The 57,671-nt window shown below is 41.8% G+C and carries 43 protein-coding genes, 6 tRNA genes and 3 pseudogenes (2 of these 52 cut by a window edge); 9 read left to right on the forward strand and 43 right to left on the reverse strand.

Annotation, left to right across the window (positions count from 1 at the left end; all coding sequences use genetic code 11):
- From PGLA_RS01790 to PGLA_RS01820, 7 genes are all read right to left on the reverse strand, one after another.
- On the reverse strand, window positions 1-252 hold the 5' end (the start) of the coding sequence (locus tag PGLA_RS01790) for an AAA family ATPase (protein WP_068527813.1). Its footprint begins 738 nt before the window's first position; only the first 252 of its 990 coding nucleotides appear in the window; it begins with the start codon at window positions 250-252; its stop codon lies off the left edge, out of view.
- A gap of 186 nt (window positions 253-438) precedes the next feature.
- Complete coding sequence (locus PGLA_RS01795; protein ID WP_245699652.1) at window positions 439-2,187, reverse strand: phage tail tape measure protein; 1,749 nt, start codon at window positions 2,185-2,187, stop codon at window positions 439-441.
- A 61-nt stretch (window positions 2,188-2,248) separates the two neighbouring features.
- A complete protein-coding gene (locus PGLA_RS01800; RefSeq protein WP_068527815.1) occupies window positions 2,249-3,190 on the reverse strand; it encodes an ABC transporter permease in 942 nt (313 codons plus the stop codon).
- Window positions 3,187-4,116 carry an ABC transporter ATP-binding protein gene (locus PGLA_RS01805; protein ID WP_068527819.1) on the reverse strand — a complete coding sequence of 310 codons (930 nt, stop codon included), beginning with the start codon at window positions 4,114-4,116 and terminating at the stop codon, window positions 3,187-3,189. Before PGLA_RS01805 ends, PGLA_RS01800 begins: the two co-directional genes overlap by 4 nt.
- Window positions 4,113-6,485, reverse strand: coding sequence for a DUF7408 domain-containing protein (locus tag PGLA_RS01810; protein ID WP_068527821.1), 2,373 nt, complete (start codon window positions 6,483-6,485; stop codon window positions 4,113-4,115). Before PGLA_RS01810 ends, PGLA_RS01805 begins: the two co-directional genes overlap by 4 nt.
- Window positions 6,486-6,815: 330 nt before the next feature.
- Complete coding sequence (gene purU, locus PGLA_RS01815; RefSeq protein WP_068527823.1) at window positions 6,816-7,712, reverse strand: formyltetrahydrofolate deformylase; 897 nt, start codon at window positions 7,710-7,712, stop codon at window positions 6,816-6,818.
- Window positions 7,713-7,760: 48 nt separating this feature from the next.
- Window positions 7,761-8,885, reverse strand: a complete 1,125-nt coding sequence (locus PGLA_RS01820; RefSeq protein WP_068527826.1) for a deoxyribonuclease IV — start codon at window positions 8,883-8,885, stop codon at window positions 7,761-7,763.
- A gap of 226 nt (window positions 8,886-9,111) precedes the next feature.
- Between PGLA_RS01820 and PGLA_RS01825 the strand changes: the two genes are divergently transcribed.
- Both PGLA_RS01825 and PGLA_RS01830 read left to right on the forward strand, forming a co-directional pair.
- Window positions 9,112-9,582, forward strand: a complete 471-nt coding sequence (locus PGLA_RS01825) for a DUF2621 domain-containing protein (RefSeq protein WP_068527828.1) — start codon at window positions 9,112-9,114, stop codon at window positions 9,580-9,582.
- Between the two features lie 178 nt (window positions 9,583-9,760).
- Window positions 9,761-10,654: a TIGR01777 family oxidoreductase gene (locus PGLA_RS01830; RefSeq protein ID WP_068527831.1), complete on the forward strand. Its 894-nt coding sequence runs from the start codon at window positions 9,761-9,763 to the stop codon at window positions 10,652-10,654.
- On the opposite strand, the gene PGLA_RS01835 is transcribed toward PGLA_RS01830, so the two are convergent.
- The 12 genes from PGLA_RS01835 to PGLA_RS01890 form a co-directional block, all read right to left on the reverse strand.
- Window positions 10,639-12,465, reverse strand: coding sequence for a DUF6382 domain-containing protein (locus PGLA_RS01835; protein ID WP_068527834.1), 1,827 nt, complete (start codon window positions 12,463-12,465; stop codon window positions 10,639-10,641). The genes PGLA_RS01830 and PGLA_RS01835 overlap by 16 nt on opposite strands.
- Window positions 12,466-12,579: 114 nt before the next feature.
- On the reverse strand, window positions 12,580-13,092 hold the full coding sequence (locus PGLA_RS01840; RefSeq protein WP_068527836.1) for an A24 family peptidase: 513 nt from the start codon (window positions 13,090-13,092) through the stop codon (window positions 12,580-12,582).
- 30 nt (window positions 13,093-13,122) lie between these two features.
- A complete protein-coding gene (locus PGLA_RS01845; RefSeq protein WP_068527839.1) occupies window positions 13,123-14,097 on the reverse strand; it encodes a pilus assembly protein in 975 nt (324 codons plus the stop codon).
- Window positions 14,066-16,357 (reverse strand): TadE/TadG family type IV pilus assembly protein, encoded by a 2,292-nt coding sequence (locus PGLA_RS01850; protein WP_068527841.1) that lies wholly within the window; start codon window positions 16,355-16,357, stop codon window positions 14,066-14,068. Before PGLA_RS01850 ends, PGLA_RS01845 begins: the two co-directional genes overlap by 32 nt.
- Window positions 16,358-16,414: 57 nt before the next feature.
- Window positions 16,415-17,080 (reverse strand): TadE family protein, encoded by a 666-nt coding sequence (locus PGLA_RS01855; protein ID WP_068527844.1) that lies wholly within the window; start codon window positions 17,078-17,080, stop codon window positions 16,415-16,417.
- The gene (locus PGLA_RS01860; protein WP_068527847.1) at window positions 17,070-17,264 is read right to left on the reverse strand and encodes a Flp1 family type IVb pilin; all 195 of its coding nucleotides are present in this window, start codon (window positions 17,262-17,264) and stop codon (window positions 17,070-17,072) included. Before PGLA_RS01860 ends, PGLA_RS01855 begins: the two co-directional genes overlap by 11 nt.
- Window positions 17,265-17,277: 13 nt before the next feature.
- On the reverse strand, window positions 17,278-18,150 hold the full coding sequence (locus PGLA_RS01865; RefSeq protein ID WP_425415329.1) for a type II secretion system F family protein: 873 nt from the start codon (window positions 18,148-18,150) through the stop codon (window positions 17,278-17,280).
- Between the two features lie 13 nt (window positions 18,151-18,163).
- On the reverse strand, window positions 18,164-18,988 hold the full coding sequence (locus PGLA_RS01870; RefSeq protein WP_068528365.1) for a type II secretion system F family protein: 825 nt from the start codon (window positions 18,986-18,988) through the stop codon (window positions 18,164-18,166).
- Between the two features lie 5 nt (window positions 18,989-18,993).
- Entirely contained in the window at window positions 18,994-20,244 is a 1,251-nt protein-coding gene (locus tag PGLA_RS01875) for a TadA family conjugal transfer-associated ATPase (protein WP_068527853.1), read from the reverse strand.
- A complete protein-coding gene (locus tag PGLA_RS01880) occupies window positions 20,237-21,388 on the reverse strand; it encodes a nucleotide-binding protein (RefSeq protein WP_068527856.1) in 1,152 nt (383 codons plus the stop codon). The genes PGLA_RS01875 and PGLA_RS01880 overlap by 8 nt, the downstream gene beginning before the upstream one ends.
- A 520-nt stretch (window positions 21,389-21,908) precedes the next feature.
- Window positions 21,909-22,298 (reverse strand): thiol-disulfide oxidoreductase DCC family protein, encoded by a 390-nt coding sequence (locus tag PGLA_RS01885; RefSeq protein WP_245699654.1) that lies wholly within the window; start codon window positions 22,296-22,298, stop codon window positions 21,909-21,911.
- A 118-nt stretch (window positions 22,299-22,416) separates the two neighbouring features.
- On the reverse strand, window positions 22,417-22,695 hold the full coding sequence (locus tag PGLA_RS01890) for a hypothetical protein (protein WP_068527861.1): 279 nt from the start codon (window positions 22,693-22,695) through the stop codon (window positions 22,417-22,419).
- Between the two features lie 297 nt (window positions 22,696-22,992).
- Here PGLA_RS01890 and PGLA_RS01895 point away from each other — a divergent pair, with 297 nt between their 5' ends.
- Window positions 22,993-23,472 (forward strand): glutathione peroxidase, encoded by a 480-nt coding sequence (locus PGLA_RS01895; protein ID WP_068527864.1) that lies wholly within the window; start codon window positions 22,993-22,995, stop codon window positions 23,470-23,472.
- A 132-nt stretch (window positions 23,473-23,604) separates the two neighbouring features.
- Here PGLA_RS01895 and PGLA_RS01900 read toward each other — a convergent pair.
- Window positions 23,605-23,686, reverse strand: a tRNA-Leu gene (locus PGLA_RS01900).
- A 396-nt stretch (window positions 23,687-24,082) separates the two neighbouring features.
- Between PGLA_RS01900 and PGLA_RS01905 the strand changes: the two genes are divergently transcribed.
- Both PGLA_RS01905 and PGLA_RS29645 read left to right on the forward strand, forming a co-directional pair.
- A complete protein-coding gene (locus tag PGLA_RS01905; protein ID WP_068527868.1) occupies window positions 24,083-24,715 on the forward strand; it encodes a nitrogen regulation protein NR(II) in 633 nt (210 codons plus the stop codon).
- Window positions 24,716-24,868: 153 nt separating this feature from the next.
- Window positions 24,869-25,012: pseudogene (locus PGLA_RS29645) on the forward strand (MarR family winged helix-turn-helix transcriptional regulator); the annotation flags it as partial.
- Here the strand turns inward: PGLA_RS29645 and PGLA_RS01910 are convergent.
- The 7 genes and pseudogenes from PGLA_RS01910 to PGLA_RS01940 form a co-directional block, all read right to left on the reverse strand.
- Window positions 25,011-25,518, reverse strand: a pseudogene (locus PGLA_RS01910) (SDR family NAD(P)-dependent oxidoreductase); the annotation flags it as partial. The pseudogenes PGLA_RS29645 and PGLA_RS01910 overlap by 2 nt on opposite strands.
- Before the next feature lie 220 nt (window positions 25,519-25,738).
- A tRNA-Leu gene (locus PGLA_RS01915) sits at window positions 25,739-25,821 on the reverse strand.
- A 9-nt stretch (window positions 25,822-25,830) separates the two neighbouring features.
- Window positions 25,831-25,906 (reverse strand) — tRNA-Lys (locus tag PGLA_RS01920).
- A gap of 58 nt (window positions 25,907-25,964) precedes the next feature.
- Window positions 25,965-26,039, reverse strand: a tRNA-Glu gene (locus PGLA_RS01925).
- A 138-nt stretch (window positions 26,040-26,177) separates the two neighbouring features.
- A tRNA-Ser gene (locus tag PGLA_RS01930) sits at window positions 26,178-26,269 on the reverse strand.
- An 11-nt stretch (window positions 26,270-26,280) separates the two neighbouring features.
- A tRNA-Asn gene (locus PGLA_RS01935) sits at window positions 26,281-26,356 on the reverse strand.
- A 31-nt stretch (window positions 26,357-26,387) separates the two neighbouring features.
- The gene (locus PGLA_RS01940) at window positions 26,388-26,867 is read right to left on the reverse strand and encodes a SprT family protein (protein WP_084410682.1); all 480 of its coding nucleotides are present in this window, start codon (window positions 26,865-26,867) and stop codon (window positions 26,388-26,390) included.
- 197 nt (window positions 26,868-27,064) lie between these two features.
- Here PGLA_RS01940 and PGLA_RS01945 point away from each other — a divergent pair, with 197 nt between their 5' ends.
- Together PGLA_RS01945 and cmpA are read left to right on the forward strand one after the other, a co-directional pair.
- The gene (locus PGLA_RS01945; RefSeq protein WP_068527877.1) at window positions 27,065-27,415 is read left to right on the forward strand and encodes a hydrolase/acyltransferase; all 351 of its coding nucleotides are present in this window, start codon (window positions 27,065-27,067) and stop codon (window positions 27,413-27,415) included.
- A gap of 80 nt (window positions 27,416-27,495) precedes the next feature.
- Window positions 27,496-27,627: a cortex morphogenetic protein CmpA gene (gene cmpA, locus PGLA_RS27255; RefSeq protein ID WP_145939451.1), complete on the forward strand. Its 132-nt coding sequence runs from the start codon at window positions 27,496-27,498 to the stop codon at window positions 27,625-27,627.
- 86 nt (window positions 27,628-27,713) lie between these two features.
- Here cmpA and PGLA_RS01950 read toward each other — a convergent pair whose 3' ends face one another.
- The 8 genes from PGLA_RS01950 to PGLA_RS01985 form a co-directional block, all read right to left on the reverse strand.
- Entirely contained in the window at window positions 27,714-29,888 is a 2,175-nt protein-coding gene (locus tag PGLA_RS01950) for a Tex family protein (RefSeq protein WP_068528368.1), read from the reverse strand.
- A gap of 274 nt (window positions 29,889-30,162) precedes the next feature.
- Window positions 30,163-30,513, reverse strand: coding sequence for a type II toxin-antitoxin system PemK/MazF family toxin (locus tag PGLA_RS01955; protein WP_068527880.1), 351 nt, complete (start codon window positions 30,511-30,513; stop codon window positions 30,163-30,165).
- A gap of 3 nt (window positions 30,514-30,516) precedes the next feature.
- Entirely contained in the window at window positions 30,517-30,798 is a 282-nt protein-coding gene (locus PGLA_RS01960; RefSeq protein WP_068528371.1) for a CopG family ribbon-helix-helix protein, read from the reverse strand.
- Window positions 30,799-31,026: 228 nt separating this feature from the next.
- A complete protein-coding gene (alr, locus tag PGLA_RS01965) occupies window positions 31,027-32,211 on the reverse strand; it encodes an alanine racemase (RefSeq protein WP_068527884.1) in 1,185 nt (394 codons plus the stop codon).
- 353 nt (window positions 32,212-32,564) lie between these two features.
- Window positions 32,565-33,659, reverse strand: coding sequence for a LolA family protein (locus PGLA_RS01970; protein ID WP_068527887.1), 1,095 nt, complete (start codon window positions 33,657-33,659; stop codon window positions 32,565-32,567).
- 258 nt (window positions 33,660-33,917) lie between these two features.
- Window positions 33,918-40,082, reverse strand: coding sequence for an S-layer homology domain-containing protein (locus PGLA_RS01975; RefSeq protein WP_068527888.1), 6,165 nt, complete (start codon window positions 40,080-40,082; stop codon window positions 33,918-33,920).
- Window positions 40,083-40,287: 205 nt separating this feature from the next.
- Window positions 40,288-40,929, reverse strand: coding sequence for a hypothetical protein (locus tag PGLA_RS01980; protein ID WP_068527890.1), 642 nt, complete (start codon window positions 40,927-40,929; stop codon window positions 40,288-40,290).
- A gap of 358 nt (window positions 40,930-41,287) precedes the next feature.
- On the reverse strand, window positions 41,288-42,691 hold the full coding sequence (locus tag PGLA_RS01985; RefSeq protein ID WP_068527892.1) for an NAD-dependent malic enzyme: 1,404 nt from the start codon (window positions 42,689-42,691) through the stop codon (window positions 41,288-41,290).
- 347 nt (window positions 42,692-43,038) lie between these two features.
- On the opposite strand from PGLA_RS01985, the gene PGLA_RS01990 reads away from it, so the two are divergent.
- Window positions 43,039-45,276 carry an alpha/beta hydrolase family protein gene (locus PGLA_RS01990; RefSeq protein WP_068527895.1) on the forward strand — a complete coding sequence of 746 codons (2,238 nt, stop codon included), beginning with the start codon at window positions 43,039-43,041 and terminating at the stop codon, window positions 45,274-45,276.
- Between the two features lie 34 nt (window positions 45,277-45,310).
- Complete coding sequence (locus tag PGLA_RS01995; RefSeq protein WP_082873511.1) at window positions 45,311-45,541, forward strand: hypothetical protein; 231 nt, start codon at window positions 45,311-45,313, stop codon at window positions 45,539-45,541.
- 188 nt (window positions 45,542-45,729) lie between these two features.
- Here PGLA_RS01995 and PGLA_RS02000 read toward each other — a convergent pair whose 3' ends face one another.
- From PGLA_RS02000 to PGLA_RS02035, 8 genes and pseudogenes are all read right to left on the reverse strand, one after another.
- On the reverse strand, window positions 45,730-46,788 hold the full coding sequence (locus tag PGLA_RS02000) for a glycosyltransferase family 2 protein (RefSeq protein ID WP_068527898.1): 1,059 nt from the start codon (window positions 46,786-46,788) through the stop codon (window positions 45,730-45,732).
- Between the two features lie 259 nt (window positions 46,789-47,047).
- Window positions 47,048-48,391 carry a lytic polysaccharide monooxygenase gene (locus tag PGLA_RS02005; RefSeq protein ID WP_068527901.1) on the reverse strand — a complete coding sequence of 448 codons (1,344 nt, stop codon included), beginning with the start codon at window positions 48,389-48,391 and terminating at the stop codon, window positions 47,048-47,050.
- Between the two features lie 516 nt (window positions 48,392-48,907).
- Window positions 48,908-50,242: pseudogene (locus PGLA_RS02010) on the reverse strand (IS1182 family transposase).
- Between the two features lie 494 nt (window positions 50,243-50,736).
- The gene (locus tag PGLA_RS02015; RefSeq protein ID WP_068527904.1) at window positions 50,737-53,724 is read right to left on the reverse strand and encodes a hypothetical protein; all 2,988 of its coding nucleotides are present in this window, start codon (window positions 53,722-53,724) and stop codon (window positions 50,737-50,739) included.
- 92 nt (window positions 53,725-53,816) lie between these two features.
- A complete protein-coding gene (locus PGLA_RS02020; RefSeq protein WP_068527906.1) occupies window positions 53,817-55,097 on the reverse strand; it encodes an ABC transporter substrate-binding protein in 1,281 nt (426 codons plus the stop codon).
- Window positions 55,098-55,177: 80 nt separating this feature from the next.
- A complete protein-coding gene (locus PGLA_RS02025; protein ID WP_068528375.1) occupies window positions 55,178-56,017 on the reverse strand; it encodes a carbohydrate ABC transporter permease in 840 nt (279 codons plus the stop codon).
- Between the two features lie 20 nt (window positions 56,018-56,037).
- The gene (locus PGLA_RS02030; RefSeq protein ID WP_068527909.1) at window positions 56,038-56,931 is read right to left on the reverse strand and encodes a carbohydrate ABC transporter permease; all 894 of its coding nucleotides are present in this window, start codon (window positions 56,929-56,931) and stop codon (window positions 56,038-56,040) included.
- A 231-nt stretch (window positions 56,932-57,162) separates the two neighbouring features.
- Window positions 57,163-57,671, reverse strand: the 3' end of a protein-coding gene (locus PGLA_RS02035; protein WP_068527913.1) for a BtaManbiosPhlase. Its footprint extends 553 nt past the window's final position; only the last 509 of its 1,062 coding nucleotides appear in the window; its start codon lies off the right edge, out of view; it ends in the stop codon at window positions 57,163-57,165.

Here is a 57,671-nt window from a genome sequence, read left to right on the forward strand (position 1 = left end):
ATCACTCGGCATTAAATCTGGCGTAAACTGAATCCGCGAAAAAGATAAATCTAGACTCTCGGCAATCGTACGTACCAACATCGTCTTACCGAGTCCAGGTATTCCCTCCAACAAGGCATGTCCACCAGCAAAAATACACCACAACATCTGCTCAACGACCTCATGCTGGCCTACAATCACTTCTCCAATCTGTTCTCTTACACGAGATATGGTTTCTTTCCAAGCCTCTGGCTGTATCTTTACTTCAGGCATATTTTTTCTGTCCTCCTAAAAGTTTTTTTATGTGTTACTTCATGTATATGCATCAAAAAAACTTACTTCCAAAGCATTCTAAAAGTTTTTTAGCTTTACGTCTTGGCACATAGATGACCGCTACCGTGACGTATTGTCCCTACGATCGCTGTTTCGGCACCGAAGCTACCATTACCCTCATATTTTCTAAGGATTAGGATTGATCGATATGAAATATTCTTCTACCAACCCTTGCATTTGCTGTGGTAGATCATTCCTATCAATCGTCTTTTTGGCTTCATCTGCATATTCCTCATATACTTCTTCGTAAGGACGACTAGCGCCATCAATGGTAGGCGAAGTTCCGCCTTTCTGAATACTCCCCCCCCCACCTTGAATGGGTCCTCCATCACTCTGTAATCCATCTTTCCCTTCTAATCCGCGTGGAGTGGTAACGAGCTCACGTCCACCTGTACCCAGACCAGCGCCACCACCTTGGCCAGCTCCAACACCGCCTTTACCCGCTCCTGTCCCTTGACCCGATCCACTTCCTTGTCCGGACCCACTACCCTGACCCGCACCTGCTCCTGGGGTACTTCCTGGTCCAGCAGATGCCACTTGTCCATCGCCTGCCTCACCTTCACTCAGATTACTGGCTTCACCAGCCTGAGCGAGCATTTCTGCACTCCCGCCGCCGCTCCAAGTATCAGAGTAAGATAGACCCGCAGCCGCCATTTGATCGGCCAGCCCTAATCCTTGTTGTGCTAATGCAGCACTAAGCGCGGAAGCAGCATCGGACTGCTCCATGGAAGCTGACTTTGCGTCGATTGCTTTAGATAATTCCTCTGCTAGCTGTTGTAACGCTTTTTCCTGTTCAGCAGCGTTACCTTTCTCTAGCGCTTGCTCTAATTGCTTCAAAGCATCCTTAATCTTCTTATTATCAGGATTAGTAGGCGTGTCTTCATTAAGTTTCTTTAAAGATTCCCGTAACTTTTCTTTCTGCTCGGGAGACAACTTTGACATCTGCTTCTTCAGATCACTCATTGCTTTCTGAAGTTCATCCTTACTATTATTCTGTAAACTCTTTGCAAGTGAAGACAATTGAGACAACTTCCCCATCTTCTCAGCTATCTCAGATAAGGCTTTCTTTTTCATTTCTTGTTGCTTCGCCAATTTTTCCATCGCTTTCATGCTTTTCTCTAATTGATCAAGCGCCTGCTTAGGATCCTTCTGTCCATCTAGTTCCTTTTGCAGCTTATCCATTTCTTCTTGAAGTGGTTGTTTAGTAATCGAGGCAAGCTTTGAAGTCGTGAGCTTCTGAGAGAGTTCAAATACTTGCTTTTCTTGGGTTTTAACCCAGTCCTGCTGTTCCTTAGCCTCAGCCAACACTTTATCCTTCGTATTAGGCAACACGGCAAGCAGAAGAACTACAATAAACATAGAAACGCAGGTCATCCACAACTTACGTCTTCTAGGGCCGGGAAGGCGCTTCTTCATATCGGTAGTAAAACGTTGTCCATACGCCGCAGCCTGTTCTCTTTGCCAAGAAACCGCAGCATTATCTAGTCCCTCAAAAGATAAGGCCGTTACCATCATATCGCTGCGTTCTGTTCCATCTGTAGAGACATCCATCGTGATCGCTGATTCTTTCAGGGTAATACGATGGAAGAATCCCCAAACCAACCCTATGATGATGCCGATACCTAACACACCCATAGCCCAATATCGTACGTCTTCTATAGGCCATATTCTAGCGGACAATAACAAGAATACCCCTGCCACTAATCCACAGACAGAGCCATAGCCAGTGTAAGTCAGAACACGAAATAATTGGAGCCGCTTACGAGTCATGGTCACAGAATGTTGAACGATTTCCATACTTTTGTTCGTATGTTTAGTAATCAACACATCCTCTTTGTTTTGATTATTGTTCATCGGATCTCTATTCTGATCCATACCTCATTACCCTCCTTTTTCAACTATGACGATTTGATTGCTACACATTGTTGATCATTAGTTAATTAATAATGTTATCACTTGGCTCCATAATCTTTTCTTGGGACATAATCTTATGCTTCTTCCGTCTCCGAACAGGCCGAATCGAACGAATACTAATCCATAAAGAGCCGATAATAACAACCGTATATACAAGTGCGAATTCTACCCATAGTTGTATTGGAGCATCTGTATTCATGGATGATCCGTTCATATGAAATACTGATTTAGATATCTCAGGCTCGAATAGACTTAACATCGCTCCCGCCGGATTCAACCCTAATATAAATCCTACCCAAGAAAACGACGGTGGTGTTATTGCTCCACTGTATATTTGTTGCCACATACTCGATAAGAACAGATATAGAAGTCCTGTAATCAGAAAAATAAATATACCCACGCTATAAGTAACAATGATAGAAATAATTGTTCGTTTAAATATGGTCGAGAACATGACTCCAAGAGACCCTAACAATAACATGATGAATAAATAAAATAAGAATAATGATATGATCTGCCTTGGCGAAATACCGCCATATAAGAATACGATGCTATACACTGGTAAGGTTGCAATCACAATCAAAGCCATAAAGCTTAACGAAGACAACAACTTACTTAAAATAATCGTCATAGAGCTCTGTTGTGTTGTTAGTAACATACTTAAGGTCTGCTTCTCACGTTCACTACTAATAACTCCCGCCGTCAGTGCGGGTGCCATGAAAGCTATCATTAACAATTGGGAGAAACTAAGCACGTAGAACATCATCTGACTCATACCTGAGTTAAATTGTTGCGTCCCACCATTATTGTTATTTAAGTACATTGTCATATAGATGAATCCCATAGCTATAAATCCCAAAGCAAGTATATATAACATGACAGATAACATCGCGCGGGGAGTTCGCATCCGAAGCCTAAACTCTTTATCAAGTACGGGATTTATCCATTTTCTACTCCAGTTCATTGTCCCAGTCCCCCTTTTGTAATCTCTAAGAATACATCTTCTAAGTTGGTCTGAGCTTCATTGAAAGAAAGAACTGGATAACCTAAAGATATCATTTGTTGAAGCAAGCTGGCCTGTTCTTCTTCCCCTCCACTGAAATGAACATGTACACCGGTATTATCACTAAGCACTCCACTTACAAAAGCTTCATCGCGAAGAAATGCAGTTAACTCTTCTTGTCTTTCCATGGTACGAATATGCAATATCTTCTTAACACGTAGCCGATTTTGAATATCTGATACTTTTCCTTGGGCTACCATCACCCCATGTTCTATGACCCCGATCTCATCCACCATTTCTGCAAGCTCTGGCAGGATATGCGAGGAAATAATAATCGTTTTGCCCATTAACTTCAGTTCCTTCAGTATTTCCCGCATCTCAATACGTGCACGTGGGTCAAGACCTGAGGCCGGTTCATCAAGAATCAGTACTTCGGGATCATGTACTAAACATCGTGCTAGGCAAAGACGTTGCTTCATTCCTCTAGAGAGGCTATCTACATAGCTGTCACTCTTATCACTCAAGTTCACTAAGTCTAACAATTGAGGAATCAGCTTCTCTCGTTCACTGCGGGGGATATTATAACTAGCCCCATAGAAATGTAGATATTCTATCGTCTTTAATTGATCGTATACACCAAAGAAATCCGGCATATATCCGATTTTCTTCCTAACTTCCTTAGGATACTCAGTCACTTCATAACCACCTACTCTTGCTGTTCCTGAACTTGGAAGCACCAAAGTCGCTAAAATTGACATCGTAGTTGATTTACCAGCACCGTTTGGACCTACAAAGCCGAATACTGTTCCTTTAGAAATAGTGAGATTGATATCCTTCAATGCATCAAAATTGCCATATCGTTTGCTAAGATTTGAGATTTCAATCATGGTTTCACCTTTCCTTTCAGTCTTAAATCCGGGAGAGTAAATGAAGTCTGGTCTTTGGCAGATACCGTTAATCTCAGCATTTTCCCATTCATTGCATATTGTTCTACATTCGTATTAATCGTATATCCATTACTTTGCCAAACCACAACTTCCCAATCTAACTTCTTCTCATTCCAAATTTTGAATTCTGTATTCTGTCCAACATTCGTTCCTCGTAAAGTCAGTTCTTCATATACCGCATCTTTTTCTAGCTTAGGTAATTCGTATTCGAATGTAGCTACTCCCTGAGACATATTGATCATTCCGTTAGGATCTTGATTCCACATACCTGCATTCACTTGTGTCATGTTTGGACTGATATAACCAAAAGGAATATTGATCGTGCCACTTTGAATCAAATCAATCATTACAGGCTGCGCCCATAAGTTCAATTGATTACTAGAAATCGCTTTACCCTCATGCGTATAAGTCAAGATAGGATCATTACTCCACGCAAGAATGTATGAACCTTTTTCATACCAAGAGGTGTAAGGTACATAATTCATTAATAATTCTCGTTCACGATTAAAATTATTGCCGTTATTGGTGTTCGTATAAGGATATAGAAGAGAGCCGATATTCCCTCCCATTAAATTCAGGTTCTTCCCGCTTGTGGTTGTAAGGATATCACTCTGCTTGTTCTTAGCTATATCTCCAAGTTCATACACTTTCGCTCCTACCACCAGTACGACTTTGGTCAAGTCACTCGTCGTTTCATTAATAACCTTTCCTTCAACATTTCCTTGGTCATTCAGAGATAAAGTAACATTCAATTGTCCAACCTGCCGATTATCAGTTTGTTGTGCCCACATTTTTGCAAGTGACCATTGTGGCATATTTAATAGATCAACCTTTGTTTCTTGACTACCCACTTCTATAAAGCTATTATCCACTCCACTAGACCCTAATAATCCACTTTCTCGTTGCAGTCTTATGTGTGTATTCTTAGGAAACTCTAAGGTATAATCCCCACTACTCGGTGTGAAAAATGCCGTAGCACTCGTCGTTGTCGAGCTACCTCTTCCGTTCAATTCAAGTATATTTAACGTGTGAGCAAGCTCCTTTGTCTTATCTGATGAACCCACGGTGTACACTGTTGCACTCGCAATGATTGCTATCAGCGGTATGATCCACCAAGCCCATTCTCGCCTATCTACTTTTCTCAGTATCCAATAAAGTACGGGTGCAACCACAACAACATAAATCATTAACATCCATACTAATCCACTGAATCCAGGCATTTTGAGAGAAGGGAAATAATTTAGAATATATCCGAGATTATTTAGTTGGTTATCTGGAAACATCCTATTTTGATTATTTAGCGGGAGATCATTTTTCAGGAGATGTGACCATACTTTCGGATGTCCATTCCAAGAAGAAATAGGTGCCATCGTTAGATCATATGCTGCATAGAGGACGTTACCTTGCTCAATTTGACGTGAAACGATTAATGGCTTATTCTCTGCCCGATACAAGACTTCACTATCTTCTAGCGGTTGTGCATTTGATAACGTGAAGTCCCCCTCTAAGTTAAGAGGTTTACCTCCAAGTGAAGCTAGCTCTGGAAGTGACGATACGGAAAAAGTCCCCTCATATTGAACAGGAGATAAATCGGCGAATGCAGCCGCCGTCTTAGGATATCCAGCTCCGCCTGCAAGAACCATCGTACCTCCAGACTTTACCCATCCAGATATTGCGCTGATCTGTGTCTTACTAAGGGTGTCAGATGCAAATCGGTTTATGACTAGAACATCTAGACCATCAAGTAACATTGGATCTTCTGGAATACCTGCCGCTTGCATCTTAACGATATTAAGGTCGTACCCTCCACCACGAAGTACATTCATGAATATCATCGTATCTGGATCATCTGATAACACCCCAATGATTGCACCATTCTCAGGTACGCCCTCGATATAAGATTTACCTGATGAGAACGGAATATATTTCCCCTCTTTAACCGAATCTTTATAAAATCTAATTTGGTTTCTATTCTTGTCATATACCACTCCTGGAATTCCAACAATAACTTCTTTGGCCGTGTTCTTAGTTAGCTCTACATGCTGTACGATGGATGCGGAACCCATATAATTATCAGTGTTCTGAATAACAATATCTCCAGAAACATCGGTATCACTTGTTAAAGTGATTTTAACTGGATTCCACTTGCTAGCCTTTATCCTTCCGTTGTAACCAAGATCCGTCTTTATGGTGATGGAAGGTCCATCTGCCGCATAAACAGCACTTGGAATAATCAACGCTTGCAAAAGCAACGTCAGCCCTAATATGGGCAGAATCAACATTTTAATGTACCTACTATTAACAGACAAAATTCAACTTCCCCTCTCTCAAACAATATTTCTCTTCTTATTGACGTGATGAGTGAACAAATAGTTTACATTTTTCCAAAAATGAATTCTATGAAACAAATTTCTTTATACTTACATATTTGTATTTTAACCATGTAGTGGTAGCTTCGTCATCTATATAGATTGAACTAAAGGCGGACCCTCATATTCATGAATTTCTTTAGAAATGCTTGAACTTGTGAGCACAAACTTTAGTTCAATATATCTAGTTAGAGCGTTTACGCTGCTAACGCGAGAACCATAAAAAAACCCGCTCCAGTTAAGCGGGTTTCTTGTTGAACAGCGACTATCTTAATTAAACACAACCGTTTTATTCTCATGGACCAAGATTCGATCTTCAATATGCCATTTCACAGCTCTAGCTAGAACTACACGCTCAATGGTCCGACCAATTCTCTTCAACTCTCTCACATCATCACGATGACTAACGCGTTGTACGTCCTGCTCAATAATCGGTCCACCATCAAGTTCCTCTGTCACATAATGCGCAGTTGCTCCAATGATTTTGACACCCCGTTGATACGCTTGAGCGTACGGTTTACCTCCCACAAAAGCAGGAAGGAAAGAATGGTGTATATTAATAATCCGATTGCGATAGTGTTGAATAAACGTAGGTGAGATGATCTGCATATATCGAGCAAGAATAATGACATCTATATCATTGCCTACCACTTCTAGCTGTCGCAATTCCGCTTCCTTCTTCGTATCTGCAGTTACTGGAATGATATGGTATGGAATACCGAAGGATTCAACATATTCCTTCATATCAGGATGATTACTAACGACCATCGCGATTTCCCCATCCAGATCTCCGGCTTGCCACTGCCAAATAAGTTCAACTAGACAATGATCCTCCTTAGATACAAAGATCGCCATCTTCTTCTTGCGATTCACGTTGTGAATTCGCCAATTCATCTCGAACTTGGAAGCTACCTCTTTGAACTGCTCTTCCAGTCCAGGTAACTTCTGCTCCAGTTCAACAAGATCGAATTCGATACGCATGAAGAACATGCCTCCAGCAGGATCCATCGTGTACTGATCCGATTGGACAATATTAGCTCCATGTTGATGTAAGAAATGAGACACAGCAGCTACAATTCCTGGTCCATCTGGACATGAAATAAGCATTCGTGCACGTTCTTTGTATGGGTTCTCCGATAAGGATACACTCTTTGTGTGTACTTCCATTTAATTTCAGACCTCACTCTCTCCAATTTCACGTTTCTTATCAAGATATTATTTTGTAAAGATCTCCCGGCCTGCTAAACATGCGATGATACGTTGGTTCATTCCTTCTTCACTAAGATCAGGGAACAAGTTTGCTTCTAGAACCATGTCATATAAACGTTCTAACGGCTCTCGTGGATCTGCTTTTTTGGCCTTAGCATCATTCTTCAGCAAATTCCAAATATCTAGTACAAATACCCTCGGATCCATCTCTTGTGTTGCGAAGTATGAATGAAGTTCTTCTACCTGACTTAGAAATTCAATCCCAAATCTTTCAGCTACATTGCCACGAAGTAGAGCAATTTCAACTTCATACATCGGCCGTTGCGTTTTGACATCTTTCCCAATCCAAGGCGTCTCCAGAATAAAAGGTAACCCTTGCAACCGTTCATGATGTACCACGCGATTAATCGTATCGAATCCAATAAATCCACTACCTAGAGGTGTATGACGATCCTTACCTGCGCCACGTGGGTTCTTGCTATCATTTAAATGGATAACGCCAATTCGAGATAATCCAATGATACGGTCAAATTCTTCAAGAACACCATCTAAGTCACCGACGATATCGTATCCTGCATCATGAATATGACATGTATCCACACATATCGTTAGACGTTCATTATGTTTTACTTTATCAATAATCCGAGCTAATTCCTCGAAAGTACGTCCAATTTCTGTACCTTTTCCAGCCATTGTCTCTAATGCAATATTAACATCTGTCTCATTCGTGCCTTCTAACACATCATTCAATCCGTCAGCAATACGCTGGATTCCGTAATCAGCATCCATATCTGTATATGCACCCGGATGTAACACAATATTCTTCACACCAATAGCGTGAGTACGGCGAATCTCTTCCTGCAGGAAGCTAATCGCAAGCTCATATGTATTGGCCTTGTACGATCCTAAATTAACAATGTAAGGTGCATGAACAACGATTTCTTCGACGCCGTTCTTCAGCATTAGTTCATTACCTTCTTCAAGATACATGGAATCGATCGGCTTACGGCGCGTATTCTGTGGTGCGCCAGTATATATCATAAACGAATTAGATCCATAGGTATTTGCTTCTTTAGCTGCACTTAACAGACCCTTGTCCGAAAAAGACACATGGGAACCAATTTTTAACATGTTGCATCCCCCTTTATCACGAATAACCTTTATATTAACTTGAATATCGAAAAAAATCTAGAAATGCGTTATAATCAAGAAGAAACGACTGTGCCGTCCTAATTTAAGGACCAAAACCGTTTCTGTCAGAAAATATACGGATAAAGTATCGAGGAAAAACTTATACTTTCTTATATTTTCAATCTACCGATTGAAATAATGATTAATATCATTGAGGTGAACATATATGTATACCACAATAGTGGCCAATTTACTCTTAACTAATACTCCTAGCAGATGGTTTATGAACTCGATTGCTTTCTGGACAATTATTATGGTCGGAGCAATGTGTATCGGGGGATTCTTCATGTTTCGTAAGTTTCTCAAAGTGCTTCCCAAAGCAGATGGTAAATCCAAGCTAGATTGGCAAAATTATTGGGTGGAACTGAGCCGCCCATTATGGAATGACGAATCGAAGGCTTTCTTGGACATGTTGGTTAGTCCGGTACCCACGGCATTTCGAGATATAGCCAAACATTCCATCGCAGCTGAGATTGGTAAGATTGCTATTGAAAGTAAGGCAACTGAAGTCACGAAAGATCACTGTATTCAAGGATACATTGTTGCTACACCTAAGCGAGACAATAAGTTCCTGATGAAGTTCCTGACAAAGAATGAGATTGATTATAAGCCCTATGAACATCTTCTAAACAGATAATATCATACGATTACATAAGACTGCTTATACCTATAAGACCACACCATTGAAATGATTCATTTCGACTGTGTGGTCTTTTTGTACAGATAGAACGTGTAAGATATGATGAAATGATAACCTTTTACATATTGCTTTTAGCTTTCCGTCATAAATTTATAAAACAAAGGAGTATATGATCATGAAGATTGCTATAAGTGGGGGAACAGGCTTTATTGGACAATCATTAATTGAGCATTGGATTGCACAAGGACATCACATCATCATCATTACTCGAAGGATTCCCCCTAACACAACTACACACGAACACCTGAATTACATCACTTGGGACCAATTAGATCATCATCCTGAGTCACTAGAGAACTTGGACGCACTTGTGAATCTCGCGGGAGCATCTTTGAGTCAGAGGTGGACGAAAAAGGGTAAACAAAGGATTATGGAGTCTCGGCTAACAACTGTCTCATCGCTCAGTAAATTAGTCTCACACTTAAAGAATAAACCCGCTGTTGTCATTCAGGCTTCAGCCGTTGCGATCTACGGAACCTCATTAGAAGAAACATTCGAAGAGACTTCCCAATCATACGTAATGGACTTTCCCTCAGGCGTTGTCCAACAATGGGAAGATGCAGCTGATAGCATTCAAGATGTTCGATTAGTGAAATTAAGGATCAGTGTGGTACTTGGAAACGACGGTGGGGCTTATCCGATGATGAGGCTTCCTTTCAAGCTTGGCGTAGGCGGAAGAATTGGCAGTGGTCAGCAGTGGATGTCATGGATTCATATCACGGATATGGTGAGGTTAATTGAGTTCTGCATCCTCAACCCAAATATCGAAGGACCTGTCAATGCAGCTACGCCACAACCTGTCACGAACGATCAGTTCGGTAGAGCCATCGCTGCAGTACATCATCGGCCCTATTGGTTCCCCCTTCCGAGCTTCCTCTTAAAAGGAATTGTAGGCGAGTTATCACTTATCCTATTAGAGGGACAACGCGTCCTACCAAGTAAAGCTCTTGAGCACGGATTTCTATTCACTTATCCTGGAATCAAGGAAGCTCTTCAGGATCTTAAGTGATACGTATACTCTCCTTTAATGATCGTAAATGTATCTCCATCATGAAGGGGATACTCTTTGTAGGAGACCATAGGTTCCTTGTTCAGTAATGTACCATTCTTCGAACCTAAGTCTTTAATGACATATCCCCCGCTCCCTTTAGAGAGCTCTACGTGGGCTCTTGAGGTCCCAGGTGTTTCTTCAACAAACTGGGCAACATCAGCCGCTCTTCCAATAATGAAGTGAGGAAGATTCAGTACAATTGGAGTCGCCGCAAGCTCACTCTGAGCTGAGTTCCCACGGTGTAAGCCTTTCTGAATTCCTTGTCCTATTTCTCTGCGTTCTAGATAGGGATATGACTTATACGATGTGAATTGTACATCTTGGGATGTGTTATTCTCCGGCTTCAATAGAACTGTTGCATTGACTCTAGGGGAAGTTAACATTTCCGTTTTGTGTCCCAATTGAGCATAATAATCTCCTTGTTCCTCTTCATCATTCATTGAGGTTGCGGCTGATTCCCTGTTCATTATTCCCCAGTCTGCTTGAGTACGTTCTGGTGTAGGGTTATCCGGAAACACCCATCTCTTCTCGGAAGGTTCAAGTTCTTTCTCCTTAGATGATCCTCCAAAAAATCCTGTTAATCTCTCTACTTGAAACGAGGAACCACGTTTACGATGAGTGTCATCTAATCTTCCTGAATCAAATAAGGGAACTGATTCTGTTAAAGAATCTACTCTCTTCCTAGGTAGACCTAGCTTACCCTTCCATCCTAACCATGCAATAGCTCCAAGGACAGCCGTAACGAGGATACAAACACTTAGCATGACTGTTCCTGGATGAGACATATAGAGGAATCTCCATGCAACAGCACAAGTAACTAAGCAACTTAAAGCTACATAGGTCTTCGTTGGGGATGACTTATGTTCTTCATCTCCATCTGCCATATCATCCTCATGATAATCATTCATCCATGTGTGCTCTTTATCAAATGAAGTCTTCGCAGGAGTCTTTATTATTGGTTCTCGCTTTCTTGGAACTGCTGGGTGATGATCAGACATATCTTGCGAATCTGCAGATAATCTCACTTTTCGTTCCGGTTCTGTTGCGCGTGGGATCGATTTGGGGACGGAACTAGAAATGGAATTAGTTTGAAAGATCTGAGGTAGTTCAATATTATGTTGATGTATATTAGTTTGATGTAAATCTGATTGATGTATATTATTGTGAACATGCTGAGAGTGTAAGCTTTGCCCTGCTCCGGCCATTAGATTCAGAAGCAGACCTTTCAATCCAGTCAACGTAAATTCTTCAACACTCACATATTGAAGAAGCGTTTGTATCCCATTACCTTGCAATTCAGACACAGAGGTCATAAGCCTTGTTATCAGATGGTGTAGAGAAGACTGGATCGTTGTCGAATTCTTCATAGATTGAATAGGTATATAGGTCAGATATAGCGTACCCGAATGGAGAGGGCCCTCCATAAATATATAATCTTCCTGAAGTATGTATTGATCTTGATCTAACATATATAATTTACTGTCGTCTAGCGCACTTACAATTTGCAGCAATAGACCGTAGTATTCGTCCAGCGTTAATTTATCACTTTTAAGCGAGTGAGTAAGCATTTTTGTATTGGTAATATCATATTGGAGACTTACTTTGAAATCTAATTCTTTCATAGTAAGAGGCAAAAGATGAGGAATTTTGGCCGCAGAGATCATGCTGGTCTGGACTCTACTTAATTCAGATGAAGGAATGCCCTCAGGACTACTCAGAATCATATAATTGCCACCACTTTGGATGAAATCTCGCGTTAATCCAAACAATATATTCACCTCTCTCTAATAGGGTACCGCAAATAAATAGATTGATTGAACTAAAGACGAACCCTCAAATTCTTGATTCGCTTTATCAAATGATTGATCTGGGGAGCGCAAACTTTAGTTCAGCCTATATAAATACGCACATATAATGCCTGGAACAACTGCAATCATAAACGGAAAACGAACTTGCTCCTTGCTTGCTATCTTCAGTAACAAGGTATCCTTTAGAACAAATAATCCTACGATTCCACGGAACACCTTCCGAAGACGAACGAGTGTCTCTCTACGCCATAACAGAATGACAATTCCAATAAGTCCTGCGAATAGTATCGAATACAATAAGGTCTGAATGGTGAATAATGTTCCTGTCCATGCACCAATCCCACCGAAAAGTTTGACATCACCTGCTCCGACAGCTCCCATCCAATACATAACTAGAAGAATGCCAAATCCGACTAGTAAGCCCTTCCCAGCGAACATCACTCCACTCCAACCAGAATCAATTAAATGGTATAACAATCCGCATATCATAGCCGGGATTGTCAGCATGTTCGGAATCTTCATCGATTTAATATCAGTAACGAAGGCTGTAACTACGAGTATCCCACATCCAGCAAAAGCAATCTCCATGCTTCTTTCTCCTCCTATCCCTGTGAATGATCATCTCAGATCAACTACGGTAAACGTGACTTCAACTCGTTGTCCGTCCTCTGCCGTAATAACAAATGGCCATGTCCCAGGCGTCGTATTCGTTCCGACAAACCATTCCCACTCGATGTAACCTTCCGCATCTGCCTGACTCCATCCCAGATACTTCGCGGTACTCGCACCACTTTTATAAAATACAGATAGTTGTGCCCTACTATTAGGAGCCACTTTCACCCTAACCTTTGTTTTCTTTCCGACAATAGCTGGATTAGGCTTCTCTAGGACCTCAATAGATGTGGAGGTCTCATCTTCACCTTTACCACCTTCTCCTACCGTACCTTCCGACGTGTCTCCGATCCATAGACGTTCTTGCGCCTTTGCTTGAATCACAATCTTTTTATTAATAAAAGGGACTTTTATCGGTAGTTCATAACTAAGTTCAATACCGAAATACGGATTGCTTCTAGTCTTCATATCTGGAAGATAAATATTGGACACATGAATTCGATCCACGTTTAAGAATTCACTCTGAATGAACGGCTTTAGCAATGGCTTGACCACAGGATCGAGTACAACTTCCGATGCAGAGTTCTTTATTTGCTGTAACGGCTCATCACCCTTCGCAGCAGCATCCATTATCCATTGACTAAGAGGAGCTGGAAGAGAACTGCTATACTGGGATGCCCAATCCGTCACAGACAACTTAGGTATGATCCAATTCCCTGTTAACTGAGAGTCCTTAATCTCCTCTAATGGCGTTTCTTTCTTCACTACTAATGCAATAGGATACATATGAGAAGAGACCATCTTTACAGTATCGGACACAGTGCTTTGAAGTGAGGTTGAGATCAATGTCATTTGAATAATATAAATTAGAAAAACAATGAAAAAAATAAAGAATGGAAACACTAATGCAGCCTCAAGAACCATGCTACCTTGTTCTTTATTGTTTCTATTAATAGGAATAATCCGCTTTTTTGATAGCATAATAACGGTTTCCTTCCACTTCATCTTCACTATTCGTAGCCGAGCCGAACATTTTCATGATGCCCGGGAGAAACCATAATTTCATACCGATCCGAACTTCTCCAGAAGAATAAGTCGCCCTCTCAGCTGGGTTAATACCAGTATTAAAACGAATCAGTGAAAGCATACGAGACATTTTTTTATCATTATTACTATGAATAAATAGAAATACTCTCAAGTAATCACGGTAAGTCATCTCCACTTTTAAGTACGCGGACAACTCTATCGATCCCTTTTGGCACAGTTGAATCATATCTACAATCGCCATCTCAATCCCATACAACAAGGCCGCAGCTAGAATTAATAAGGGATTTCCAAGTTTGCTACTCTTCACTAACCCTTCCATCGTCCGTATCGCTAACCTCGTCCCAAATATTTCTGCATAAGCAGCTGATACGTTACCAACCGGATTATGAAATCCATATAAAATGTATTCCAATTCCTGATTATGGATACTAAGCTGTTCTACTAAATCATCCCCTATGGAACTATCAGGGTTACTAACGATATTGCCCAAACGTGTAATATCAAAATGATGAAAATAGAGCGATGCATACTCATTTTGGTAAAATTCATCTTGTAAGCCAGCCGTCATTCCACCCATTGAACCATACAAACCATCCATATTATCCATCGCGGATGCACCAGCGTCATAAGGATCATTATCCAGTTGAGCTCCTTGATAGGCATCTCCGGCAGATTGCTTATTAAAGGCGATGCTCTCATCGTAATATTGTTGAAGTGTACGATACTCTTCCATGTATCCTCCTGCCTTATCGCTCAATTCATTTATCTTATTTAGGATATTGGCAGCATCCTTCAACTTGGCCTTAGCTTTCTTCTCAGTTGCCTTACGCTCTTTATCAGAAGAACGGTTCTCCTCCAATTTTCTTAATTCCTCATCGAGAATGTTTCCTGAACCCGAAATAGAATACCTCCGCAAGTAATCATCTACCTTAACTCGCGTCTCAATTGCTGCAGATTTCATGTGACTACTACTTGACGACGTGCCTAAGGCTCCACTCATGGCAGAACTAAAAGATGTGATTTGAGCATCTAAAGTCTGATAATGATTGGTCTGAACCTCAATCTGTTTTTTAAAATCTTGTAATAATATTTCCGGTAACAGTAATTTCTCCGCCTGCCCTCTAATCTGTCGTATCGTTTCTGAATCCTCACTACTTAGTTCCTCAGTACTTCCCGGATTATTTTCACGAGATACCTGATCGTATCCGTCGCTTTGGGACCGGTTCTCAGACTCCGCAATCACTCGTTTCATTTGTTCATTCATCTCGTACGCTTCTTCCCATAATGCTAGTGCTTCAGGTAACATCTTTTTGTGATCTGCACGCGATGAGTTCTGATGATCAGAAACAGTAGATAATAAACTAGAAGAACCTTGAAGATAACCATTAATCAAATCTCTATATGAATCAATTAAGGCATCTTCCGCATCGAAGTCACCCTCATTTAGTTCTATCCAACTCTTTGCCTGCCTCTCCGCAATTAGGCGTTCAAGCTCATTCGCCTTTTCAACGTGGTCATCATACTGCGCAGCTATATCCTTTCCAGAATGAATGCCGCCACCCAATGACTCATTGGATATGTGAGTAGTAGCCTGCTCCATGATCAGGCTAGCTATATTGTCTACGCTCTGCGCCGCCTTTTTCTGCTTACCAAGCATCTCATCTAATGCATCTTCCCGTTTGTCATAAAGCTTCTGCAGCTTTTTAAGTACATCCACCGTATTAGATGCTTCCTTCATGGATTGAGATAACGGTTTGAATTTATTAACAATTTCTAGCGTGAAGTCAATGGGAGCTTTATATTTCATTTCTTCCCCAATTTGGCGATTAAATATTTCATATTCCCCAAGCATCCTCTCCATCTGTAGCGAAGACGTATCTAATTCAAGAGGAAGTATTGAAAAGGCATCACCTCGATCACCATGATCCATACTACCATTCAGAACCCCAGACATGATCTGATTACCATCACTCTCTCCATAAGCGAACAAACCGTATTCCTGCTGTAATTCTGGTTCATAGGCAGACATCACAGAACGAACTGCGGAGTGTACTAAGCGCTCACTCTGAACCTTCATTGCAGCAATCCGTGCGTAGTCAATGAATAAAGCTACGAAAGTAAACACAATAGCTAAGATCAAGATAAGAAAAATAGTTACTGAACCCCTCTGGTCTGTATACCATTTTCTGAACACCCTTTCTCCCCCTTCCCTCTATAAATTAGAAATAAACTGATGCCTTACAATAAGGGTTTATTTACTTTTTGATCCGTACTTCTTCAAGACTTCACCTGCATTACCCGGATTAGTCGAACTCCCCCCAGATCCTTTGAATTTAGCAGCATAATATCTCATCAAATCAACCATTCGTATAAATTCAACAGGTTCAACAACGACAGACTGTGCATTCGCATCTATCTTAGATCCTCCCGAAAGTATCTGATCTAAAGGAGGTAAGTTAATAAGTTGTTCTAAATCAGTACTCACTTTACGAAGAAGTAGATTGTTCTGATACGAAATCTCACCTTGCATATTCCCTGTCACAAGCATACTTACTTTGGACAATTTAGTAGCAGGAAGCGATCCTGAATTCTCGGATCCGGGTAGAGAAATCGATTGTTTATTCTCAGCCCCGGCCCAACCAAACATGGTACTAAGCATCTGATCATCTGTAAGCCGCCAATACAATGAATCATACTGTCCTTTAGAAAAAGCTCCATTAGACACTTCTTTATGACTGTTATCCCAGCTATAAGCCGACCTCTCAGCCGCAGCCGAAGCAACTTGTTGTAATATAGACTGTTGGTAAATGTACATGCAGAAGAACATGAGAATAATCGTCACCATCAGCACAATAGGCATAACGAGGGAAGCTTCAAGCGTGAAACTTCCCTCGTTACCTTTAAGTTTATTTTTCATCGATAAAGTTTTCGCTTTTTGCACCTACCTTTTTCAATAAGCTTTCAACAATGAGGCCCAGTTGTTTCCTAAAGATCACAGCTATTACCACAATTGCTGCGATGATCAAGATCATCTCCAGCATGCCAAGCCCTTCTTCTTCCTGCCAAAATCCCTTCACTTTTCCCCAAGCAATCGTTAACATATCAACACTCCTCCTACATATTCATCATCATCATTGCGGGTGTACCAACCAGAACTACGACCACCATAAAAATAACGACCATTGGAAATACCAACTTGGAAGACGCTTGCTCACCACGAGTACGCGTGATCATTTTGCGACTCTCCCATAATGTTCGTGATAGATCACGTAGTGCCAATACAAAATCGTTGCCTCCACGCCTGAAATTCAACAGAATGGTAGTCGTGAATATGGAAACCTCTTGTAATGCACATCGCTTACTAAAACTTTCAAAAGCCTGTTGGAAAGAGTACCCGCTGTCCCAATCCTGAATCATCCGATTAAACTCTTTATACAAGGGATGATCGTGCTGTTCTTTCTTTCGTTCTACACAATGCGTTATCGCTTTTTGTACCGTTTCACCTGCGCCTACGAGTAACACGATTTTGTTAAGCAGTTCTGGAAGCTCCATCAATATATCTTGGTCCCGAATTTGAACCTTGCTATACAGATCCTTCACCATCGCTACAGGTAAAAGGACTGCTAAAGCACCACCTAATATGAATCCTGTCTTCTCGCCCAACCCTATAGAAAGAACACAGCCAGAGCATAGTAGGAGCCAGCTGTAACACATCATTTCTCCTAAATAGAGCAATGTCATCTCGCCACTGTATCTCATGCCGTGAATTTTCTGAATGGAACGCTGAACTTTATAGAAGAAAAACGGAAACCTTGTCGTTATCTTTGACTTGTCCAAAATAACCAACATCGGCACTACCACCTTACTAAGGCGTAGACCTTCCATAGGTAGCTTGCTAAGCCTCCGATACTTCTCATCGCTTCGCCAGTTCAGCATCACCCAACATCCCACTAGCAGAAGTAGCATCACGACGTATAGGATAATCATAGCCATCCCTCTCCTACAATTTGATGTTCATAATCTTGCTTATCCATATGGTACAAGCCCCTAACACCGCCAGAGAGAGTGTGGAAATAATGAATCCAATACCGCTGTACATCGGTAACATATAATCAGGCGATGATAAGTTCATGAACAATATCATCAGGATCGGCGCTACAAGAATTGCCTTAGATTCGAATTTTTTCTGAGCAATCATAACCGAAATTTCCTGTTGAATATCAAGTTTCTCACCAATAATAGTGGATGTGCGGCGTACCACTTCTACTAGGTCTCCACCAGTTCTTTTACATGTCGTGAATACATCAGCGAAGTTCGTGATATCTTCCATAACTGCTCGTCGGCTGAAATCCTGTAATGCTTCCTCAATGGGCTCACCATACTCTAACCGGGCACAAATAATATTCAATTCCATAATTAGATCATTCTCGGCCTCTGGATCTAACATTCGTAAATCCTGAACAGCTTCCCTAAATCCATTCTCTACTGAACGCCCTGCAGAAAGTGAGGAAGATAACGAGAAGAGGGCCTGTTTGAAATGAAGATTCATCGCAGCACGACGACGGTTCAACATATGTGTTCTCCAGTATCTCGGAACAAACCAAGCGTTACAGGCTATCAGGAGAGAAACAATCCATTGATGATAGAACAAATATCCTATTCCATAGAAAAGGAACCCTCCAATAACGATACACGTGACTCTTTCGACCGTACTCAGTTCATAGATACTATAGTCGGGAAGAGAGGGTCCCAACTGATTCCCCCCATCTACTCCCTTACCTCCTCTCTTGTTGATTCTGGTCGTCTTCACCTTCTCTTTATTCATTATCTTCACTCACGCTTCACCTCCTCAACCGGCACCACAAGTACATCATCGAGACCCGCCATCTTTAGCTTATCGACATGTCTCATGGAACCACAGAACTCCAATCCTCCAACAATTCGGCCATCCTCTTCCCCTACTTCCTTAAATCGAAAGAGCGGACTCACTTCTACCTCTCCGTTCTCCATCCCCAGTACTTCACTAATTTCCGTAACTCGCCTTGAACGATCACGTAACCTAGATAGATGTACTAAAATATCGATAGCAGAACTAATCTGCTGGCGAACGACTAGAATGGGGAGGTTCGCTCCACTGAGTACCATCGTTTCAAGCCGGCTAATCATATCTTTAGTGCTGTTGGCATGCCCCGTAGAAAGACTTCCATCGTGCCCAGTATTCATTGCCTGTAACATATCTAGAGCCTCACTACCCCTGACCTCTCCGACCACAATCCGATTCGGACGCATCCGTAAAGATGACCGAATCAGATCGCGAATCGTGACTTCTCCCCTTCCCTCCGTATTGGCATTTCGTGTCTCCAGTGAGACTAGATTAGGAACAGTTACAATCTGTAGCTCTGCCGAATCCTCTATCGTAATCACACGTTCATCAACTGGTATGAACTGTGATAACGCGTTAAGAAACGTTGTCTTCCCTGATCCTGTCCCTCCACTGATGAATACGTTATATTTCCCTACTACCAATCTTTGAAGAAAGAGAGCCGCTTCTTCAGTTAATGCACCCCGCCTCACTAAATCCTTCATCGTCATCGGTGACTCTGGGAATTTACGAATCGTCATCGTAGGACCCTTCAGAGCAATGGGTGGAAGAACAATATTGACACGTGATCCGTCTTTCAACCTTGCATCCACAATCGGAGATGATTCATTGACTACACGATTCACCCCTGCCACGATCGTCTGAATAATATCCTCTAAGCGGTTCTGTGACTCGAATTGCTGAGTAAGACGTTTTACTTCTCCCTCTTGTTCAATGAATATATCTTGATGACTGTTGATCATAATTTCCGTGATGGATGGATTGTCCACCAAAGGTTGTAGAACATCTAGCCCGCGGAACGAGTCATAAATACGACGAATAAGTGTACGTTTCTCAAGCGCAGTTAAATCCTGTAGTTCCCCTCTATCAAATACTGTTCTTTCGATATATTTCATTAATTCGATATCATCGACTGCTGCTGTCACATCTAGACCCGATCGAATCGCACTTCGAATAACTTTGAACATATCTTCATCCACGCGATTGCCCCCCGACAGTAGTAGGTAAGAGATCTCCCACTACATCTCTACATAGATTCAGAATATCTCTTTGAAAGATCGGCGAACTCAATAGTATCTCCTCATGACACACTTGCTTCCACGAAGGAATATAGGGTAGAACACCATCAATACGTACGATATGGCTTGGCAGTGTATTCGTCAGACTTCCAACATAACGATTCAATATAAATCGACTCTTTTGCATCATGTCACCGAATAAAGACGGGTTACTCTTCTCTATAAAAGAAAGCCATTGTCCGCTCTTGTACATACTGATCACATCATCAAGTAATATCCATACTAGACTCTCACAAGTTTCCATAACAGCTTCGCACCGTTCTCCTGCTCCAGTATCTGTATCCGCGATAATGACATCATATTGTCCTCCCTCTGCAATTAACTGCATCAGTTGACAGACATCGTTCTTACTCATCTGAAGCCATTCCTTAATGTTAGTCAGTGGTAGGAATATATCCGCCTTAATTCCTTCATGTGAAACAACATAAGATGCAATGGAAATAGACGAATAATCTTTCAATTCTTGTGCCGCTTTCAACTCGTAAAGAAGACGAGAAAGAGCTTGTCCATTTTCTCTACTTCTGATCTGCCTTGGAAAGACAGCACTACTATTCATCGTCTCCAAGTTAAGATAGAATACCGAAAGGCCACTAGCACCTAACTGCTTAGCCATATTTAATGCCGTTGTCGTCTTTCCACTTCCTCCTACGGCAGATAACAATCCAATCATTGCCGTCTTACCCAAGAATCGAGAGGGTGCTACCCGCACCTGACTTACAGACAAATCAAGAATAGCATCAAGCAATTGAGGAAGCGGCTGATATTTCGCAAGAACAGGACCCTTCAATGAACTTTGTCCTAGTTCATCTAGGGCGATCCATGTTACCGTCTGTTCACCTTGCTTCAACCAAGGAGTCAGAAATACCACTTCCGCTACTACGACTTCCGGTCTTTCATTTCCATTCATGTACTGTAGAAATTTATCTACTTCAGTAAAAGCGATAACCCTCAGTTTCTCACCATACTCACTACTGTGGACATAACGAAGTAAAGGCTCTATATATTCACTTTCCTGTACAGCCAGCACTAACTTAGCAGGAATCATAAGTAGTCAATCTCCTTCCAATGAAACACCAAAAAGCACCGTTCAACAGCCGCAATGACGCGGTTGTTAAACGGTGCTTCCGTTTACGAGCTATTAATTTACAGATAGAATATCACAGATTATTCCAGTCAGCAAGAACAATTTATTATCTTACATACTCCAACTGATGTCCAACTCAAACATCAGCGTCCCATTATCCCATTAACAAGCACATATCTCCATAGTCCCTTCATCAGGTTATATGGGTAGCATATCTTCGGAATTCACTTTCGGTTTACAAGCCTTACATACACCAACTACAGTCCCATTGTGACTTGCGTAGAAAGTAATTTTACCGACCTGTTTGCAATAGGTACATTTCTGCATTCTTTGTTTATTATTCTTTATTTTCACAAAATCAATGACATTTGCACTCGATCCGAGATCTACGAGGAGCTATGAACAGCAAGCGCAGTACAACGATTACCATAACCCCCACGATAATTAAGCCAATATATTTCACTTAACTGATTCCCCCACATCATTCTAGAAACCTATCCCTAAGCTCCGGCGATGGTAACATACATTGATCGGATTTACCGAACCACCGATACCGATGTCTAGCAATATACCTGTAAGCAACATCTCTTATAAATTTCGGAACAATAATGAGAGCATATATAAGTGGCCATGGAAATTTCAAGTGTCTAGATATACGTAAGGCCGCTGTTGATTTCGTATAATATTTACCATTTTCAATTAACACGATTGTATTCATGACTTCTGTGGACAGTCCACTTTTAGCTAGTAACATCTTTCCTGTGTTCGACTGTAAGGAAGCAAAGTGAAATCTTCCAGTAGGATCATGTCGGATTATAAACCTCGTGGCGCTCTGGCATAAATTACAAACACCATCGATCAATACAACCATACCCATTCCCACCTCTCTTCATTACACCTTATTATACCACGCACCAACCTCGCATTTCTTCTAACACAAAGAAAAAAGCGTAGGATATGTTCCCACGCTTTCTTACTATTCGTACAATTTACTTCGCAATAGCCTTTTCAAGCCATTCGTTATCAGTGATCTGCTGCTGTAGAACGCCACCAAAGTTCTCCATACATTTGCAAATGAAGTCTTTGCGACATATAGGACAAGGTGTTTTTAGCAGTCTGCTGATGTTGGTCATTTTCCATTCTGGATAACGGTTATAAAACGTGCGGCACTCTGTTCCGTCTGCCAAATAGATGATGAATTCATACAATCCATCTTTCTCATTGTTACTGGCTTCTTCCACGTTCGAAATTATTGGTCTGTAAGACATCAGTATCACCCATTTTATATTAAATTTGCTAACAAAATCTAAAGAATGCTCATCCAACAAGTACTTAGACATTTTAATGAATTTTCAACTTGATGTCAATTTATTATACCACTACCGCTATACGGGTGAGTAGTGTTTACCTCATTTCTGGACAAAACAATAGAATTTTTGAAGATGGTAGATAACTAAATTAGTAAGAATATAATTATATATACAATCTTCTTATGATAAAATTAACAAGAGATTCTTATCTTAGCTGAATACACATTTAACGAAATAACCGTGAGGAGATAATACATGAGTATATACGATTATCAAGTGAATACCATCCGTGGAGAACAGGTCTCTCTATCGAATTATCAAGGAAAAGTCCTTCTTATCGTCAATACCGCAAGTAAATGTGGTTTCACTCCTCAATACACAGGGTTACAAGAACTCTACGAAAAGTTTAAAGACCAGAATTTTGAGATTTTAGGTTTCCCAAGCAATCAATTTAAGGAGCAAGAACCAGAATCTAACGACCATATTGAGCAGTTTTGTCAAATTAATTATGGTGTAACTTTCCCTTTATTTGAGAAAATAGATGTGAAGGGCGATACCGCCCACCCACTATTCCAGTATCTATCTGCTGAAGCTTCAGGTATTCTAGGATCTAAAGCTGTGAAGTGGAATTTCACTAAATTTCTAGTCGACAGTGATGGCAAAGTCATTAAACGTTTTGCTCCGACTACTACACCTGATAAACTTCAACATTTCATTGAAAAATTGTTAGAATAAATAAAGAGGGTGTTTTTCGTCTATATATCAATAACGAAAAAACACCCTTTCTTGTTTCTTGGCAGTCGTAGCGTATAAAATAGACAACAAAAAAACCTTGCTGGAAGCAAGGTTTTTTTGTTTAACTTATAATGCGGTCGGCGGGATTTGAACCCGCACACCCAATGGGCACTACCCCCTCAAGGTAGCGTGTCTGCCGTTCCACCACGACCGCGTAAAATAAAGAGGATCAACTTTTAACAATACAATATATTTTACATGGATCGCCATCAAAAGTAAAGAGGAACACCCTATATAATCATAATTGCATACATATTGTATTGTCTGACAATCACCCTAATTCCATCTACTAATTCCTAACGCTTCGCACAACAACCTCTTTGTCATCCATTTTTTCTTAATTTAGATGTTCAATTCTCTCATAAATAGTCTGCATCGTACGCTCAACTTCCAGTGTTGCCTAATAAAATTAAAAATGACGTATATATGTACAACCTATTGAACTGTGACGTAATAAACGTATATAATAATCGTTATATGTCCATTGAATTATATCACAAAATTTCCACGATTTTGTAATATTCCATTCATTTTCTAGGGGAGAGTACTCATGACAAATTTGAACACTACACTTCATAACGAAATCATTCATTCATTGCAGCAAAGCATTGCAGTCCTAGATTGTGATGGTTGTGTTATTACTGTAAATCCAGCTTGGATAGTTATGTCTACGTCTAATAAAATCCCTTCAGACTTTCAATGGATTGGTGTTAATTTTTTTCAAATTTGTGAATCCTCTTTTCTCATGGAAGAAATAGAAATAAATACTTTGTTAATAACCTCCTTCCACTCCATTCTTCAAGGACATATACATACATTTTCTCACAACTTTAGCATGCTGATAAATCATAAGACGGAATGGTTCGTATTAGATGTATCCCCACTCTTAACCTTTGGAATGAATTCTATTAAGGGAGCTATTGTAACACTCACGAATATTACCGCAAGTAAACAATTGGAACATGATTTACAGGAATCTCTTTCGCAAATCCGAACCCTTCGAGGACTCATACCCATCTGTGCTGTCTGCAAACGAATCAAAGATGACGAGCTATGGAATGCTATTGAGAACTTCTTAGAGAAACATACTTACGCTGAGTTCACTCATGATATCTGCCCCGATTGTATACGTAGTCTATACCCTAAATACTCTTTTGTATTGGATCGCCCATCCGAATCATAATTCAAGACGAAGTTAACGTTATCTTAAGTTGACTTTGTTTAGTGATTGACAGATTTTCATTGTCATACATATATTTGCCACAACAACTATATGTATAAAGGATGTATTTAATCTGTTAGAATCACAATCCCCCAAACAGTCCATCGGGTACAAATAAGCCTCTATATTCCACAAAATAAGCACCTTGTTCGCTTACTACTCAAACCCTATGACATTACCCCTGAGCAATGGTCCGTTCTCTATCAGGTATACCTCGAAGAAGGAATTAACCAAAAGGAGATCTTATCTAACACTATCATTCATTCAACAGTACTTTAGCGTAATATTCACCCCAGTGTGGTTGCGTTCTATCCTTATCCTGATATTCATACTCTTCTACAAGTTCCCACGTACTAAATGACTTTCCTGATTTCAGCATAATATTAGGATCCGCAGCCAGTGATGCTTACTGCTCGCCCAATGTACCAAGGCGTTTCTGAAGCTATAAAATGAGGATCTTTACGCGCACCCTCTTGGCAAGTTTCCTCTGTCACACCAAAGTGTTCAAGCATCGCCTCCGAACGTAGAAAGCCAGGTGTAAGGGCGATCGCAGCAACATTGAAATCACGCAAGTCAGCAGCCATTGCAGTAGCTAAATGAATGACTGAAGTTTTGGCAAGACTATAATACAGATTACCCCGGTAATCGTAGTTGAGACCATCCGTTATTTCAATGATTAATCCGCTCTTTCTCTTCTTCAACATGGGTGCCCCATAATAACTCGTGATCATATGCGAAAATACAGCACGGTGTTGCATTAATAACCTGCTCCTCGGGTAGCTCCAGCCACCACAGCGATCTTGCCATATAAATCCGGCATACTACGATCCCTCTGCTCTTATTATTTATCAAAATTTGCTCTTCATTCGATTAAAAAGTGTTGGATAATAGTATAGTTTAAACCTGCATATCGAAGCAAGATTGTGTTCAAACAACAAAAAGAATCCTTACCGTAGTAAGGACTCTTCATAGATAAAGCTATAATGCGGGCGAGAGGATTTGAACCTCCACGGGGTTGCCCCCACTACCCCCTCAAGGTAGCGTGTCTGCCGTTCCACCACGTCCGCGTAAAATAATGGTGAGCCATGAAGGATTCGAACCTTCGACACCCTGATTAAAAGTCAGGTGCTCTACCAACTGAGCTAATGGCTCTCGGTGACTTCACAATGATGTGTGCCATAAGTAAGTGAGGATAAGAATAATAATAAAATGGTGACCCGTAGGGGAATCGAACCCCTGTTACCTCCGTGAAAGGGAGGTGTCTTAACCGCTTGACCAACGGGCCATAATGATACAATTCTTGTGACAACAAAAATTATTATAGCAAATAACTAATTCCATGACAAGAACTTTTTTCGAAACAAAAAAGAACCTTTACAGGTTCTTGGTTCATTACTCATGATATCAGCTATTGTAAAAAATATGGCGGAGAGAGTGGGATTCGAACCCACGCACCGCTTACGCAGTCTAACCCCTTAGCAGAGGGTCCCCTTATAGCCACTTGGGTATCTCTCCAAAAATAATAATGGCTCCCCGAACAGGACTCGAACCTGTGACAACTCGATTAACAGTCGAGTGCTCTACCAACTGAGCTATCAGGGAACAATAACCATGAATTACAATCATTAATATATCACTCTGAGCGATTCGAGTCAAGATCATATATACGTAATTTGCCGCTACATTTCCCACAACGATACCGCTTTGGATCCACTTTTCGCTTACGAAGATACTCCATTCCACATTGACTGCAAGTAAGCTTATATCGGTAAGGCTGAGGTTTTCTAGCCTTTGTCCCAGGTAGCGACTGACAAAATCTACTACCCCCTACTTGCTTTAAGAGCTGTTTAAACTCTGGATCACGATGTCGATACCCTCTACCTCTCAGATGCAGGTGGTAGTGACATAACTCATGTTTAATGATCTTTTCTACTTCTTCGTTGCCGAAGTTATCTAGGTGATGTGGATTAATCTCTATGTTGTGCCCTTTCAGGAAATATCTCCCTCCAGTAGAAGACAATCGCCCATTAAACATGGCCTGATGTTGAAATGGGACTCCGAAACTGCTTATTGAAATTTCCTCCACCCATGCCTGCAGTTCCTCATTAATCATCTTTTCTTTCATAGATCGGTAACGTTTCCTTTCGATATAATCTTATAGAAACAAACAATACGAGATTTCATATATCTTTTAGTTCAATCCATATACTTGAATTTTAACTTCTTCATAGGCTACACTGTCAAGTATACTGATTAAGAGAAAAGATAGTATAGCATTTATTCATTTACTAAGGAGGATTCCTACAAGATATGGCAAAGATGAGATATGTTATTTTACAGCTACAACAAGAACTACAATTTGTAGAAATGCCTGCAGACTACGCTTACCAGCTGAGTGCCCTGAATTTACGCCTCAACAAAGAGATTAACAAACTAACAGCCCTTGATATTCCCACCTTACCTTTAGCTATCGCTGAATGCGATGCTCTGGATCTTTTGCAAGAACAATATTCGGTGCACAATGGACTACATTACATTAACGAACTAGAACAATCCTTTGCATCTGTTGATGAGAAAAGTTATCCAATCATATCGCTGCTCACAGAAATCCGAGCTCTTCAAGCGCAACTAGAACAATGGTACGAAGAAGAATTACAATAGATATCATGTAGACCTGCACAATGTGGGCTTCTCCTCCATATGTTAAAGATACAGATGGAATGCAAGAGGAGGAGATACCCTTGCCGCAATGGCTTAGCAATCAATTAATGCGCGCTTTTAGCAAAAGAGACCGTCGCCAGATTAAACTGCTTAATGAGTGCTGGTTTTTCTACCGCAATGCTCCTGATGATAACAGTAGTAGGTCTTCATAAGTAACAATATACTTATAGTTGTACCAAAAAGCTTCGCCACCCTTAAACGGAGGCGAAGCTTTTTGGTATATCCAGCAATCAGGTGATTAAGCCTGATCCTTTCGAGGGTTCCTCATCGTAAGTCCGACGCGGCCCTTTTTCTCATCTATATTTAGTACCCATACCGTCACATTATCACCAACAGAAACAATGTCCATAGGATGTTTAACATAACCGTTACTTAGCTGTGAGATGTGTACTAACCCATCATTCTTGATCCCAATATCCACGAAGGCTCCAAAGTCAATGACATTGCGAACAGTCCCTTGCATCTCCATACCCGGTGCTAAATCTTCCATCTTCAACACATCTGTACGGAAGATTGGGAGAGGAAGTTCCTCACGAGGATCGCGTCCAGGACGTTGTAAGCTCTCCAATATGTCGCGTAACGTTGGTACGCCTACATCCAATTTGGTCGCCAAATTCTCAACATCTTGTTGCTCCAGAATGTGACTGAGTTCTTGACTCCCCAACTTCTCTAGTCCGACATTTAACTCACGGAAAATGCGATCTACGACAGCATAGGACTCTGGGTGAATCGGAGTGCTATCAAGCAAATCTTTACCTTCTGAAATTCTCATGAATCCAATACATTGCTCATACGTCTTTGCCCCTAAACGTGGAACCTTTTGCAATTGTTTACGGGTAACGAACTTACCGTTCTCCTCACGAAACTTCACGATATTCTTGGCCGTTGTCGCATTTACACCTGCTACATAAGATAATAGTGATGGTGAAGCCGTATTAACATCAACACCAACATGGTTAACTGCCGATTCAACAACTGCCTTAAGGCTCTCTTCCAAGTGTTTCGGACTCACATCATGCTGATATTGACCAACACCAATCGCTTTCGGCTCAATCTTAACTAACTCAGCCAATGGATCCTGAATACGACGGGCAATAGATACGGCACTACGCTCAGCAACATCCAGATCAGGGAATTCTTCTGCTGCTAACTTGGAAGCAGAATATACACTTGCGCCTGCTTCATTGACGATAAGATATGCAAGCTCTTTATCGTTCAAATCGCTAATGATTTCAGCGACGAATTGTTCCGTCTCTCTAGAAGCCGTTCCATTTCCAATGACTATCAATTGAATCTTATACTTAGTAATCAATTCTTGGAATTTCTCCGATGCTTCCCTCTTTTTATTATGTGGAGGCGTTGGATAAGTAACAGCCACTTCAAGAAGCTTACCTGTATCATCTACTACCGCAAGCTTACATCCTGTACGGAAGGCAGGATCTACACCCAATACGCAACGCCCCTTCACTGGCGGCTGTAAGAGCAAGCTACGCAAGTTGCCTGAGAAGATAGAAATCGCTTGATTCTCACCCTTCTCCGTCAATTCGGCACGAATTTCTCGCTCAATAGACGGTGCTATAAGACGCTTATATGCATCTTCAACAACGGATTCCAGTACTTTTTTCACAACAGAATCACCCTTGATTACCTGGGAGCCCATATAGGAATGAATAGAATCTACAGGTACATCGAGACCGACTTTAAGTACGTTCTCTCTTTCACCACGGTTAATGGCCAGAATGCGGTGAGGAGGCATCTTCTTAGCCAGTTCTTTGTAACTATAGTAGTTCTCGTAAACCGACTCTTGTTCCTTATCCTTTGCTTCGGAATCCAACAATCCATGGTCCAGCGTATATCTGCGTACCCAAGCACGAATCACAGCTTCATCTGCTATATTCTCCGCAAGAATATCCATAGCTCCTTGAATCGCATCCTCAGGTGAATTCACCCCATGTTCAGCATTCACATATGACGCGGCCTCACCGCTTAAATCTCCTTGTTTCGGCTGATCCCATATCCAATTCGCCAAAGGCTCCAAACCCTTTTCTTTCGCCATACTTGCACGGGTTTTGCGCTTTTGCCGATATGGACGATATAGATCTTCCACTTCTTGCAATTTGATCGCTTGTACAATAGATGCCTTTAATTCAACCGTAAGTTTCCCTTGCTCATTAATAATTCGAATGACTTCCCGCTTACGTTCTTCCAAGTTCCGCAAGTAGCCTACACGTTCTTCAATATCTCTTAGTTGATTCTCATCAAGTTCCCCCGTCATCTCTTTACGATAACGAGCAATAAATGGAATCGTATTCCCCTCATCCAATAATCCTACTGTTGTACGAATTTGCTTCAACGAGATGTTCAATTCTTTAGCGGTCTGCTTAACAATACGTTCTTGTTCTTCTGCCTTCATCTCAACTTCATTTATCTCTACAACTGCTTCTGGTTCTGACAATGATATCCCTCTTTCCAACTTAGCTATATAACCCTATTATCACAAACTTTCGAGTATATTTCCAGCTTACCCACTATCAGTGCCTTGACCTACCGCAGAATTGATATGAAGGAAGTAGCCTTAGTTGTAGTTTCTTTGTCTGTTCTGGTTCATCACTAACCAAAGAAATCAGGAAAGGCGCACCCTTAGGTACGCCTTGTTTCCCACTATAATATAAACCAAAGATAATCCTTCAAAAATCAATTAAGCTTAAAGAGATTAGCAAAGCTTCATCAACCTTTTTCATGGTTTCCTCATCAAGATGAGTAATCTTATCTGTTAGTCTTTGTTTGTCAATCGTCCGAACTTGCTCCAGCAAAATGACAGAATCACGGTCGAATCCATGAGAGATTGCATCAATCTCAACATGGGTAGGAAGCTTCGCTTTTTGAATCTGTGCGGTAATCGCTGCTACAATTACCGTAGGACTGAAACGATTACCAATGTCATTCTGGATGATCAAAACCGGCCTAACCCCGCCCTGTTCAGAACCTACAACAGGTGAAAGGTCCGCGAAAAACACATCACCGCGTTTAACAATCAATGTTTACACCCCGCTTACTGAGCGGCCTAAAGTGCTGTCCGCATCTTCCTCTGCGTGGAAAGCCTCAGACGCCATGGTCAAGTTAATCTTTGCCATTTCCATGTAGCCACGTTGCATGGACTCACGGATGTATCTCTTCTTCCGTTCCGTCAAATACAGTTTCATGGCTTGCCTTATGAGTTCACTACGATTGGAATTCTCCAGCGCGACGATCCCGTCCACTTCCTGCAAAAGATGATCTGGTAAACTGATCATGATTCTCTTTGTGTTCTGCAAATTAGCCACCTTCTCTTCCACCCCCACAACACCTTATCACCTGAGCACCAGTATAGCTTAATTCAAGGGAAATTATACAAAGGAATATATATGCCGATCGTATATCATGTATGCTACATTCCATTATAAACTACAATCAGCATTTACGTAAGACAATCTCTCACATTCAAATTACAATATGAAATCTTATCTTATTATCCTATGTCCCCATTAAATTGCCAATTGGTGATCTTATCCTTAAATCATTAAGGGATTGACTACGTGTTGAAGGACCCCACCTTGAATATAGTGGCGTGGCACCCTTGCGGCTAACATACAAATCACTTCGTAAGGGATGGTACCTAGCTTGGATGCCAACTCATCTGCTGTGATACAATCACCAGACTGTTGGCCGATGAGGACAACCTCTTCACCCACTTGAATTTCTTTTGCTTCTTCAGCAAAAGTTTGCATTGATACCATACACTGGTCCATACAGATTGTTCCGACGACAGGAATGCGGCGTCCGCGTATCAGTACTTCTGCTTTACCACTCAGCATACGGGAAAATCCATCAGCATAACCGATTGGAAGTGTCGCGATAACTTCGTTATCTTCCGTCACGTATTTGCTACCGTAGCTAATTCCAGCTTGAGGAGGAAGCGTCTTAACATATACTGTTTGCGTCTTCAGCGTCAATACCGGGGTCAATACAATCTTCTTAGTATTCACTTCATCTGACGGATAGAGACCGTACAAACTGATGCCTATACGCACCATATTATGAGATATGTGTGGCGTGTCGATTGCAGTCGCACTGTTGCCCGTATGTATAATGGGGATATGATAACCCTTCTCCCCTAGTGCGTCAGCAACACATAGAAATCGTCGGTACTGCTCCAGTGTATAGCTTTTATCTTCTTCATCTGCCTTGGCAAAATGAGTAAACAACCCTTCAACTTGAATTCCTGGGATCGAGAAAGCCTTGTCGATAAAAGATAGAGCTTCATCATCAGGGAACAGTCCAAGCCGCCCCATTCCACTGTCGATCTTGATGTGTACTTTTAAAGGTTTAACAGTACTTTGCACAGGCAATTGGCTCATAACATCAAGCACTTCTTGAGTAAACAGAGTTACCGTTATGTCATTCTCCCAAGCCACCTGAATAGCTTCAGGTGGTGTATACCCCAGAACTAGAACTGGGAGCTCTATACCTGCTCTGCGAAGCTCTAACGCTTCGTCCAAGAAAGCAACACTCAGATAGTCAGCACCCACTTTCTCCATCTCTTGGGCTACTTTCACAGCGCCATGTCCATAAGCATTGGCCTTTACACAAGCTAAAATCATCATATCTTGTGGTAATGCCGAGCGGAAAACGTGATAATTTGAACGTAGATGATCCAAATTAACCTCCGCTATTGTTGGTCGATAGTTTACTTGCAATTCCAGTCACCTTCTCTGAAGTTTGAACAATCATCATTAGTTGTTTGTATTAAACTAATCGTAATGTTCTGGAAGGCGTCTGTCAATTATCCTTAAGGTATCTTGGTATAGTCATTTACCCGTAACTCCACAACTTACAAGCATAAAGGCTGTGCCGTCCCTTGGCGGCATAGCGACGTTTAGCGTTGAAATATAAGTGTTAGTATAAGAGTGAAACATATGCTTTCTTATATGACGGATTGTCAAGCCCTGTCGCACTTGGCTTGACAATCCGTCATATTTACAAGAAAAGACGGATGTCCATTATTGTAGAGGGAGAGTACCCCACAATAAAGCCCATCCGTCTACAACCATTATTTACCCGTTTGTTCGGCTAAAGACGCTGCAACATTCATCATTTCACTAACTGGAAGATTAGCACTCGTAATTCGGAACTCAATTCCATCATCCATCCATGTTAATGTCTGCTGCTTATCATGATCCCCAGTCAATAGCCCCACCGTAAACCCTAGATCAATCACAGAACCTGGTGCAAGTGAGACCGCACGATCAAGAGGCCGTGCTTCCATCACGGTATATTGGTACGTACCATCATAACGTAATACGACCGCATGATCTTTACTATTCGCTATTGCAGTCGTATCGTTCTTCACAACACCTTCCGGAGTATAGTCTGGTTCGATGACACCGAAGCTTCCTAATTCTTTCTTAACTGGCTCAGGCTGTGCTCCCTCGGACAAGTCTGTTACGATTTCATTCCCAGACTCATCCACTTCAGCAATCGTTCCGACAGACTCACCCATCGCTGTCATGTTACGTTGCATATCAAATGAATCTTTATCGAATTTGGCATTGAAATCAAACTCATTAAATTTCACTTCAACAACAACATTTGCTTCGGAATCCGACACCTGTACCTGCTTCGGCGCATAACTATCTTTATTCAGCCAAATCTTTTGCCTGACAAGAGATTGACTATGATAATTCGCTGCAACATCAAATACATAGCTTTCTTTGTCATCTACGAACTGGCGGGTATTATCCGTGAGAATACCTCTGACCAGCGTCTGATACAAATACACCTGACCTTGATTCTCCGGCCAATCACTTTGGAATCTAAAGCTTTTGTTCAGGCTTGGAGTAAGAACGAATACCCCATCATCATTACGTAAAACAATTTGCGTGATATCCTTCTGAGCATTCTTTAGGCTAATTCGATAATACGAAGGATTCTGATACCATACCTCCACATCGTACTGCTGCGGCTTCTCGCCTGTGTATAGCGTCATGTTCCCTTTACCTTTGTAAGATCCATCCTTGCTTTGTAACTTGTCGACCACGTTGTTTAAGTCTTTCACGACGGAGGCGGCATCCTTCTTTCCACCGCAACCTGCCAACACGACGGTAACGCATAACACCAAAGCAAGCACCCATGATATCCGGCGCATGACATCATCCCCTTTATCCACATGTATTGAATTGATTAGTACATGTCTATGAGGGACTTGGTCACAATATGCAGACTAGCTTGACAAGCTTGAAAAATCGATCGTACATAGCTCTTGTGACAGATGAAAGAACCGCGTGTGAATGACCTCTCTCGTGTAAGCCAATGAATGCTTAGTGAAAAGTCTACGTCTTCTGAACAAGAAGAAGCTTAGTGAGAATATCCCACCAAGCTTCTCTAGCACACTAAATTATACGATTTACTTATTCAATAATACGTATAGCATTTTCGCGATTTCAGCGCGAGTTACACTACCTTGTGGATCAAATGTATTGTTTCCTTTTCCATTCATCAGTCCGGATTCATTCACTTGGGATACGGCCTCCCTGGCCCACGCAGACACATCGCCCATGTCAGCAAATGTAAGGTTAGAAGATCCTCTGCGTGATTGTTTCATATACTCTGACATTTTCATCAGAATCACTGCCGCTTCCTCACGACTGATCGTATCCTTTGGACGGAATTTCCCGCCATCTTCTTGGATCAGCCCCAATTTAGCCGCTTGCGTTACAGCATCTGCATAGTAAGCATTCATAGGCACATCCGAGAATGAATGTTCTACGACCTTCGTATCCAGTCCCAATGCACGTACAGCCAGTGTAACAAAGTCGGCTCTCGTTACGTTCAGCTTAGGGCTATAGTGATTCTCATCCGTACCGTTAATGATATGTTTCGCTGTGAGCTTGCCGATATAATCAGCTGCCCAACTTCCCAACACATCAGCAAACTCCTTGTGGTACTCTAATACTGTAAATGATGAGAAATGATTCGTAGTAAAGGTAACCGTGTTGCCATTAAAGATGCCACCCATATATTCGGGCTTCGCACCGTTTAAGTAATATACTCCCGCATAGTCGGTGTTCAGTGAATGATTAGTCCTCGCTCTTTCAACCGTAACCGGACCCGTCAATTCAAGGATTTGCGTCTCCGTCTGTCCCTTGATTGTAACCATGCTGAGCGTATATACCAGACCTGATAATGTATATTCCTTGTTGCTACCAATAGACTGGCTAATGGCGTTCTGCATGGAAGTATTCATCGTCGTATCCATCCGGAGTACAAGTAGATCCGCATCGTTTAGATGTTCCGGTAGTGAAGCAGCAGACAGTGTCACAGTCAATTCCGGTGCAACAATAATAATAGATAGGTTGTTGTTCTTCGCTTTTTGAACGCTGGTAGCAGGTAGATGAATTACAGGTACTATCCCTTGACCAAGCTTATTATTCAGCGTAATCACAACTTTACCATTCACGGCACCTGTAATAGCCTTATCCAGAACAGCTTCTTCTATTTTATAAATTCCGTCCGCATCTGGAGTAATGGTAATTTTCCCTTGAGCTGTTTCTGTCGTTGGTGGCATTGGTGTAGGAGTTGTCCCGGTTCCCTGATTAGGCGATCCGTTATTACCACCCGTATCACTTCCTCCGCCAGGAACTTCTGGATGTTCTCCTTCGTCAGCTGCTCCGGTATAGAAGCCCCAAATATCTGAGCGCGTACTTCCACTGTTCTGATCTTCAGCCTTTGTATACCATTGCTGATAACTGTTCGGGCTTAAGTTCGTCCAGTTCACAGAAGCCTGAACACCACTCTTCACTTTCTCCTTCGAACCGATTAGTTCATCGGTATAGACCTTCACGCTAATATAGTCAGTCGCAACACGTTTGGTCTTCGGTTGTAAATCGAGATCTAACGTAAATTCGTCTTTATTCGGATTCGTAAGTGGATCATAGAAATTATAGTCGTCCAAATGTGGTGAGTACGTCTTGATATGAAGCTTATTGTTCTTCATATCGAACTGCATCAGACGGATATATCCAAGTCCGCCTTCCGGTGCTCCTTGATAATCAGCAAGCATCTGGAACACTTTACGATCTGTTACGCCGTCACCGTTATCATCCAGCTCGTCCACTTTCAACTGAGCATCATGATAATGTCCAGACAATGTAGCAAACACGTTCTTATTCGGTTTAACTACTTTTTCAAAAATTTTGTCAGCAATAGGCGCCCTGTTATTCGATACGAGCATATATTCATGCAGACTAAGAATCGCTTTACGTTCAGGATATTTAGCAACGACCTCATTCATCCAGTCGATTTCCTTGTCTCCAAGTCCCCAGCCCATGTAGACGATAATAAAATCATTGCCGTTAGATGACACTAGATCATAGTGTCCACGGTTGTTTTCATAGGAACCTGCGAATGTTAAGTTGTTCTTAAAACGATCTTCACCGAAATACTGTTGGAACTTCGTATAGTCATTATCCTGATGACCTACGTCATGATTACCTGCCAGAACGCCGTAAGGAATCTGAGCGTCTTCAAGTACCTTCATATCCTTGTCAGCTTCTAACCACTGATACTCCTGATATGACTTATCCACGACGTCACCTGTATGAATGACATATTTGATATTCATCTTTTCTTTTTGATCAACAACCCAGTTCACAATCTTCTCATAAATCTTCGGATAGCTTTGGGAATAGTATTGGGTATCAGACATCCATACGAATGAGAAATCATAAGGATCCTGTGTTTCCGGCATTGGTTTATTCGTAGTTGCCGTGGTATCCGCTGCCTGTATGGCAATCTCATCTTGCACCATAACCTGAATGATCTGAGCGTTTGCATAATCCCCTGCATTCACGACTGCCTTTAATTCAAAATCTTCTGTACCTGCAATTATATGATCAAGCTGTACCCATTTGTTCGATGAGGGGCTCCATGCATACAGACTGACTTTGCGACCTTCTAGAGATTTACCCTTCCAATTGATCTCCACTCGATCCGTTTGTTTCACGGATGAGTCTAACTTCACTTCAAAGCGCTGGTATGGGAATTTCTCTACGGAATCATTAATGAGATACTCACCATCTACTGCGCTAATCTTCTTATATTCATCAGGGCTAAGTGCCTTTTCACCAGCCGGAACCATTTCCTTCGGAGGTTCAGTCACCGATGCGTTGGTGTACCCGGTAAATCCTTCTGCGCGGTTGCCGTCATATTTAAATCCTTTGTAGAATAAGACATCCATTAAATCGCTCGTCGGATCCTGAACTTTCACTGTAAGTTTAGCGTTGCTACCAACATTGTTTTGTCCAAGTGTTGGACTAATCAGTTGAGGTGCTAGTGGATTCTCATCCGGTACGTTAAAGTTCACATTCACTTTCGCGACGTTCCCTACTTTGTCCGTTGCATTGATTAATAATTTATGCGTTCCACCAACCATCTGACCGGATGAAGTTGTGTAAGGAAGTTCAATAATCTTATCGTCAAGTTTCACTTCAACCGTATCTACACCTGCAAAGGCATCTTCAATGATTGCATCCAGTGTCATAGCACCACGATATTCTTTGCCTTCTTCAACCGATGGCTTAATGGTAGGTGCGGTATTATCCACGATTACTTTAGAAGTAACCTCATGTAACCCACTCATCAACGATATCTCATGCGGACCATCCGCAACCGTTGTTGTATCCCATGAATAGGCTTTGGAATTCACCTGATTCGCCTTTAAGTCGAATCGGAAACCGATGGATTCAGCCCGGCCCACCGAATCTCCCATTTTGATCTGCTTGTCTTTCTCAGCATAGGCCGCATCCCAGATTTCAGTGCCATCCGCAAGTAACAGTCTTACATTCTTAATCTCGAAGTCATCCTTATTCTCTTCTGGACGCTTATCGAATGGTGATGACTTGGAACCTGCCCGAACGTAAATCACATTATCATTACCGATCTTGAAACGATCGGCACTGATCGGGAAAGAGAGTGTCGTGTAGGACGTAATCGGATCCATAAACGTGTATAGAATCGTCTTATCTTCCTCGTCAGAGGGTCCCATCGTTACTGCATTTTTGAAGTAATAATTAACATTGGTCACATCGAAAACAAAATAAGCATCATTCTCAAGTTCGGAGAACAAGTTCGCCTCCGGTAGCGACTTACCATCAATGTTCAGCTTCAACGCATCGTTACCTGCGACTTGAGCTGTTCCTTTAATCGTATGCTTGCCTTTAACAATGTCATTGTCCTTCACATTAAGTCGAAGTGCTGACTGATCTGGTCCGCCTGTAATGGACACTCTTACAACGTCCGACGTCGTCTCATTCATGCCATCGGAAACTACGAAATAATAGTCAATGTAACCTCTTCCGATCAGATCAGCAGAAGAAATCTTATAGTGATACATCGTATCATTGAAGTCTTCTGACAGATTGTGCCTAACATATTCCACTTGTTTGTCAGAACGAATATAGACTTCGACCGATGTCACTGCACGGTTATCCTTGGCATCTGCTTTTAGTTCTAAGCTATTCGCCTGATTAATCGCTTGTACACCTGTCAAATCCTGCACTGTTGGAGCTATATTATCTTTCTCCACATGAACGGGTTCTGCAGGAACCTGAGTAGCTATAAGCGTTCCTGGTGTAGGTGCTAAAGTACCTGAGCTCGCCTTAATCATAACGGTACTTCCATTTACCGGATAAGCATATACTAGAGCTTTATCTTCTTTCGTCTCATCACCTTTTGTACCACCTTCATATACTGTATCCGCATCGTAATAAGCTGCAGATATTTCTTTACCTGTATTCGTTTTAATTACGATCGCACGTCTGCCAGAATTGGCCATTCCATCACTCTGAATCGTGAATAACGTTTGATCCTCAATCAGGTTTGTATTATGAAATTTATTAAAATCATTCGTTGTATATGTTAGATTGACACTGTTCTTGATCCACATTATAACGGATTGTTTGGAAGGGATCTCAAAGTTCTCCTTCGTGGATGGCCATACCACATCGCTGGCTATGCCATTGTCTGGATAACGATAATAAAGCTTGTAGTTCTTGAAATTGATCGGCTGATCGGTGTTGTTATATACCTCAACAAACTCATAAGCGTCTGATGAAGTCGTAGGAACGTTTGTAGTATTCGGTACAAGTTCCGTAATCAACAATGCGGGTGCCTTAGTCGAGTCAAAGACAGGCATGTTTACTTGTGAGGAATAAGCCTTCTCTGTGGTCTGAACTTGGATTCTATAGTCAAGGCTTTCTTCTGTAAGTACAGATGCTGGAATCGTCGCTGTATAGTCTCCTGTATTTTTCGTATCCACCATCGTTGCCGATGTATATCTGGTCTGCGACGGTGTTTTGTACAGAAGCAGTACAGGGTTCTTCGTCCCGTCAGCATTCATACCCGGATTCACAACCTGTGCTGTAATCTCAAGGTCCTTAACATCTACAGATGTAGCAGGTGTATGTGTGATTACTGCCTTATTGTTGTCTTCAACTATCACTGGTGTGATCTGATCAGGATCGATCACTCCTGGTGTTGCAGGTTTAAGCCCAGAATGACTCATAACAACCATGTTCGTACTTCCAATGGCGGGATGCTTAAAGAAAATACCCTGATTCACTTTGACATGTGCCGCCTCATAGGCTGCAGTAACAATCGGATTGCCGTTAATGTCTTTAATCACCAGAGTTCTGGAGCTAGTATTAGCCATGCCGGTTCCACCAAGAATGCGGAACAAATTCTTCCCTTCTTCGAGTGAGGATCCAGCATAGTTTTGATTAAAACGGTCTATTTCCTCCCCATTATTGCTTCCGTTCATAATCCAGAACACAACTGGAGTATGAGCTGGAATGATCATGTCTTTGTCAACAACAGGAGTCCACGTGTCCTTACCATTGTAAAAGAAAGAATAATTCTTAAAGTTCAGATCATGATCCGTATTGTTATAGACTTCTACGTACTCGTAACCATCTGTACTTATTCCTGGAAGATTGATTGTATCTGGAACCATCTCGGTAATCAGCAGTGGCGGAATTTGCGGTACAGCAACATTTAGTAGATTATCTTGATTGACCTGATTAGCCTCGATGCCTACCGAATATGTAGTAGATAGAATAGGCTTGGATTCTTCATCTAGAGCAGTAATCGAATACTTCAATTCATTGCCTAATATCTCTGCACCTGGGATGGTAGCTATGTAGGTATCTGCCTGTGTTCCTTCCGGTGTTAATGGAATTGACATCTCATCTTTACCATCAATTGAATACTGTATATGGCCTGTCCACGGTTGTGTATCACCGTTAATAACAGCTCTTACTGTGAAATCCTGAAGTTCCTGAATGATATTTGCAGGGGTATGTCGGATTTGTAGCTCTTGGGGTTCACCCTCTTGCGGATCTTGTGCTGGGGTTAGCACTTCATTCTTCATTTCAACATTAGTTGGAGCGGGGATAAACATGGGCTCCAAGACATCTATTCCTGCGGCAAAACTTGCCGGTGACAACGCACTCATAATCATGCTGCTTAACATTAGAATAGATACACTACGTTTCACCTTACTTCTACTGTTCAATGTAATTAACATCTCCCTCTGAATATGTGTTAATAGATTGCGTACTACCTATTCTAGGAGAGTTTTGTTTGGTGAATATCATTCTATTGTTAATGGATCGTTAATGTTGTTAAATATTATCTAAAGGTAAACTTCGCTCTCCATACGTAAATAAGGTCGTTCCGAGGATTACTCCTTAGAACAACCTTATTAGATTATGATTTATTTAAATATTTCTCTTGATAAAGGTCATGATTGGTGGATTCTTTACTCTGTATGCCAACATAGCCATACCAATCAACAATGCCACTCCTGAAATAATCATGGCGCCCGTCGGGCCTATGTAAGCCATCGTCTTATACAAATAATAAACGGATGCTTTAACTACTCTAGTTCTATCAAGGCCTTGCTGTGCCTCAAAAGCAAACCAAGTCAAAAATGTACCTAATCCAATGATAATAAGAAGCATTAATAGTGGTCTAAATGCTGCCGTTAATCGATTATACTCCTTCACTCGGAAACTGCACTCATCCTTTAGGTAGTGGTATATCTCATGTAGAAATTGCTCCTTATGCTCCTTGCTTTCTATAGCCAGGAAATCTGTTTCCTTCTTACCGTTCGCTTTGGTTTTGAGCGTGATTATATGCGTTTTTTGGTTAGATGATATTCTTACTATAGTGTTTATGTTGTATACCTTGTTTAGATTTAAACTATCAAAAAAGTTCTCATCCCCGTTCATATTTTCAATAAATTGTTCAGCTTCATCTTGGTTAATTTCGTCAATTATGTAATCTGGCGTAAGAATAATAACTTTATTTGAATCTGAATCAATAGGAAACATTGTCGTTTTAAACTTGTGTTCTGCCATTACTAATCCTCCTTTTTACTACTTTATCGGAATAAATAGTATATTTTTGAGATTTAATTTGAATAAATGGGAAATTATATTTAATCGATCTTATTTAACTCTAAAAAAGGAAGCTCATTCCTGAGCCTCCTGACTAGTTATCAAATTGTGGTGATACCCACTCCTGATACAAAAAGTGGCGCCTCTTTCCCCGACCTCTGTATCACACCCTTCAGGCAGTGTAGCGAGGGGGAAATCCATATTGGTCTGCCGAAGGGCAGCAAAACGCACACTCCGATATTATAACCGTGTGAAATTGCTGAAACCAGGTCAGTATGTAACCGTAACATGATAGTTAGTAATACAACCCTTCCCCTATTTATCTAAAATCAGGCGGAATACGTCTTGCCACGCCCGTTAGAATCGCTGTTTCAACAATGGCTTTACGCACCGCCGGAACGACCTTGTCATTGAATATGCTCGGGATGATGTATTGCTCGTTAAGCTCTATATCTGATACAACCGAGGCGATAGCACGGGCAGCCGCTAATTTCATGGGCTCATTGATTCGTTTGGCTCGGCAATCAAGCGCGCCTCGGAACAATCCAGGAAATACGAGGACATTGTTAATTTGGTTCGGATAATCACTTCGTCCAGTTGCCAATACGGCTACATGCTTAAGAGCTTCTTCAGGATTCACTTCAGGTTCTGGGTTAGCTAAGGCAAATACAATGGACTTCTCGTTCATTGACTGAACGTCATCTCCGTTTAACAAGCCTCCACGTGAAACACCGATAAATACATCTGCTCCGCGTATGACTTCTTTTAATGACCCTGACTCCCTCTCCACTTGTGGCTGTTCTGCTAGCCACTGCCACATCGGCTGTTCATACTCCCCCCCATAGACGATAGCACCTTCCTTGTCTACTGGAACAAGGCGTGTAACACCTGCATCTAGCAGTATTTTACATATAGATACACCTGCCGCTCCGATGCCATTAACGACGATACGCACATGATTAATCCGTTTATTTACAATCTTCAACGCATTTAAGAGTCCAGCGATTACAACCACTGCGGTCCCGTGCTGATCATCGTGGAAGATCGGAATATCCAACTCCTCGGTCAACCTTTGCTCGATTTCAAAACAACGGGGGGAACTAATATCCTCAAGGTTAATGCCACCAAATATAGGACTCACCGCTTTAATCGTACGGATAATTTCTTCAGTATCTCTCGTATCTAGACACAGTGGAAATGCATCTACACCAGCTAGTTGTTTGAATAACATGGCCTTTCCTTCCATGACAGGCGCTGCTGCATAGGGGCCAACATCGCCAAGTCCAAGTACAGCTGTTCCATCTGAAATCACGGCGACTGTATTACGTTTGATGGTTAAAGAATAAGCTTTACTTGGATTCTCATGAATAGCCTTACATACTTTAGCTACACCTGGTGTGTATACCTGTGACAGATCCTCGCGATTCTTGATTGGAAGCGTAGGTTGAATCACGATTTTGCCGCCCAGGTGAACTAGAAAGGTGCGGTCGGATACGTTAATTAACTTAATTCCAATAAGATTTTTTAACGACTCGACAATTAAAGCTTCACTATGCTCCCCTGCATCTACCGTAATGTCTCGTATCGACGATTCCTTACCCGAACGGATCACATCAATCGACGTAATATCCCCACCTGCTTTACTCACTACGGCCGCTACATCTCCGAAGCTAACTGTGTCATGATCCAATTCCAACCTTACGATAATACTCGTTTGTGCCATCGGTAAATCCAACCTCCTCATTGTAAGCGCATTCATAAAATTGATGTATTCTTTATTTGTAAACATAATATACAATATTTGAATTCATTGAACAATATAAACCATCTATTACTTCTGTCTTATTTGGAGACTGAGGACTTAGGATTATCGCTAGAGGATCGATATTTACGAGATTCAATAAGCAATTTGGGCTATATCCTCACAAAGAGAAAGTAACTCGATTGAAGAATGCCCAATGATCCTATTCTATGACAAATGCCCTAATAAATAACACCGCAGTTTGCACGTGACCATGCTACAATAGTTGTATATACCTTCTTTATAAAGAGAATGACTAGGGAGACCTCATGGAACTCGAAACTACAATATATACACCATTGAAACCTTCATTCCGCTCACGAATGAGATTACGGATCAAGGCAACCTTTGCCTTAGATACACGTTTTTGGAGGATCGCTCAAAGTGGTGTCTGGGCTTCATTCTGTTTGATATTTGCATTAACATCGCTCAGCATGCCAACCGGATTAGGTACGTCTCTTGATATATTTCTATCTATCACAGCAGGCACGATCGGACTCGCAATTTCAGCGACCCTACTTGCACTATTACTTTCCTTGATAGGACTTCCTATTCCGCGTCTGTTCACTGGCGGGGTTTTATTTGAATTGATCGCTATTTATTTTATGTTTTGGATTCCAGGTAGCGGCATAGCCGTATCGATTGCTTCATCAGTGATAGTCACTTTGCTAGGTGTACTCCTTGGATGTTGGATGGCACTTATTGCTAGCCAGCATATAAAGACCCGAACCAAATGGCTATTCTCTATTACGCTTTGTATGTTGTCATCTATCATCATAGGTTTCATCGATCGTGAGAAATCAGACGTAACGCAGATGTACAGCATCTCAGATCGTAATGTTTCTACTATTCCGCTTTCGAGTCCAGCGGACCCAGGCGTATTCAAGACCAAATATTTCACTTATGGAAGTGGATATGATATACACCGGAAGGAATACGGACCTAAGGCTGAACTCAAATCAACATCCGTAGATGCCTCTTCCTATATTGATAAATGGCCGTGGCTTCGTTCCTTGTTTTGGGGATTTGATCAAAAGGCACTTCCTTTGAACGGAAGAGTCTGGATGCCCTCAGGGAATGGTCCATTTCCGCTCGTACTGATGGTTCATGGCAATCATTTAATGGAGGATTATTCCGATGAAGGATATGGTTATCTCGGAGAGTTACTAGCTAGTAGAGGGTTTATTGCCATTTCGGTAGATGAGAACTTCCTAAACTATTCGGTGTGGTCGAATATTCCAGATAATGATATAAAGATACGTACTTGGCTTCTTCTTAAGCATTTACAACAGATCCAAACCTTCTCGGAGCAGTCTGAGTCTCCCTTCTACAATAACGTCAACTTCGACCAAATTGCTCTCATCGGCCATTCTCGAGGGGGGCAAGCGGTAGCTATGGCAGCAGATTCGGACCGTTGGTTTCGATCAGACCTAGATTTAAAGAAAGATCTAAAACATTTTTCTATTAAAGCCGTGGTTGCTCTTGCTCCAACGGATACAATGGTGGATGGGATGCAAGCGAAACTTCGTAATGTCAGTTACATGGTACTTCAGGGATCACGAGATGGAGATTTGAATGAGTATTTCGGTGAACGACAATACGCACGTTCTAGCTTCACTCCTGATGATAAAGGATTTAAAACTTATCTTCATATCCCTAATGCGAACCACTCCCAGTTCAATACCTCATGGGGAGGACTGGATATAAGCTTACCGAAGGGGTTATTACTCAATCAAAGTCAGTTAATGACGGCATCCGATCAACAACAAATCGCTAAAGTGTATGTTTCTGCCTTCCTAGAAACCATCCTACACGAGTCGCAAGACTATAATCCATTGTTTCGTGATTATCGGACAGGACGTGATTGGCTACCGGAATCCATCTATTACAACAGATTCGAGGATGGCAATTTCATCGCGCTTGCGAGATACGATGAAGATAAGGACAGAACTACACTCTTAAATAACGGTACAGCTGATGCAAGTAAAGGGCTACGTTGGACTGAAGAATCTAGTACCCCTCAGAATAAGAGTGTTCTTTTGGAAAATAGTGAACATCATGCTCAAGAATCCTCCTACTCACTAAGTTGGGATGAGGATGATGTACTCGATCAATTTACAGAAGCCGATGGATTGTCCTTATCAATCGCAGACCAAAGTATGGAAGGGGCGCTTAAACAGGGAGACCTTCTACCCATTTCCGAAATGGAAATCACATTAGAAACGAGTGATGCTGTGTCCGTTACCCTTCCATTGTCTCAATTCATGACCCTACAGCCAATGATAATCCCTCGCTTCACGAAGAGTCCATGGCTTGAGAAGCATTTTGATGATGGTAACTATAATCTTCCAGAGAAAGCAATATTCCAAACTGTTGAATTGCCTTTCGAAGTGTTCCAGGAGGCAAATTCTATCTTCGTACCCGCAAATATCAATAGAATCACTCTGAATTTCAGTAATGGACCTAGCAAAACCATTTTAGATGATGTGGGACTATATCGAAATTGAAGAAAAGTGTACAATAGTTGAGGAGGTGATTGACGTGGACAACGAAATACTTCGTTATACATTTGCATATAAGGTGATATCTACGGGTAATGAAGAACAAATTAGCGTATTTGCCGATAGCAAAGAGAAAGCTTCCGAGCTTGCTTTAGAGACGGCTTATGATTATGAGTTTACTTCTAAGGAAGACATTGAAATGGGGCAACTCCTGAGCATTTCTAAAGCAGTTGGTGATAATTACGTTGAATGTGCAGGCTGCGCATCATAACCCAAATAAGAGGCTGTCCCATAAGTCATAAGAATGGCTGGGACGCCTCTTTTTACTATTTCAACCCGATTGACTCTTTATCCGATCGCTGATTCATCGGTCATTGTATAGAGAGACTAATCCGGTTTCGAGACCAACGGCATCTTGTCCCAGTAAAAAAGCTCATAAGCGTTGTTCTCACATTGGCTCTACCACAGATTAAGTGCCAGCTTTAAGAAGCTACTACCACCCTTAATCGACAATACTAGGCGCAGCCAGAGAAACAAATTAAAAATCGTCACTTTGCTCTTCAAGGACGAACAGCAATAACGTAGCGCCCTCTCTCTGTCGAGTCTATTAATATAGCTTAAGGTGAAATATTTGCTAGCGATGCCTATATCTATATTTCGCAAGGAACGCCGCTTACCCTTCAAGTTATCCGCATTCTCCACCTTACTTCTTATAAGAGTCCTTACTTGAATAGATTTATGCGATAATGCCTCCAACTTCTCCATCAATTCTTTGTTCGTATGTAGCATATCGGGATCGAGTTGCCATCTGTCGCAGAAGAAATATATGCTATCAGGCGATTGATTATATACAAAATGTGGTTTCGTAATTAACACTATCTTGCAACGGTCAAAAAACTGAATCAAAAAGGTAGTGTCCTCTCCAAGATACAACTCCTCATTAATGAGTTCAAAGGCTAGGAGCAATTCTCTCTTAAATACCATCGTATTTAAGTTAAAGAAGTTTCTTGTGTGAGATAGAAATTGTTCGAATACACCTTCTTCAAATAGGATCACGTCAGTATGGGACGTATTGATCGCTCTCATCTTGCTTATGAGCTTCTGCTCCACCTTATTATCAAAATTATGTACAGTCTTAGGACCATGCTGCTCCACCCACAAGGCAAAACTGATATCGGCTTCAGTTCGATGTATTACGTCTAAGCTGTCCTGTAAATGACAGGTATACCATTGGTCATCAGAATCAAGAAAAGAAAGCAGTTCCCCCTTCGCATATAACATTCCGAAGTTTCTCGCTCCACCCGGCCCCTTGGATCTATCATTAACTACATAATTGATTCTGGCATCTTGTCGCACAAATTGCTCCACAACTTCCCTTGTGTTATCAGTGCTACGATCATCAACGACAATTAACTCCCAATGGGTATAGGTCTGATCAAGGATCGACTGAATTGATGCTGAAATTACGTTCGCCCTGTTATATGCAGGCATCACAATACTGATTAAAGGATGGTTCATTCATTTCTCCTCTCTATTCGTAGAATACACGTAAATGCAAGTCTACAAAAATTTCATATATTTTGGGGATAATAGATTCATTTGAACGTTCAAAGTTAGTTTAATGTTCCCATATTTACAAGTCAAGTAAATATTGGTATTTAAGTAATTTGATTCCTTCACTTGCATTCTACTAGTTCTTATAAAAGATGACTCCTGATCAAATCGATCAAATCAGAAGTCATCTACATGATTATTTAAGATTAAAGGCTGTCCGAATTTAAGGAATCAGTTTCCAAACATCAGCTCCAGCAGAACCAGGCGCTTGGCCAAGTGTCCACCATTTGGCTTCATAGTTAACTCCGTTATGTGTAACTTTGTTGCCACCGACATAGACCGTTGAAGAACTCCATGTCGGATACGTTGTAGGAGCCGCAGGAGTCGTAACGTTAAGCGTATTACTTGCTGCTGAGATATTTCCAGCGGCATCAACAGCTTTTACGGTAAACGTATAAGCTGTATTCGCGCTCAGATTACTAACAACATATTCAAGAGTTGAAACAGAGACGTTGGTCACTAGTGTGTTGCTGGAGAATACTTGGTACCCCGTCACTGCTACGTTATCACTCGATGCATTCCACATTAAAGGCACTGTTGTCGAGGTTGTGCTACCCATGACATGCAAGCTTGTTGGAGCTGATGGTGGATCAATATCAGGTCCTATGACCGTTAGCGTAGTGAAGGCAGCCGAATTGCTTCCTGCGGACACGTTGCCAGCTGCATCGACTGCTTTCACAGTAATGTTGTACGTTGTATTGGACGTTAGACCGGTCAAGTTGTAACTGAGCGCTCCATTAGTGGAAGCAATCTGCGTCGAACCATTGAAGATTCGATAGTCGGTTACACCGACATTGTCGGTGGCAGCATTCCATGTAATTGTTGCACTTGTCGTTGCGATATTGGATGCCGTTACGTTAGTCGGTACAGTCGGAGCTACGGTATCAAGATTTCCAGGAAAGTTTACATCGATGACATTATAGAATGCATTGGCTGTGTCTGAAATTGTCCAAACGGCCAGAATGACCTGGTATCCCGTTCTGTCAGGAACGTTACACGTGTCCGAATAGGTATTCCCTGGCGTCCCACTATAGGATACATTGCAGAAAGGCGTTAGATCGAAGGAAGCACGGCTAAGTGGTGCATTGGGATCCCAGTCTTGCTTGGTAATGTAATATTTCCAGCTCGATGTGGCGTGAGGGACTTTAATATTCCAATTGAACGTAGTCGGACCCGGGCTTAAGTTTATCTTAGACCAACGCGTCGCTGATTGTTGATCGAGTGGAGCAAACTGACCGTTAGCGCTTGCAATTTTACCGTCAGCTGGACCCGCTGCTGGAAACCCTTTAAGTGCTTCAAGACTGTAGGGTTCATAAATGATAAGACCACAGTTCGTATTGACTCCACTGGCACATAGAGCTGCACGGCTGGAAGGACTATTTACGTAACCGTGTGCAGATGCTTTCCCCTCAAACACAAAGAACATAGCGATAGACATTATCAGCATCATGCCACTTGCGACTAGTAATTTTATCTTTCCTAATTTGGCTATACGTAGAGTTATCATAATAAATACCCTCCTCTTAATGTTCTTAATGATACAAATCCGAGCTAAGTTTCCTTCTCAGATGAACAGCAAATGAGCGAGCGCCACCTCCCTATTACCTGATAGTCAATAACTAGCCTGATTTTATGGTGACAGTCATCCCACCCTCCTTTTGCAAGAATGTGTATATAAACTCTCTATGAGTTTATACCGATACTGAAAACCAATTCTTTGAAAGCGGTTACATAAAGAGGTTATGTTCAAAACCAGATGTATAAGATTTAACCGCTTATGAACGAAATAAATCATGATATGTCTTTTATCACATATTATACATAAATTGGACTATTATACAATAATTATTTATTTAAAATTTGATAATATTTCCCCCTCTACTTTTTTTAACATTTCCCAACAATAAAGGTCCTGCAATTTATGGAGGACACTGAAAAACTTACGTTGTTAATTTGTTCAAGATATGTTTTAAATCAAAAAGGCGATATTCTTTTTCTTTGATTCTTTAATGAGTGTAATGATTCACTTGAGATTAACAGAAAACATTTCCATATCACCTTTCACTTGTATGCCAATTAGACCCGAGGAGGATGCCACATCATACCCGTGTCGGTGTTTGAGTTCACTATTTTTCGCCTCGATTTTATAACTCTCTTTCGATTTCTCTTTGAAATCATCGCTATTCTGAAATACCTCTTGTTCTTTATGTTCTGTCGATTTTAACCCATCTCTCATAGAACATATTTTGCATTTTTCAATATCAAACATGTAGGTATCCTTTTGGTTATCATTGATACCTTTCTTCCCTGCGCGCGCTTTGCGAATCGCCATATGTCCAGCTTTACAAACGTACATACCTGCATCTTTATTAAACTCAAATTCATCTTCTTTTTTACGAGTTCCTTGTGTAATATTAGGGTTTAATTTTTACACTAATTGTAATACGTTATGGTTGGCATATTGGATATTATCTTTCTCAGAATAGGCTGTATCTCCAATGACGGTATCAATCTTCATACCCGTTTCACGGCTTTTTTCAATCAGTGTTTGAAGTTGTTTCCCATCATTTTTTTCACCCGTCGTAATCACCGCAGCTGTAATTATACGTTCTTCATTCATCGCAAGATGTGTTTTATATCCAAAGAAAGAGGAGTCCGCTGTTTTGTGACCCACGCGTGCATCTGGATCATTCGAGAGTTGAAGTTGCTCTTGATGATCTTCTACAATCTCTTTTAAATAGTTTAGCTTTTCTTTTACTTTGGGATATTCGCGAATTGATTCTTCTTTTTCCACGACATGAATGACCTTTCGGCAATAGTCCAGTTCATCTTCCAATTCGTTAGTTGTTGTTTTCGATGGGAATATATCTTTCATCTTTTCATCGATTCGATAAACGGCTTTTCTTAGCAGTTTGGACTTTTCCATTAAAATTTCTTTGGGAGATTTCTGATTGTAACGTGTTTTTGAATGTGTAGCGTCCACAATAATCGCGCTGCTTTTTATGATTTCTTTTTCCAATGCGATTTCTACTGTTTTTTGAATAAGTAGGTCGAGTAAATTTATATCTTTCAAGCGAAGTTTACGGAACTTCGTTAAACAGCTCGAATCAATGACGCCATCTTCTGGAGCCATATCTATGAAGTATTTGAAGGACATTTCGTATTTGGATCTTTCTACGACATCCACATCAGATACATCAAAAATGGATTTCAGCAATAAATATTTGAACATACGAATGGGTGGCACTGCGTTGCAACCATTGTCGAGGCAATATTTATTCTGTAATTCTTCATGAACAAAAGAAAAATCGTGAACACCACCTGAATTTGATACCTTAATTATACGAAAAAGAGGCATCTTTCGCACGAATAGATTGTGCAAAAGATGCCTCTGATCAAAATTCCATACTTGCAGAAAACAATCGATTATATTCGAAGCAGCGAAGGCGACGGAATTGTCCTGAAGAAGCGTAAGCGTTCGCCTACAAGCTTTCCGTAGGAAAGCTACTTCGAATGCATATGTTGCCCTCTGATTTCAACAGCTTAAGCGGTATACAAATCAAGAAATCAGAGGGCAAGAGCGCTCGGAAGGACAATCTATTATCGTAGCGATCTCCTACACAAATGTGTGTGGACTTTTTCAGTGGCCTCTGTTGCCTGTAGGCTATATTTTTGATAGCAAAATCACTTAGCTCACTCAACTCCTTAAGCACACGGAACGCTAATCTACCTGAACCCGCTACATATTCACTTTTTTATAAGTGTTTATGTAGCGGGTCACGACTCTTTCAGCCTGATGAGATTGCTTTAGGGCAAACCACAGTTTTAATTAGACTTTCCATTCTACTTCACCTACTTAGATGCCGATGATTTTCTTTTCCTCCACATCATCACAAGTAAAAGCATCGCCGCTGCAAAGGCTGCGGAAATTCCCGCGATTAACCACACTTTAAAGTTGCTGTTCGCTTCATAAGAAAGCTCGAAGGATTGGATACCAAGTTTCGCGTCCTCTTCTCCCTCTGCGAGGAACCACATTTGCATTTCAACTGAATCATCCAGTTCGAGTTGCGGATAAGCTTCTTTCAGCCTATCTCTTATGTTGTAGGAGACATGGCCAATCTGGTCATTCGGGGCTTGAAGGATCAGAGCTTCGTTCTGCCCCCGTATATACAGCATCATCGACCATTGATTCGTAACGCTGGTAATATCGACCGACAAACTAGGTTTTTTGGCAAAATCAACGATCATGAAGGGCGAGCTGATTCCCCCTCGGTTCAAGAGGGCATCCTCCTGAATCACGGCCGTATCCTGATCAATGATCACGCCTCCCTTCATAGAAGGAACAGGCTGCCACTCCGTCATTGAAACGGCGTTCTGAAGACCAGACCATTGTTCCTCTTTCAGAGGCTCATCATCTTGATAGAACATATCTACACGTTCAAAGACCGCTTTGGCGCCTTCCTGGCCTGCAACGACAAGCCACAGCTCTACATCTTGGATCCCTATGTACGGTATATCGGGATGCATACGCCGTAATTCACTCATCACGTCAATAATGAAGTGCCCTGTTTCCGTACCGTCCTGTTTAACGTAGAATCCCCACGGCTCGCCTTTGACATGTAATTGTAGCGCCCATTGCGGACTAGCTGATTCCACATCAATAATTGCAAAAGTCCTTCTGCTGAAATCAAGTTGGAATGTAGGACTGGTAATCCCACCATATCCCCCTGCTTCGTTCTCCTCCACTACGGTGAGTTTCCCTGCTTTTAGAACTGCTTTTCCTGGCATAACGTCAATGGGCATCCAAGACGCCAATTCATCCGTCCCAGCTGTCAGAATAGATTCTCCGCTCGTATTTCGGACGAATAGCTCGACTTCCGCAGTATCCTTCTCTCCGCTAGATGATTCCAATTCCGCTCGTAGCCGGTGAAAGCCATTACCGAATTTCGTCGTATCGAATGACAAGGCATCAGGAAGTGTTGCGCCGTTGAAGATCTCCTTGCCCGCGAATGAGACGGTAATATTCTTGATCGTCTCATTCGCGGGCACGCCGGTTTCAACGCTAACCTCTATCGTCCCCTCAACCAGATCTCTCTTCTGAAAGGAGAGGATATTTATGGAAGGTTTCGCTACTGGCGCAACAAACACGCCGTCAATCAACATTTGTCTCTCCTCCGAAATGATATCTCCTCCCGCCGGAACGATGACGATGACGGCCGCCCGTCCACCTGCCAGACGAATGTTGGCATGGTCATTCACATCTTGTGCGATAAAGCTACCGCTAACCGAATCAAACAAATCGACGGGTTCACTACCCAAGCCGGTCACTTCAACTTCTCTGTCCGATTCATATGGGTTGTAATACAGGAAGGTCGGGTAAGCCTCCTTATGAAAATAATCCGTTTTCAGCGTATCGATCTTCAATATGCCTTCCACGTTCGTTTCTTCAATTAAACCGCCGAGATACCCGGCGAAAGATCCACTGTATAAGGAGAAATCGGTATTTCCCCAATTATAAAAAGTTGGATCGCCACTCGCATAAGGAGTTTTACCATTCCCTTCCTTGCGCAGCCCCTCATAGGGGATGACATGCTGCGGATCCCCCTTCCAAGCCGAACCGGATTGATGGTCAGCTGGAATACTGTCCGCATAGAATAAGCGCGATTGATTGGCTGCGTTCAGCATCCATTTCCCGATATCCCGAGCATAACGCGGATCATAACGTGCGACTGGTGCGAGCGCGCCGAATGCTGCAAACGTGTTCATTGAAAAGGCGTAACCTTCGTTATCGTTCAGACTACCGAGCAAGCCGTGGGCGTCGTAATCCCCCCATCTTTCCGTAATCGTTCCCCAACCGTTCCTTGCCTTGCTTCCCCCATCAAATACCCAGTTCATCATCTTACTGACATCATATTGCTTGCCCTGCTCCGCATTCATTCTTGCGGCCATATACGGGGCGGAATAGAGCAAAACCTCGTAAAGCGGATTGTCCTCCTGGCGTTCCAGAAAATCCATACTTAACTCGGCCGCTTTTAAATACTTGGGATCGCCGAATTTCGAGTATGCCATGTACTCTAGCATAGCGACGCCCGCGGCTGCATCGGGCTCCGTCCAGCGTTCGTTGCTGAAAGACTGCATCTTGTGAAAGTCGAAAGCCGTGTAGTTAAACTCCGCACGGCCGTACTTCCCACCGAGTTCCTGTACTGCTTCCTCCCACTTGTCCGCCGTGCTGCGCATGATATCTTCCATATTCTCAACATCTGGATAATAATAAGTCAGTGCATAGAATAAGAAGTGCGGTAGCAGCTCATACCAAAACGTTTGTCCGCTCACCGTACTCGGATTATTCAAGATCATGTTTTCACCATTATCTTTATTAAAGAAGGTTTGCAGCATTTTCACGTAATCATGTCCGTTTTGATCGCTCTTGTCGATGCCGACCAGTGTAGCACTTAGCACAGCCGCCATCATATTTATAGCTTCCTGCGAACCGTCCGTTCCTTGTGAAAATTTGCCGGCATAGGACATGAGACCAAACGTATCCTCATCCATATTTTGATGCGTTCGATCCCACCAACCTACGGGTAAATACTCCCCTTTCTTGGTGAAATCGAATACAAACTCGTCATACCCAATAGCTGTTTCTTTCCAATTTTTCATCGCAAATGGCTCAGGAACGTTAGGCATTCCCCCTACTTTATTAATACGTTTCTGTACAATTTGGTCGGAAGTCGCTTCCTCCGGTTCCGCATATACTATAACCCTCTTAAACGCCATTACTTCCATTCCTGACAAGCTTATTAGGATAGCCAATACGATAATTAGCCCTCTTTTCACCATGATCTCCTTCTCCTCTCATACCCCTATAAAAAAAAACTCGCTGTTCACGGAGGCGAGTCCTCCGTTCCCAACAAGTCATTAGTGGGGTGAAATTACTTAGTAATGTCGTTTATTTTCTTGATCGTACTCTGTACCGCTGTATTCACATCTTCGCCTTTTTCAATCGCTTGTGTCAGTTTTTCCCATATAGCTCCATCAATTTCACCTTGCTTAGGCTGATTGTTGAATCCTCTTGCAATTTCCGATGCTTGACGAATCGTTTCTACTGCATATTCTTTATCTGGACGGCTTGTTTTGATCTCATCAAAACCGCTCTTAGTAGGAGCTACTACTTTCCATTTGTGAATCGCGTTTGTCATGTCCACAAGCGCTTTTGTCGCCACTGTCGGATTAGCCGTCGTGTTCGCCATCGCAGTGACGCCTATCCAACTGAATGTTACTTGCTCTGTTCCATGTGGAGGAACGACCATACCGATTTTAAAATTGGCAGTTCTTTCGAAGTCATCGCTCGCTCCACCTACGTACATGGCTACTTTACCTGTCTTAAACATATCGCCATTACCCATGGAATCCGCTTGGGCTCGTGCGGGAGTAATCCCTGAATTAACGATTTTTTGATACATTTCTAGACCTTTGATCGATTCCGGAGAATCCAGTGTGATGTTTCCTTCTTTATCAAACACATCGCCACCGTAAGACCAGGTGTACATCGACGTAGGGATATTGTTCAACAAAGCACCCCAATCGCCGTCTTTCGTCAATTGCTTGCCAGCTGCGATGAATTCTTCCCACGTCCAGTCATTTGTAGGTAGCTCAACACCAGCCTTCTCGAACATATCCTGGTTATAGTAGAGCATGTAAGGCTGAGAAATCCAAGGTAATGAGTATAATTTATTAGCATAAGTTCCTACATCAACCGTACCTTGGTAATAATCTTCAGCGTTATAGTTTTCTATGCCGGACAAATGCTCGTCTAGCGGAGCGATCGCACCGAGGCTTGCATATTGAGCAATATATTCTTGAGACAACCACATGAAGTCAGGAGACTGTTTGCCTGCAATCATCGTTTGAAGCTTTTGATAATAGTCAGCCGGAATACTTTGCACTTTGATCTCATAGTCTGTCGCGCTTGTATTTACCTTCGCTATTAACTCTTCGAATTCTCTAAGTTCTTCCGCCCCTGCCCAAGTAGCAACCTTCAATTTCACTTTCTCAACTGGTTGAGCAGCTTTTCCAGCATTGTCCGCGGGTACATTGTTGTTGCCCGTCGCCTTACTATTATTCGTGTCTCCACCGCATGCAGCCAATACCACTGTAAACGCTAACAACAACGTGAGAAGCAGTCCTAGTCTTGCAGTTCCCTTCTTCTTCATAACATAATCCCCCTATTATTTATTTGAATTTGATTTCGCTGAATTAGCCGAAATTCAAGCTTCATTCAATGGAAATTCGTCTAGCCTTTTATACCGCTCATCTTAATGCCTTCAACAAAATACTTTTGCGCCATGAAGAAGACAGCAAGAACCGGAAGAAGTGCAAGAATCGAACCCGCCATGAGGGGTCCCCATTCCACTTTCATTACACCTTTGAACATCGATAAACCAAGAGTCAACGTAAATTTATCGGCATCATTCAAATAAATCAACGGACCGAGCAAATCGTTCCAGCTACCCTGAAAGGAGAAAATACCTATTGTAACCAATGCGGGAACGGACAACGGAAGAAATATTTTGTAGAAAATTGTAAAGCTACTTGCTCCGTCGATGTACGCCGATTCCTCCAAGTCTTTCGGAACTGAAAGGAAAAATTGCCGCAGTAGAAAGATGAACACGGGTGCTCCACCGAAAAACCCGGGAACTACAAGCGGCAAGATTGAATTCGTCCAGCCAATTGCGCTGAAACCGATAAACACGGGAATCATGGTTACTTCCCCAGGTAGCATGATGGTAGAGAGTACTAACAGGAACCATATGTTTTTCCCTGGAAAATTGAATCTCGCGAACCCGTAAGCCACAAAGGCCGAAACGAACACGTTAGATAACAAGTGAAAAAAAGTAATGACTGCCGTGTTTTTAAATAAAACAAAGAAATTAATCTCAGTAATAGCCCTTGTATAGTTCTCCCAATGGAATCCATCTGGTAAAAACTGAGGCGGGATTGCAAAGATGACATCACCCGATTTAAGTGAAGTGGAGATCATCCAAATTAAAGGGAATAAGGTACTTATAGAAAAGGCCCCTAGTAAAACGTACAGAATAATGTTGCGCCAGATCTTTTTTTGTTTGCTTCCCATTCCGTAAATGACCAAACCTCTCACCTCACTTTCTTCTTTTTCTTGGTACTAACTTCACTTTCGTAATAAACCCAAGCTGAGGATGATTTCATGGCCAGAAGGGTAAGTAGCATAATGATGACGAACAATACCCATGCCATCGCGGTAGCGTAGCCCATTTTGAAAAACTTAAACGCATTCTCATATAAGTAAATCATATAGAACCGACCCTCGTTCTCAGCCCCTCCGATAATATAGGCATCTCCGAACTTACGCATAGATCCGACAATTCCCATGATGAGATTGTAAAATATAACCGGAGTCAACATAGTCAACGTAATATGCTTGAATTTCTGAAAGGCATTCGCCCCGTCGATTTCCGCAGCTTCGTATAAATGTCCTGGGATATCCTGCAGACCGGCAAGGTATGTAAGCATTCCACCGCCCGCCCCCCATAACGCCATCAATAAATAAGAAGGCATGACGAGCGAACCGTCGGTAAGCCATCCAAGTGGAGCAATGCCCACCTTGGAGAGCAACAAGTTAATTAGTCCGAAATCCGTGTCCAAAATCCATTTCCAGAGCAACGAGATGGAAACACCAGACACGATTGCTGGTAAATAAAGTGCTGTGCGAAAGAAGTATACTCCTCGTACCTTCGTGTTCACTAAGATCGCTATCAGCATCGAAGTCGCGATTCCGAGCGGCACAGAAATGATCGCAAATTTTATTGTCACCCATAATGACTTGCGGAAGTCCTCATCTTGTATGAGATCCAGATAATTTCCAAAGCCTATATATTTGGGTTTATTAAATGTGTCCCACTCCGTAAGACCCACATAAAAAGCAAAGATGAGGGGGGCGACCGTAAAAACAAAAAAACCGATGATCCACGGGGATATATAAAAATAACCCACATTTCTTTTTGACCGCACACTTTCTCCCCCTTTGAATGTATTTATATATCCCGTCTACATGACAAACAATAAAATAAGTCTGGTAGTAATTGATAATGTAAGCGCTTAACAATGATTATTTTAGATTACTTTTTTGACTTTGTCAACATTATTATTATTATCAGTAATTACGATATACAACTTCTGTAATGTTGTTTGTAACCAACAATCATGTACTTACCCTTTAAACATGTAGTTCTTCATTTATTGCTACTCATAGACAAGGCTATCTAAGATTTCTTTCATGCTGAGTTCAGCGCATGCCATGGACGTGTCTGCTACGCCATAATACATTTTCACCGTGTCCCCTTCGACGATCGCTCCACAGGAGAACACGACATCTCCAAAAAATCCTTCTTTCTCATATGGCGCATCCGGTTCCAACACAGGTGATGCGGAACGAGCAATGACCTTCGCGGGATTTTCCAGATCGAGCAAAATTGCTCCCATGCAGTAACGGTGTTCCTTCGTTGCACCATGATACAATTCGAGCCAACCTCTTTCCGTTCGGATGGGAACCACTCCTCCGCCTATCCGACCGCTATCCCACATGCCTTCACGCAATCCAATCAGATGCTTGTGATTGCCCCAGTAAAGTAAGTTATCCGATTCTGCGATCCAAATTTCTGGCATGCCTACGCTTTTCATAGTTGGACGGTGAAGGGCATAATATTTCCCACCAATTTTCTCCGGGAAGATCAATACGTCCTTGTTATCTG

Origin of the sequence: Paenibacillus glacialis (assembly GCF_001637205.1) — a bacterium.
Classification (GTDB): domain Bacteria; phylum Bacillota; class Bacilli; order Paenibacillales; family Paenibacillaceae; genus Paenibacillus_AQ; species Paenibacillus_AQ glacialis.

Bases quoted from the DNA above. Each gene is read 5' to 3' on its own strand.
- purU (WP_068527823.1), bottom strand. From the start codon at position 7,712: ATGGAAGTACACACAAAGAGTGTATCCTTATCGGAGAACCCATACAAA.
- PGLA_RS01970 (WP_068527887.1), bottom strand. From the start codon at position 33,659: ATGCGCCGGATATCATGGGTGCTTGCTTTGGTGTTATGCGTTACCGTC.
- PGLA_RS01985 (WP_068527892.1), bottom strand. From the start codon at position 42,691: ATGGCACAAACGAGTATTATCGTAAGGTTGGAATTGGATCATGACACA.
- PGLA_RS01990 (WP_068527895.1), top strand. From the start codon at position 43,039: ATGGAACTCGAAACTACAATATATACACCATTGAAACCTTCATTCCGC.
- PGLA_RS01860 (WP_068527847.1), bottom strand. From the start codon at position 17,264: ATGTTAACGATTGCTTGGGGAAAAGTGAAGGGATTTTGGCAGGAAGAA.
- PGLA_RS01980 (WP_068527890.1), bottom strand. From the start codon at position 40,929: ATGGCAGAACACAAGTTTAAAACGACAATGTTTCCTATTGATTCAGAT.
- PGLA_RS02025 (WP_068528375.1), bottom strand. From the start codon at position 56,017: ATGGGAAGCAAACAAAAAAAGATCTGGCGCAACATTATTCTGTACGTT.
- PGLA_RS01865 (WP_425415329.1), bottom strand. From the start codon at position 18,150: ATGATTATCCTATACGTCGTGATGCTACTTCTGCTAGTGGGATGTTGG.
- PGLA_RS01855 (WP_068527844.1), bottom strand. From the start codon at position 17,080: ATGAAAAATAAACTTAAAGGTAACGAGGGAAGTTTCACGCTTGAAGCT.
- PGLA_RS01945 (WP_068527877.1), top strand. From the start codon at position 27,065: ATGGCAAAGATGAGATATGTTATTTTACAGCTACAACAAGAACTACAA.
- PGLA_RS01905 (WP_068527868.1), top strand. From the start codon at position 24,083: ATGACAAATTTGAACACTACACTTCATAACGAAATCATTCATTCATTG.
- PGLA_RS01940 (WP_084410682.1), bottom strand. From the start codon at position 26,867: ATGATTAATGAGGAACTGCAGGCATGGGTGGAGGAAATTTCAATAAGC.
- PGLA_RS01825 (WP_068527828.1), top strand. From the start codon at position 9,112: ATGTATACCACAATAGTGGCCAATTTACTCTTAACTAATACTCCTAGC.
- PGLA_RS01795 (WP_245699652.1), bottom strand. From the start codon at position 2,187: ATGGATCAGAATAGAGATCCGATGAACAATAATCAAAACAAAGAGGAT.
- PGLA_RS02020 (WP_068527906.1), bottom strand. From the start codon at position 55,097: ATGAAGAAGAAGGGAACTGCAAGACTAGGACTGCTTCTCACGTTGTTG.
- PGLA_RS01895 (WP_068527864.1), top strand. From the start codon at position 22,993: ATGAGTATATACGATTATCAAGTGAATACCATCCGTGGAGAACAGGTC.
- PGLA_RS01840 (WP_068527836.1), bottom strand. From the start codon at position 13,092: ATGGAGATTGCTTTTGCTGGATGTGGGATACTCGTAGTTACAGCCTTC.
- PGLA_RS01870 (WP_068528365.1), bottom strand. From the start codon at position 18,988: ATGAATAAAGAGAAGGTGAAGACGACCAGAATCAACAAGAGAGGAGGT.
- PGLA_RS01950 (WP_068528368.1), bottom strand. From the start codon at position 29,888: ATGAAGGCAGAAGAACAAGAACGTATTGTTAAGCAGACCGCTAAAGAA.
- PGLA_RS01830 (WP_068527831.1), top strand. From the start codon at position 9,761: ATGAAGATTGCTATAAGTGGGGGAACAGGCTTTATTGGACAATCATTA.
- PGLA_RS01880 (WP_068527856.1), bottom strand. From the start codon at position 21,388: ATGATTCCTGCTAAGTTAGTGCTGGCTGTACAGGAAAGTGAATATATA.
- PGLA_RS02000 (WP_068527898.1), bottom strand. From the start codon at position 46,788: ATGAACCATCCTTTAATCAGTATTGTGATGCCTGCATATAACAGGGCG.
- PGLA_RS01845 (WP_068527839.1), bottom strand. From the start codon at position 14,097: ATGCTATCAAAAAAGCGGATTATTCCTATTAATAGAAACAATAAAGAA.
- PGLA_RS01885 (WP_245699654.1), bottom strand. From the start codon at position 22,298: ATGGTTGTATTGATCGATGGTGTTTGTAATTTATGCCAGAGCGCCACG.
- PGLA_RS02015 (WP_068527904.1), bottom strand. From the start codon at position 53,724: ATGGTGAAAAGAGGGCTAATTATCGTATTGGCTATCCTAATAAGCTTG.
- PGLA_RS01800 (WP_068527815.1), bottom strand. From the start codon at position 3,190: ATGAACTGGAGTAGAAAATGGATAAATCCCGTACTTGATAAAGAGTTT.
- PGLA_RS02005 (WP_068527901.1), bottom strand. From the start codon at position 48,391: ATGATAACTCTACGTATAGCCAAATTAGGAAAGATAAAATTACTAGTC.
- PGLA_RS01890 (WP_068527861.1), bottom strand. From the start codon at position 22,695: ATGTCTTACAGACCAATAATTTCGAACGTGGAAGAAGCCAGTAACAAT.
- PGLA_RS01820 (WP_068527826.1), bottom strand. From the start codon at position 8,885: ATGTTAAAAATTGGTTCCCATGTGTCTTTTTCGGACAAGGGTCTGTTA.
- PGLA_RS01805 (WP_068527819.1), bottom strand. From the start codon at position 4,116: ATGATTGAAATCTCAAATCTTAGCAAACGATATGGCAATTTTGATGCA.